Origin of the sequence: Streptococcus sp. HMSC067A03 (assembly GCF_001814295.1) — a bacterium.
GTDB classification, from domain to species: Bacteria; Bacillota; Bacilli; order Lactobacillales; family Streptococcaceae; genus Streptococcus; species Streptococcus constellatus.
The window spans coordinates 57,672-115,342 of sequence record NZ_KV815648.1; the positions used below are offsets into that span (position 1 = coordinate 57,672).

Consider the following 57,671-nt stretch of genomic DNA (forward strand, 5'->3'; position numbering starts at 1 on the left):
TGCAATGCTTGGGATTAAAAATGTGGTTATTGGCATCGCTAAAAATGTAGACCCACATGCACCTTTACCTGCTTCATTTTTGAAAAAGCAAAAAGAGATGGAAAAGTGGGCATTGAATTGCGATATCGATGAGGTGTCTGATACTCCAGTCATTCAAGGCTACAAGGATTTGTTGCAAAGTGTCGGACGTAGTGTCAAGAAGAATCCTCCTACCGTTTTGGCGCTTATTCGGAATATTCGACATCGTGGCTCCTTCCCGAATATTAATAGTATTATTGATATTTATAATGTTGAATCTTTACATTCTTTATTAGCCATCGGTGGGCATGATTTGGATAAAATAGCGGGGCAAATTGAATTTACGGTTAGTCAAAAAGAAGATGTTTTTCTACCGATTTTATCCACGGAAAAACACGTTTCACAGACTGATTATGTTTATCGTGATCAAAAAGGAATTTTAGCATGGCTAGATGTTCGTGACGGAGAAAACTATAAATTTGATGACGAGACAAAGAATGCTATTTTTATCATTCAAGGAAATGCTCATACATCTGTTGAAATGCGTTTAGAAGCACTGAAACGCATTGAGAACGATTTAGCAGAATGTATGCCGAATCTGGAGTTTGAAACGTATGTCATTTGTTCAGAGAAAAAGACATAAAAACAGTGTATTCACTGATAGGATACGAGAAGTAAATCTGTTTTTTTGAAGGCATTTGGAATACAATCACATTTTTTAGTAAAAGATTTGTTTGAAAATTCTTTACTTTTTAGTAAGATATAGTATAATTAGAATATATCATAGTTTTCGGAGGTACCTATGAAAAAAAGTAAAATTATTGCAGTAGCAGGGGTAGCCCTACTAACTGCTGGTTTTTTAACAGCTTGCTCGGGTTCGAAATCGAACTCAGCTGAAACAAAATTTGGTTATGTGTATTCTGGTGATCCAGAAACTTTGGATTATGTAACATCAGGAAAAGCAACCACTAGCGATCTTGTGACAAATGGAGTTGACGGATTGTTAGAAAATGACAAATATGGAAATCTTGTACCATCAATGGCTAAGTCATGGACTGTATCAAAAGATGGTTTAACCTATACTTATAAACTTCGTAAGGGTGCCAAATGGTACACATCAGAAGGTGAAGAATATGCTGAAGTCAAGGCGCAAGATTTTGTAACTGGACTGAAACATGCTGCCGATAAAAAATCTGAGGCGCTTTATTTGGTTCAAAACTCAATTAAAGGTTTAGATGCTTACGTGAATGGTCAGACAAAAGACTTTTCAACGGTAGGTGTGAAAGCGGTTGATGATTATACTGTTCAGTATACATTGAACAAGCCAGAACCATATTGGAATTCTAAGACAACCTCTGCCATTATGTGGCCAATCAATGCAGAATTTTTGAAATCTAAAGGAAATAAATTTGGCCAATCAACAGACCCTAACTCAATCCTTTATAATGGACCATTCTTGATGAAAGCTATCACAGCAAAATCTGCGGTAGAATATGTTAAAAACAAACATTATTGGGATAAAGATAAAGTAAAAGTTGATAGCATTAAACTTGCTTACTATGATGGTCAAGACCAAGACTCATTGGCTCGTAATTTCAAAGATGGGGCATACTCATACGCACGCCTCTTCCCAACAAGTTCAAACTTTGCAACTTTTGAAAAACAATTCAAGGACAATATCTATACAGCAGAAGCAGGCTCTGGAACGGCTGCTTTAGCCCTTAATATTGACCGTCAATCTTACAACCATACGGCTAAGAAAACAGATGAAGAAAAAAATTCAACGAAAAAGGCATTGTTGAACAAAGACTTCCGTCAAGCTTTGAACTTTGCACTTGACCGCGAATCTTATGCAGCACAAGTAAATGGTAAAGATGGTGCTGCCACAGCAATCCGTAATATGTTTGTACCATCTAATTTTGTTCAAGTTGGTGAAAAATCATTTAGTGATGTTGTAGAAGAAAAATTAGCAAGCTATGGCGATGACTGGAAGGGTGTCAAACTAGCTGATTCACAAAATGGCTTGTACAATCCAACAAAAGCAAAAGCAAAATTTGCAAAAGCAAAAGAAGCTTTGCAAGCTCAAGGTGTGAAATTCCCAATCCACTTAGACGTTCCTGTTGTAGAAACTTCTAAGAACTACGTTGCTCGGATGCAGTCTTTAAAACAATCTGTTGAAAAAGTACTCGGCAAAGAAAATGTTGTCATGGACTTGAATATGATGTCAGAAGACGACTTTAATAACGTCACTTACTATGCTCCAAATGCAGCTGGAGAAGACTGGGATATTTCAGGTGCTGTTGGTTGGAGTCCTGATTATCAAGATCCATCTACTTATCTTGATATTTTGAAATCAACGGCTTCTGACAATACGAAGACTTGGTTTGGTTTTGACTCTGGTAGTGAAAATGCCGGTGCTAAAGCAGTTGGCTTGGACGAATATAATAAATTAGTCGATGAAGCAGGTGCAGAAACAACAGATATTGCAAAACGCTATGAAAAATATGCAGCAGCACAAGCTTGGTTGACAGATAGCTCGCTTGTCTTGCCAACAATGGCTTCAACAGGTGCCGGAACTTTTGTGTCACGCATTCAACCGTTCTCAGGTGCATTTGCGCAAACAGGTAGTAAAGGTAGCTCAACCTACTATAAATACATTAAAGTCGGTAAAGATGCTGTCACGAAGAAGGACTATGAAGCAGCTAAGAAGAAATGGCAAAAAGAAAAAGCCGAGTCTAATAAAAAAGCTCAAGATGAATTAGCTGATCATGTAAAATAATACAATGATAAAAGCAGGTAAAACTCACTAAAAGGTGAGGAAAACCTGCTTTTTTAATTTTTAAAGGTTAATAGATTAATATAAACCTTATTAAATCAGCTTCCAAAATATGTCATAAAATTTAGAAAATTCTATTTACTTTTTACTGTTTGTGTGCTAGAATGTATAAAAATAATGAATTTGGGAGGAATATTCATGAAGAAAAGTAAAATCATTGCTTTAGCGGCTGTTACCCTACTTACAGCAGGAGCCTTAACGGCTTGTTCTGGCTCTAAAACAAGTTCTAGCAACAAAACATTTTCATATGTTTATGAGCAAGATCCAGATAATTTGGATTATTTGACAACTGGGAAGGCCTCTACTTCAAATATTACAAGTAATGTCATTGATGGACTTTTAGAAAATGACCGTTACGGAAATTTAATCCCTTCTGTGGCAAAGGATTGGACGGTTTCCAAAGATGGCTTGACTTACACTTATAAACTTCGTAAAGGTGTCAAATGGTATACATCCGAAGGTGAAGAGTATGCCGAAGTCAAAGCGCAAGACTTTGTGACTGGTTTGAAACACGCTGCAGATAAGAAATCCGATGCTATTTATTTGGTACAAGATTCAATCAAAGGCCTGGATGCTTACATGAAGGGTGAAAATAAAGATTTCTCTTCTGTCGGTATCAAAGCGGTTGATGATTATACGGTTCAATATACTCTGAATCGACCAGAAAGCTTTTGGAATTCAAAGACTACGATGGGGGTTTTAGCGCCAGTTAATGCAGAATTTTTGAAATCAAAAGGAAATAAATTTGCACAAGCAACAGACCCATCTAGTCTTCTTTATAATGGACCATACTTGCTAAAATCTATCACTGCAAAATCATCTGTTGAATTGGCTAAAAATCCAAACTATTGGGATAAGAAAAATGTACACATTGATAACATCAAATTGTCTTACTATGATGGTCAAGACCAAGATAAACTTGCTAAAGGATTTAGTGACGGTTCATTTACCAATGCAAAAGTATTTCCAACTAGTCCAAGTTATGCTTCTGTCAGCAAGAAATACAAAAACAACATCGTTTATACTCCACAAGATGCAACCACTTATCTAGTGGCTACAAACATCGATCGTCAATCTTACAATCATACATCAAAGACAACAGATGCTCAAAAGACATCTACTAAGAAAGCATTATTGAATAAAGATTTCCGTCAAGCAATTACCTTTGCATTTGACCGTACTGCTTATGCTTCACAGGTGAATGGTAAAGATGGTGCGACAAAGATGCTTCGTAATCTCTTTGTACCACCAACTTTTGTTCAAACAGATGATAAGAACTTTGGAGAATTGGTCAAAGAAAAATTAGTCAGCTACGATGAAAGTTGGAAAGATGTCAACTTAAATGATGCGCAAGACGGTCTTTACAATCCAACGAAAGCCAAGGAAAAATTAGCCAAAGCGAAAGCAGCGCTTCAAGCAGACGGTGTTCAATTCCCAATCCACATTGACATGCCAGTTGACCAAACGGCAACGAATAAAGTTCAACGTGTACAATCATTGAAACAATCGATTGAAAAAAATCTTGGCAAAGAAAATGTTGTGATTGACATTCAACAAATGTCTAAAGACGATGTAAATAATATCACTTACTTTGCTGAATCTGCAGCTGCAGAAGATTGGGATCTTTCTGATAATGTTGGTTGGAGTCCAGACTTCCAAGATCCATCTACCTATCTTGATATCATCAAACCTTCAAGCGGTGAAAGCACAAAGACCTATCTAGGATTTGATGCAGGTACGAATAACGCTGCAGCAGCACAAGTCGGTATGAACGAATATGAAAAGCTGTTGAACGAGGCTGAAAAAGAAACCACTAATACGAATGCACGCTATGAAAAATATGCGGCAGCCCAAGCTTGGTTGACTGATAATGCATTAGTTATTCCAACAACAACGCTAACGGGTCGCCCAATTCTTTCTCGCACAGTGCCATTTACTAATCCATTTGCTTGGTCAGGAAACAAAGGGAATAGTGAAATCATTCTATATAAATATCTTGAACTCCAAGATGAGCCTGTTACACAAGATCAGTACAAGAAAGCTATGACTAAATGGAATAAAGAGCGATCAAAATCTAATAAAAAAGCTCAAGAAGAACTTGCAGATCATGTTAAATAATTGAAAAAAATTTAACAGAAAAACAAAAAAGGTTCATTTATGATAAAAATATTCTGACAATTGATTTTACAATTGACTAGAATTGTGGTATAATTTTAAACAATCAGTTTAAAATTGAAGGTATTCTAAAATCGAAAATAGGTATTTGTCGTAACGCGTGACATTTTTCTATCCCTTCCTTCGGTCTTGACTGACAGGTTAGGTTTAATAACTTAATCATAGTGATTGAAGTAGAATATCTGATGTGACTCATGCTAAATCAGTAAATACCAAAGAATTAGCAGATCATGTAAAATAAACTTCTCATCAGAACTTTCTCTAACAGGGGAGAAAGTTCTTTTGGGATTTTAAAGGAAACGGTAAATGAAGAAATATATTTTTATGCGTATCTTACGCTCTTTAGTATCTATTTTCATGGTAACAACATTGACTTACACCATTATCTATACTATGGTGCCAAGAAAGTTGATTTTCAAGCAGGATCCAAACTATAATAAAATAGCTACAACTCCTGATAAAAAGACTAATTATGAAAATACAATTTTTGAGCGTATGGGTTACATTGACTACTATGATACGAAGGAATTACAAGAAAAAGCTAGTAAAGAGAATCCTTCTGTAACAGTAGAACCTACTAATGCAAATAAAAAAATCTATGAAGCTTACATCAAAAAGTTGGGGCGTGGTTGGAAATTGCAGCAATTCAAAGAAAGTAAGCAATTTTATGCAACTCGAGAGGTTCCAGTTTATGAACGCGTTCTTGGTTTCTATGGCAATTTGATTCAAATTGACCATACAGGTGCTGTGAAAGATGCTTCTAATCCAAACTTGAAGCGTTATCTTCGTATTGAAAATGATCCTGCTATTGGTTGGTCTGTTGTTGGTTCTGGAACGAAACATAAATACTTGTTATATTTCAACAGTCAATTTCCATTTATCCATCAAAATTTTGTAAGATTAAATCTAGGTATTTCTTATCCAACTTATGCGAATCTTCCTGTTTTACAAGTTATTTCGCAAGGGCAAGGACAAACGAAAACTTCTGAAGTTCAATTCCCGACAGGTAAGAAAACTTCGTCTGTCAACATTTATACAAGAACTTATAAATCTCCAAAACAAGCCGATGCGCGTGATGTTGCCAATTATGGAAAAGATGATCCATATACGGCAACAGAAAGTAACTACCAATATCCATCAATGATTGTAAGTTCTTCAATTGTTGGTTTGATTGGTCTAGCTTTATCTTACTTAATTGCTGTTCCGCTTGGATCTTACATGGCTCGCTTTAAGAATACATTGTTTGATAGTATTTCAACAGGAGCCTTGACATTCTTGATGTCATTGCCAACCATCGCTTTGGTTTATATCATTCGGTTGATTGGTTCGGCTCTTGGATTGCCGGATTCCTTCCCTATTTTGGGAGCGGGAGATTGGCGTTCCTATGTTCTTCCGGCAGTTATTCTTGGGCTTTTGAGTGCGCCTTGGACAGCTGTTTGGATTCGTCGTTATATGATTGACCTGCAATCACAAGACTTTGTTCGTTTTGCACGGGCAAAAGGCCTCTCTGAACAAGAAATTTCAAATAAACATATTTTTAAAAACGCCATGGTACCACTTGTATCCAGTATACCTGGTGCTATTATCGGAGTTATCACAGGTGCGACTTTGACCGAAACAATCTTTGCTTTCCCTGGAATGGGTAAAATGCTGATTGACTCTGTTAAAGCATCTAATAATTCTATGGTCGTTGGTCTTGTATTTATCTTTACATGTCTTTCTATTTTCGCTCTTCTATTGGGTGATATTCTGATGACCATGCTTGACCCACGTATTAAATTAACATCAAAAGGAGGTAAATAATGGCTACAATTGATAAAAGTAAGTTCACATTTGTAAAACGCGATGATTTTGCCTCTGAAATAATTGATGCACCAGCTTATTCTTACTGGAAATCTGTTATGCGTCAATTCTTAAGGAAAAAATCAACAATTGCTATGTTGGGTATTCTTGTTGCAATTGTTTTGATGAGTTTCATCTATCCGATTTTTTCAAATTTCGATTTTAATGATGTAAGTAAAGTAAATGATTTTAGTGCTCGTTATATCAAACCGAATGCCCAATATTGGTTTGGTACAGATAGTAACGGAAAATCCCTCTTTGACGGAGTGTGGTTTGGAGCACGTAACTCTATTCTTATTTCAGTTATTGCAACCATGATTAACCTTGTGATTGGTATTGTTATTGGTGGTATCTGGGGAATTTCAAAGACTGTCGATCGTGTGATGATTGAGATTTATAATATCATTTCTAACATTCCACCGCTTTTGATTGTCATTGTCTTGACTTACTCAATCGGTGCAGGTTTCTGGAATTTGATTTTTGCTATGACCATCACTGGTTGGATTGGGATTGCTTACAATATTCGTATCCAAATTCTACGTTATCGTGATTTAGAGTATAACCTTGCCAGTCGCACTTTGGGAACACCGACTGTTAAAATCATTGTAAAAAATATTATGCCACAGCTGGTTTCTGTGATTGTGACAACTGCTTCACAATTACTTCCAAGTTTCATTTCATACGAAGCCTTTCTGTCTTTCTTTGGTTTGGGACTTCCTGTGACGGTGCCAAGTTTAGGGCGTTTGATTTCGGATTATTCACAAAATGTTACAACAAATGCATATCTTTTCTGGATTCCATTAACAACGTTGATTTTGGTTTCCCTTTCCCTATTCGTTGTCGGTCAGAACTTAGCGGATGCTAGTGATCCACGTACACATAGATAGGAGTAAATATGACACAAGAAAAAAATGTAATATTGACTGCCCGCGATATTGTCGTGGAATTTGACGTTCGTGATAAAGTCTTAACCGCCATTCGTGGTGTATCACTTGACCTCATCGAAGGTGAAGTTCTTGCTCTCGTAGGAGAGTCAGGTTCTGGTAAATCTGTTTTAACAAAGACTTTTACTGGAATGTTAGAGGATAATGGTCGAGTAGCGCAAGGATCGATTAACTATCGTGGACAAGATTTGACAAAATTGAAATCCAATAAAGATTGGGAACCTATTCGTGGTGTTAAAATTGCGACTATTTTCCAAGACCCAATGACAAGTTTAGACCCAATTAATACGATTGGTAGCCAGATTACAGAAGTTATTGTAAAACATCAAAAGAAAACGGCAAAAGAAGCGAAGGAAATGGCTATTGACTATATGAATAAAGTCGGTATTCCTGATGCTGAAAAGCGTTTTAGTGAGTATCCTTTCCAATATTCAGGAGGAATGCGTCAACGGATCGTTATTGCCATTGCGCTTGCTTGTCGTCCTGATATTCTAATCTGTGATGAACCTACAACAGCGCTTGATGTTACCATTCAAGCACAAATCATTGATTTGTTGAAATCATTGCAACAAGAGTATCAATTCACTACTATTTTTATCACCCACGACCTTGGAGTGGTAGCAAGTATTGCGGATAAAGTTGCCGTTATGTATGCTGGAGAAATCGTCGAGTATGGTACAGTAGAAGACGTCTTTTATGATCCACGTCATCCTTATACTTGGAGCTTGTTATCAAGCTTGCCACAGTTGGCAGATGATAAAGGAGAGCTTTACTCTATTCCTGGCACACCGCCGTCTCTTTATTCACACTTGCAAGGAGATGCTTTCGCTCTTCGTTCAGATTATGCGATGGAAATTGATTTTGAGGAAAAACCACCTCAAATCTATGTATCAGATACACATTGGGCAAAAACGTGGTTGCTTCATGAAAATGCTCCAAAAGTGAATAAACCTGCTGTTATTGATGATTTACATGAAAAAATTAGCTCAAAAATGGGCTTTGCTCATTTAGACGCTTAGGAGGAAGGAAATGCCTGAAAAATTAGTAGAAGTTAAAGATTTGGAAATTTCCTTCGGTGAAGGAAGCAAGAAATTTGTTGCTGTAAAAAATGCTAATTTCTTTATCAATAAAGGAGAAACGTTTTCACTTGTAGGAGAATCCGGCTCTGGTAAGACAACAATCGGTCGTGCCATTATTGGTTTGAACGATACTAGCAAGGGAGATATCTTCTTTGATGGAAAGAGAATCAATGGTAAGAAATCAAAAGAGGAAGAATCAGAAGTGATTCGCAAGATTCAAATGATTTTCCAAGACCCTGCTGCTAGTTTGAATGAACGTGCGACGGTTGATTATATTATTTCAGAGGGTCTGTATAATTTCCATCTGTTTAAAGATGAAGAAGAACGTCAGAAAAAGGTGAAAGATATTATTCATGAGGTAGGGTTGTTATCAGAGCATTTGACCCGCTATCCGCATGAATTTTCTGGTGGTCAGCGTCAACGGATTGGGATTGCTCGTGCGCTTGTTATGGAGCCAGATTTTGTGATTGCAGATGAGCCGATTTCAGCACTTGACGTTTCTGTGCGCGCACAAGTTTTGAATCTTCTTAAGAAATTCCAAAAAGATCTAGGCTTGACTTATCTTTTCATTGCCCATGATTTATCAGTTGTACGTTTTATCTCAGACCGTATTGCTGTTATTTATAAGGGTGTGATTGTAGAAGTGGCTGAAACAGAAGAACTCTTCAATAATCCAATCCATCCTTATACGCAGTCATTGCTATCTGCTGTCCCAATTCCAGACCCAATATTGGAGCGGAAGAAAGTATTGAAGGTTTATGATGCTGCTCAACATGATTATTCAGTAGATAAGCCAGAAATGGTTGAAATTCGTCCAGGACACTTTGTCTGGGCTAATAAAGCAGAAGTTGAAAAGTATAAAAAAGAATTGTAAATAGATCTTCAACTTTGTTGACAATTAAAGAGGTTAAATAAGAACTTAGTCTCTAGTTAAAATTAAGGAATGAACGACAATAAAAAAGCTTAAAACCAACGTTTTTGATAACATGGTTTTAAGCTTTTTTACTATTTTTGAGCTTTTATGCTATACTAATTTTAGTAGAAAAAAGGAGAAATGTTATGTATCAATTGATTGCATTTGACATGGATGGAACGCTTTTAACCCGTCAAAAGACGATTGCTAAAAGTAGTATTGCAGCTATTGACAGAGCGCATTCAGCTGGAAAACAAGTTGCACTTTCAACAGGGCGCTCTCTGTCAGAACTAGGTCTTTATAAAAAAGATTTGCAAGGGATTCGCTATGCCGTTCTTGCTAGTGGTGCATTGATTTATGATTTGGAAATGAAGCAAACTTTAGCGGAGCAAACATTACCTGCTGTTGTGGTGGATAAAGTGAAGGCGTTGGCAGAAGCTCACGATTTAATGGTGGTCGGTATGATCAATGGACAAGGCTATCTTCAGCGCTCTCATTTTGAGAACATTGCGAACTACTATATGGAAATTTATACTGAACTGTATGACGAAACAGCGGTATTAGTAGATAATATCTGTGATTTGTTAGCAAAGGAAAGAGAAAATTTTGGTAAGATCAACATCTATCACTTAACAGCTGATGAACGAGATCAATCGTATGAGGTTTTGTTATCTGAGGATATTGCCATGATAAAATCAGAAGTAAGTGGTCTTGAACTAACAGCGCGGGGTGTTGAAAAAGGGCAAGGTTTAGCTCACCTGGCTCAATATTTGCAACTTCCTATGGAACAGATCATTGCTGTTGGTGACGCAGATAACGATGAAAGTATGATTCGTGAAGCAGGCTTGGGCATTGCTATGGGAAATGCTAATGAGAGTATTAAAGGATTGGCGGATGTCATCGTAGCTGATAATGATCATGATGGCTGCGCGCAGGCAATTGATAAGTTTCTTCTTGAAGAAAAATATAAGAACAAGGAATAAATGCTAAACCCACTTAAGTATGGAGAAATTAAGTGGGTTTTCACTATTTTACAGTGTTAAATGCTTTTTCCTGAAGAAAGGTGAACAGGTAAGAAGTAGCCCGTTGTTGGAACTTTTTCTCCTTCAATTTTTCGCAGCAATAAATCGACCAGTAAGCAAGCTATATCTTTTAATGGTTGCTGAATAGTGGCGAGCTGTGGATAGTAATTTTCCACAAAATAAGTTCCGTCATAACCAATAACTTTTAGTTCCTCTGGGATGTTGATCCCCAGTTCTTGAGCGACTTTCATGATTAAAATGGCAGTTAAATCATCTGAAGCAAAAATAGCATCAGGCTTCTTATCTTTTAAGATATTTTTGATTTCCATTTCTTTGCGAATGGGTGAGAAGTCACTAGATACATTGATAATAGGAGCGGTTGGTAGGACAGAGGCAAAGCCTGCATGGCGGAGACCTGTTGGTGAATTGGAATTATCATTTCCGGTAATCATAATGATCTTTTTAGCTCCAGATTTGACCAATGTTTCTGCGGCTAGGGTCCCACCAGCATAGTTGTCAGAAGATACAACAGGGATAGAAGGAGACAAGTTGCGGTCAAAAGAGATAATAGGGGCTGTTACGCGGTCATAATCCGAAATTCCCAAGTTATGGCTGCCAGAGATAATGCCATCGACTTGATTGGCTTCTAGCATCTCCAGATACTCTTTTTCTTTGCTTGAATTGTGTTCGCTGTTGCAGATAATTGTTTTGTAACCTCTATTAAATAACTCGTGTTCTAATTTATCAATGAGTTCAGCATAAAATATATGACTAATATTTGGAAAAATCAGTCCAATTAATTTAGCGGATTTTCCTTGTAAGCTGCGAGCGAGATTATTAGGCTTGTAGCCTAATTCTCGCATAGCTTCGGTTACTTTTGTGATTGTTTTTTCTGAGAGGTAGCCTTTTCTGTTAATCACACGGGAAACAGTTGTGGGGCTGACCCCTGCTAGTTTTGCTACATCAGTTAGTTTTGCGACCATAATCTAATTCATAGTAAGTTCCGGTTGGATTTCCTTCAGTGATAAAAATGCCGTTTTGGTCATTATGTGGGAAAATGCGGCCTGAAAATACTTTCTCTCCTTTGTTAATAAAAATTTCAAAAACTGACTTATCAATGAAAATTGAGGCAGTTGTAGTTTGGTTTTCAATCATACAGCGGCGAATTGTCCCAAATTCAAGAGCATATTGTTCGCCAACTTCACTACGGTCAATTGTTACTTGACCATTTTTGATGTCGAAGCGAATACGGAGGCCTTTGTGTTTTTGATCTGCAAAGAGGACAATTTCAGTTTGTGAACCACTTGCAAATTCTAATTCCAGTTCATAGCTATTTTTTGTTTTTGCTTGGTTGGTGAATACTTTATTCTCTTTCCGCAGGTTTTGGATTGCTTGAACAGGATATTGATAGAGTTTTCCTTTTTTTAGTGTTAATTCCTTGACAAGCGAGAAAATTCCTTGATGATCAAAACGATCAGATGGGTAAGCAATATCCGGCAAACCTAACCAGCTGACTGCTAAGACACGGCCATCTGGAGCATTGAAAGCTTGGGTGGCATAGCAATCAAATCCATAATCTAAATTTTGCAGAGGACTAGGATCGACAATTGCTGTCTTTGCTATGTCAAACGATTGACCCATCTTATACATGTTTGGGAAAATATTGTCGTAAGGAGCAACTTCTTTTGATAAACCTTGAGGGCAGTAGAGCAAAACAGGTGTTTCATCAATAAAGACAAGATTGGGGCATTCCATCATATAGGCTGTATTGTCATTTTCAAAGTCTAAATCGCCGACTTCTTCCCAGTTTATATAGTCGTTTTCAACTGCTTTATAAAGCTTGATAAACCCTTTTTTGTCCAGAGTTTGTCCGCCGACAATGGCATAGCTCTGGCCTTTATAATTGAAAATCTGTGGATCGCGAAAGTGATCTGTAGCTTCTTTTGGTTGCTCAATCAAGACTTTATCAATCTTCTCGAGTTTCCCTTCTTTATCCAGCAATGCTCCAATTTGGTATGGGTGGCGTACCCAATTTTCATCGCGAACATTTCCGGTATAAAAAAGGAAAAGCTTGTCATTAAACTGCATAGCAGAGCCAGAGTAGGCGCCGTGGCTATCCAATTTCGTATCTGGTAGAACTCGTACACCAGTTTCTGTGAAATGGACTAAATCATCACTTTCGAGCTGTACCCAGCATTTTAGACCGTGGGTTGCTCCAAAAGGGAAGTTCTGATAGAACACAATCCATTTACCATTAAAATAAGAGAAGCCGTTTGGATCATTGAGTAATCCTGTCTGAGGTTCTACATGGTAACTAGTATGCCAAGGGGATTTTTCAATATTTTCTTTTATTTGATTGATTTCATCTGTTGTCCAGTTTTCATAACGTTTGTAGCGTTGTTCGGTTGTCCAAGCCAATCTTTTATCCTCCAATATAGTTTTCTTACTTATATAGTAAACGTTTTCTTTAGAAAAATCAACTTTTTAGCAGAAAAAAATAAAATTTCTGTAAAACGCTTGACATATTTTTAAATCATGTTAAAATAATAGTCGTAGGAGCGATTAAATCGCTTTCATAAAAGTTAATTATTTTCAATAAGGAGATGCAAATGGAAAATAAAGACATTGCAAAAGCGGTCATTGAAGCCATCGGTGGACGAGACAATGTAAGTAGTGTTGCTCACTGTGCAACCCGTCTGCGTATCATGGTCAAGGATGAAGCTAAAATTGCTAAAGACAGAGTTGAGAATCTTGAGAAGGTTCAAGGAGCATTCTTTAATTCAGGTCAGTATCAAATTATTTTTGGGACTGGTACCGTTAATAAAATATATGATGAAGTGGTTGCACTTGGCTTACCAACTTCTTCAACTGGTGAACAAAAAGCAGAAGCTGCTAAAAAAGGAAATTGGTTCCAACGTGCTGTTCGTACATTTGGTGATGTATTTGTACCTATCTTACCAGCCATCGTAGCAACAGGTCTTTTCATGGGGATTCGTGGTGCGATTAATAATGATACGATTCTTGGATTATTTGGGACAACCTCAAAAGCTTTTGCTGCATCAGATTTTTATACTTATACAGTCGTTTTGACAGATACAGCTTTTGCTTTCTTCCCTGCTTTGATTTCTTGGTCGGCTTTCCGTGTATTTGGTGGGAATCCGGTTATTGGTATTGTACTTGGCTTGATGCTGGTAAATACAGCTCTTCCAAATGCTTGGGCTGTTGCTTCTGGTGATGCCAAGCCAATCATGTTCTTTGGTTTTATTCCGGTCGTTGGTTATCAAAATTCAGTTTTGCCAGCCTTCTTCATTGGTCTACTTGGTGCGAAGCTTGAAAAATGGTTGCATAAGAAAATTCCAGATGTGCTTGATTTGCTTGTTGTGCCATTCTTGACTTTCCTTGTGATGTCAGTTCTGGGTCTCTTTATCATTGGTCCAATTTTCCATTCACTTGAAAATGTTATTCTTGCTGCAACAAAAGCTATTCTTGCTTTACCGTTTGGCTTAGCTGGTCTGATTCTTGGGGGGATTCACCAACTAATTGTGGTAACAGGTGTTCACCATATCTTCAACTTATTAGAAGCGCAATTGATTGCCAATGAAGGAAAAGATGCCTTTAATGCGATTATTACAGCTGCTATGACAGCCCAAGCTGGTGCAACTCTTGCAGTTGGTGTAAAAACAAAATCTAAAAAATTAAAAGCTCTTGCATTTCCAGCAGCTCTCTCTGCAGGTCTTGGAATCACTGAGCCGGCTATTTTCGGGGTGAACTTGCGTTATGGTAAACCATTCGTTCTGGGTCTTGCTGCCGGTGCTATTGGTGGTTGGTTAGCCTCTATTCTTGGACTTGCTGGGACTGGATTTGGGATTACCATCATCCCAGGTACGCTTCTCTATTTGAATGGTCAAGTTCTTCAATATATCTTTATGGTACTTGTAACAACTGGTCTTGGATTTGGTTTGACTTATGCATTTGGTTATAAAGATGCTAAAGAAGAAGCTACTGAAGCTAAAGAAGTAGTCGAAGCGAATGAAGCTGCTGCACCAGTTCTTACTGACGAAACAATCCTTTCTCCAATCGTTGGTTCAATCGTTGATTTGAAAGATGTTAATGATCCAGTGTTCTCAAGTGGTGCTATGGGACAAGGAATCGCAGTAAAACCTAGCGAAGGTGTGGTATATGCTCCTGCTGATGCAGAAGTGACAATCGCATTTGCAACTGGTCATGCTTACGGATTGAAAACGACAAATGGAGCTGAGATTTTGATTCATATTGGGATCGACACAGTTTCTATGAACGGTGATGGATTTGATCAAAAAGTTGCTCAAGGTATTAAAGTTAAAGCAGGTGATGTTCTTGGTACATTTGACGTTGCCAAAATTGCAGCCGCTGGTCTTGATGACACAACCATGGTGATTGTTACCAACACGGCTGATTACGCTTCTGTCACTCCTGTTGCAGAGGGTGCAGTAACTAAGGGAGAGACTGTCATTGAGTTGAAAGTCTAATGTAAGATAAAGCGAGCAAATGAATGTTTGTTCGCTTTTCTTTGAAAAAGAGAAGAATAACTAAAATTTGTACTCAGAAGTGACATGAATATATGCTATAATGAATAGAGAATAAAACAAAATATAAAGAGGTTTTGAAATGACAAAATTGTATGGAAGCTTAGAGGCTGGTGGTACAAAATTTGTTTGTGCAGTTGGTGGCGACAATTTTGAAGTGGTTGAGAAAACGCAATTTCCAACGACTACACCGATTGAAACATTGGATAAAACAATTGCATTTTTCTCACGCTTTGAGAATTTGACGGGATTGGCAATTGGTTCTTTTGGACCGATTGATATTGATCCAAATTCAAAAACATATGGTTTTATTACAACTACACCCAAGCCACACTGGGCAAATGTTGATATTGTTGGTGCTTTGCGGCGTGCATTGAATGTGCCGATTTTCTTTACGACAGATGTTAATAGCTCTGCGTACGGTGAAATAGTAGCACGAAACAATGCTGGTGGTCGTATTGAAAATTTGGTTTATTATACGATTGGAACAGGTATTGGTGCTGGTGCTATTCAACGTGGTGAATTTGTTGGTGGAACAGGTCATCCTGAGATGGGGCATTATTATGTTGCGAAACACCCGATGGATGTAGAGAAAGAATTTAATGGTGTTTGTCCATTCCATAATGGTTGTTTGGAGGGATTGGCTGCTGGGCCTAGTTTAGAGGCTCGTACTGGCATTCGAGGAGAAAATATAGAACTCAACAGCTCTGTCTGGGATATTCAAGCTTATTACATTGCGCAAGCAGCGATTCAAGCGACAGTGACTTTCCGTCCTGATGTGGTTGTCTTTGGTGGAGGGGTCATGGCGCAACAACATATGCTGGATCGAGTTCGTGAAAAATTCACTGTTCTTTTGAATGGTTATCTGCCAGTACCTGATGTGCGTGACTATATTGTGACACCAGCTGTTGCTGGAAATGGCTCAGCAACACTTGGAAATTTTGTCTTAGCTAAAAAAGTCAGTGAAAAAGTCAAAGGATAATTAAGTGAATTGAGAGCAAGTAAAAGGATATTGAATGAACTTGCTCTTTTCTTATGAGGAGGAAAATGATTAAACCAATTGTAAAAGATCTATTATTTTTACAACAGAAAGCGCAATTAGCGACCGAAAAAGATATCGAACTTGGGCAGGATTTATTAGATACTTTAAAAGCAAATCAAGATAGGTGTGTCGGAATGGCGGCCAATATGATTGGGGTGCAAAAACGAGCGATTATTTTTATGTATGGTATGGTGCCTGTTATTATGTTCAATCCTATTTTGAAAAGGAAGTCCTCTCCTTATCAAGCAGAAGAATCGTGTTTATCACTTTCGGGAAGTTGCTTGATGACTCGTTATAAGGAAATTATGGTTGAATATTTGGACCAGAATTGGCAAAAACAAACGCTAACTTTGAAAGATTTTCCAGCACAAATTTGCCAGCATGAATTGGATCACTTGGAAGGTATTTTGATATAGAAAAATGTGTAATATATGCTATGTCAGAAAAAATCGACTAATAGTGAAGAAATGCTAGAATTTTGTAAGTTTTGTCGAATGAATCTTGATGAACAATGTTTATAGTTTAAAAAAGCGTCGGGAATGGTTGATTTGTGATGCAAAAAGTGGATTTGCTGGAAATGAAGTCTGGGGAATATGCTTAGCTAAATGAGTTATTATCTGCGATGATAGTTTTAATAAAATAATAGTGGAATCAAAAATTTAAATTTTAAGGAGGATTTGTCATGTCAAAGAGTCTTATAGATACGGTTCAATTCCGTCATGGTGCTCAGCTTTCTAGTCGTTTGGTTATGCCACCAATGCTAACCTTTAGTGGTTTGAAAGGTGGTTTCGTTTCTGATGATACCTTGCGCTATTATCATGCTCGTTCGCAGGCGGCTGGATTATTGATTGCTGAATACCATTATGTGAGTGAGTCAGGTGGACCTTGCTCTAGACCAGGTTATCCTGAACAATTAGGGATTTACTCCGATGAACATCTAGAGGGAGCTAAAAAGATTGCGGCAGCCTTGCAGAAAAATGGTAACAAAGCTATTTTACAGATTCATCATGGTGGGCGCGAGGCTTCTGGTCGCGCTGTTAAAGGTGAGGAGGTTTTGGCACCCAGTGCTCTTGATTTTTCATTTTTGTCTTATCCAGTTCGTGAAATGACGAATGCTGAGATTGAAGGAATTATTAAAGATTTTGGACGTGCCACTAAGCGTGCTATTGAGGCTGGTTTTTCAGGAGTGGAAATTCATGGTGCAAATCATTATCTCTTGCAGCAATTTTTTTCAAGTTTCTCAAATGTGCGTGAGGATAAATGGGGCGGTTCTTTAGAAAAACGTATGGCTTTTCCTCTTGCGCTCGTAAAAGAAGTGAAACGAGTAGTGGAAAAATATGCACCAAAAGATTTTATCGTAGGCTATCGGATCAGTCCTGAAGAAATTCACGAAGATGAGGTCGGTTATAGTTATAGAGAAGCCCAAGCCTTGATTCGAGAGGTCATCAAATATGAGTTGGATTACATTCATCTGTCGCTCTGGGAAGGATATGCGTCAAAACCTGTTGGCTCTGATCGGACTTATGCTGAGCATTTTAAATCCATTCTAGATAATCAAACTAAGCTAATTATTGTTGGTGGTGTCTTTAGTGAGGAAGATGCGCAGGATGCGATTGCACAGACTCCGACTGATTTGATTGCAGTTGGTCGCGGAACATTGATTGATCCGTTGTTTGGGCAAAAGATAAAAGAAGGTCGTGGTGATGAAATTGTACACCAAATTAGTCCAGAACAACTAGAGCAAACCGCCTGGACATCTGGTTTGCGTGAAGCCTTTACTCGTGAGGATTCTTTAGGTTTACCAGAGTTGCCAGGACATGATAGTATCACAGAGCTTCATACTGGAAAATATGACAGTGCTGAAAAGTAAACGTCTTATATAAAAAATAGGGATAGCTGGCTGAATTTTTGGTCAGCTATTTTATTTTAATAAAATAGTTCTCATAGAAACTTATTACTTGACATTCATTTGAATTATAGTAAAATAGTTCTCATGAAAACTAACTGGTTCTCTAGAGAACTATTTGAAAGGAAATCAAATGGAAAAACCATTATTGGAATTCAAGCGATTTGGACGGAAGACACATCTGATGATTCAAAAAATTGCCAAAGAGCGAGGGATTGAATTTATGGCGGGTCCACAAGGGCAAGTATTGCATTTTGTGAATCATCGAGAAGATTGTGGCAAGATGACCTTTATTAAAGATATTGAGCAGGAGTTGGGAATTACCAAGTCAGTTGCTAGTAATTTAATGAAGCGAATGGTTAGAAATGGCTTGATTTATCTGGAAGTGAGTGAAGCAGATAAACGAGCTAAGATTATTCGTTTGACATCGGAATCAAAAGAGCGCATGAATAAAATTCGGGATTTCTTTGATGAGATGGATCGCTGCTTATTGACTGGCATTTCAGAAGAAGATTTGGTGACTTTTTTTCAAATAATGGGGCGATTTTACCAGAATATTGAAAAATTAGAAAAAGGAGAAGCGAATGGTTAAATTGTTTAAACGTTTAACTGTCAAAGAAGTAGAGATGATTATCATCAGTATCTTATTTACTTGTTTGGCAGTTTATTTGGACTTAGAGGTTCCAACCTATATTTCAAAAATTACGGAACTCCTACAGACGAGAGGAACAGTTATTTCTGATTTGTGGAATCCGGGCTTGAAAATGATTGGATTGTCATTTGCTAGTTTTCTCAGTGCTGTGGTAGTTGGTTTTATTGCGGCTAGATTGGCAGCTAGCTTTACAACGAGCTTGCGCTCAGATATTTTCAATCGTGTACTGGATTATTCAAATGCTGAGATTAAGAGATTTTCTATTCCAAGTCTTTTAACGCGGACAACCAATGATCTTACGCAAATTCAGCTTATGATTACTATGGGCTTGCAAGTCGTGACTCGTGGGCCGATTATGGCGATTTGGGCGATTACAAAAATCATTGGGAAATCAGAATACTGGCTGTGGGCAGTTATTGTCGCAGTTATTGTGAATATGATTATGACGACAGTTTTGATGACGTTGGCCTTTCCAAAGCAATCTGTTATTCAACGGTTGACTGATAAGTTAAATAGTATTACGCGTGAAAGTCTAACAGGGATTCGTGTTGTTCGAGCTTACAATGCTGAAGACTATCAAGATGATAAATTTGCAGGGGCAAATGATGAAGTGACTCGGTTGAATCTCTTTGTTAGTCGGCTCATGGCTATTTTAAATCCGATTATGATGGGGATTTCGAGTGGTTTGACCTTGGCAATATACTGGATTGGTGCTTACTTGATTCAAGATGCAGCTTTACCAGGACGTTTGCCAATCTTTAGCGACATGGTTGTCTTTATGTCCTATGCTATGCAGGTTGTAATGGGCTTCATGCTCATGGCTGCTCTGTTTATCGTTCTTCCTCGTACCTTGGTGTCTGCGGGACGGATTAATGAGGTACTTGATTTGCATTCAACGATTGAATCTCCAATGCAACCCAAAACAGCTAAAGATGTCAAAGGTGAAGTGGTATTTGACAATGTTTCTTTCCGCTATACTAAAAACTCTGAGGCTGTCATTGAACATGTTAGCTTTACAGCTAAAGCGGGCGAAACGGTAGCTTTCATCGGATCAACTGGTTCTGGGAAATCAACCCTAATTAGTTTAATTCCTCGTTTCTATGATGTGACAGAAGGAAGAATTTTAGTAGATGGCGTGAATGTAAAAGATTATCAGTTGGAAGATTTGCATAATAAAATTGGCTACATTCCACAAAAAGCTGTTCTCTTTTCTGGTGATATAAAGAGTAATTTAGATTTTGGACAAAGCAATGAAAGTCCATTGGATGATGAAAAAATGTGGTCTGCGTTGGACTTGGCACAAGCGAAATCATTTGTTGAAGAAAAAGAAGATGGTCTGCACTCAGAGGTCGCACAAAGCGGAACCAATTTCTCTGGTGGTCAAAAGCAGCGGCTGGCGATTGCGCGTGCACTTGCTAGGAAACCTGAAATTCTGATTTTTGACGATTCATTTTCAGCACTGGACTATAAGACAGACCGTATTTTGCGAGAAGAATTGGCGAAAAAAGTGAAAGCTACAACCAGATTGATCGTAGCTCAGCGGATTTCAACGATCATGGATGCCGATCAGATCTTGGTGTTGGATAAAGGGAAAGTTGTTGGACAAGGAACTCACAAAGAGCTGCTAGCGACAAACGAAGTTTATCAAGAAATTGCTTACTCACAATTATCAAAGGAGGAATTGGAAAATGGAAAATAAAAAATCATCTTTATTTAGCCAAGTGAAACCCTATATCAAAGGATTCCAGTTTCCATTGCTCGTTGCATTTGTGGGAGCAATGCTATCTAGTGTTATCACGGTTTATGGTCCGGTCAAATTAAAAGAAATTACCAACCTTATCACAGAAGGAATGACAAGCCAAATTGATCTGAAAGCTATTTCTAATATTGCTCTTTTCTTAGCGATTTTATATGGAGTGGGTGCTTTATTAAATTATATGCAATCCTTCATCATCTCTTCAGTGATTCAGCATTTTTCAAAGCGTTTGCGGACAGCCATTGCGGAGAAAATCAATAAATTACCCTTGCGGTATTTTGATAGTCATTCGCAAGGGGACACTCTTTCACGAGTCACTAATGACGTGGATACTGTTGGACAATCTCTGAACCAAAGTTTAGGCACAGTGATTTCATCAAGTTTGCTTCTTATTGCTGTTCTCTTTATGATGTTTTATAACAACGTGGTTCTATCCTTTGTAACGATTGGATCGGTTTTGATTGGTTTTGTCTTTGTTGCGTTGATTATGGGCAAATCACAACGGTTTTTCCGCGCACAACAAGAGAATCTTGCTAGTGTCAATGGATATGTGGAAGAGATGTATTCTGGTCACAATGTCATTGTCAGCTATAATGCTACCGAGGAATCAAAAAAAGCCTTTCAAATGCTTAATACGAATCTTTATAGTAGTATGTGGAAGTCCCAATTTATTTCTGGAATTATGATGCCGTTAATGATATTTACAGGGAACTTTGGTTATGTGATGGTCGTATTGGTTGGAGCGAGCATGGCATTGAATGGTGATGTCACGATGGGGACGATTGTTGCCTTTATGGTATATGTACGGACTTTTTCTCAACCATTGTCCCAAATTGCACAAGGGATTACCACTCTTCAACAAGCTAGTGCTGCTATGGGGCGTGTATTTGAGTTTTTAGCAGAACCGGAAATGGAAAATGATGAGCACAAGTCTCAACAGCTCACAACTTTAAAGGGTGATGTTACCTTTGATAATGTATTCTTTGGCTACAATCCGGATCGAACAATTATTCATGATTTTTCTGCCGAGGCCAAAGCCGGCCAAAAGATTGCTATTGTTGGTCCGACCGGTGCTGGGAAAACGACGATTGTCAATCTGTTGATGAAATTTTATGAAATTGAGAAAGGGCGGATTACTATTGATGGTATTGATACCAAGCAAATGAAACGCTCTGAAGTGCATGATGCTTTCTCAATGGTCCTTCAAGACACTTGGTTATTTGAGGGAACGATTAAAGAAAATTTGATTTACAATCAGAAGAATATTTCTGATGAAGCGGTTGTGGCAGCGACTAAAGCTGTCGGGGTTCATCACTTTATCAAGACTTTGCCAAAAGGATACGATACAGTGTTGGATGACACAGTCAGTCTTTCTGTTGGGCAAAAGCAATTGCTGACTATCGCGCGTGCACTTCTTAAGGATGCTCCCTTACTTATCTTGGATGAAGCGACTTCATCTGTTGATACGCGGACAGAAGAATTGATCCAAAAAGCGATGGATAAGTTGATGGAAGGAAGGACTTCTTTCGTCATTGCTCACCGCTTGTCAACCATTCGTAATGCTGATTTGATTCTCGTTATGCGAGATGGCAATATCATTGAACAAGGTAATCATGATCAATTGATGGAAGAAAATGGCTTCTATGCTGATCTTTACAATAGTCAATTCGATGAAGATGTAGAGTATGTGTAAAGGAAATGACAAACGATAAATTACAATAGGGACTCTTTCTAGTCAAACTTTGACCGGAAAGAGTTTTTTGTTATTAAATTTTTGAAAAAAGTATAATCTTTATATATAAAAGACTAGACATTTAACAAAAACTGTGCTATACTAATTTCAATGATAGGTAATTTGTTAATAAAAACTTACCTCATAAACAAGATTTTAAGGAGAAATTTCATGATAAAAGCGTTAATTATCTGTGCAGCAGGAATGTCTTCCTCTCTTATGGCAAAAAAGACAACTGAATACCTTCAAGGTCAAGGACAAGATATTACTGTTGAAGCAATTGGAGCAACAGAGGGAAATAAAGTAATTGAATCTGCCGCATTTGATCTTTATTTAATTAGTCCTCAAACAAGAATGTATTTTAAACAATTTGCTGACCTCGGAGAAAAAGTTGGACGTCCAGTTGTTCAAATTCCACCTCAAGCCTATGTTCCAATCCCAACAGGAGTCACAGCTCTGGCTAAAGTAGTCACAGACAATCTATAAAGAGGATGTTATGAATACAGAAGAATTACAAGTAGCAGCATTTGAAATCATTCTTCATAGTGGAACTGCGCGTGCAACAGTACACGAAGCATTTGCAGCGATGCGACTTGGTCACTACGATGAAGCTTCTCAAAAATTGGAAGCCGCGAATACAGAGTTGGTTGAAGCACATCACGCACAGACGAAATTGTTGCAAGATTACGCAAGTGGCGTTGAGATTAAGATTGAGATCATCATGGTTCATGCACAGGATCATTTGATGACAACAATGACATTACGTGAAGTGGCATTAGAGATGCTTGAATTATATAAAAAGTTAGAAGAAAAATAATTTATTTATAAACCTCCTAAGAATAAACTTATAGTGTTTGTGTGAATTAGTTACATGTTATAGGTTTATTTTTTATCTTTTATTTAGCATAAACTCCCCAAGGTATCGGAACTCTTGGGGAGTTTTGTCACATTTAATCTTCAAAACCGTTTTTGTCAGACAACTCTTTAAAGAAATAACCTGATTTTTTAATGGTTCGTTTTCCTTTCTTATCAAGGTCAACGGCAATGAGACCATAGCGATTTTTGTAGGCATTGCACCAGGACCAATTGTCCATACAAGTCCAAAGATGATAGCCGATGCAGTTAGCTCCTTCTTCAATGGCTTGGTGTAGGTAACGGAGGTGATCTTTGATGAAGTCAATACGGTAGTCGTCCTCAATTTGACCATTGGCGTTGATATAGCGCTCCTCACCTTCAACGCCCATGCCGTTTTCTGAGATATAGCAAGGAAGATTTCCATAGTTATCACGGACATTCATCATAATGTCGTAGATTCCTTTTTCATAGATTTCCCAACCGCGATAAGGGTTCATTTTTTTACCTGGCATATCGTAGTAGTCAAAGAAATCATCTGGCATAGGATTTTGCGGGTCTTTATCAGCAGGGTTTTCCTTTGCTTTAACTCGGCGTGGCTGGTAATAATTGACACCAAGCAAGTCAATGGTATTTTCTTTAATGGTCTGCAAATCTTCAGCTGTGTATTCTGGAATCATATCCAATTCTTTAATGATAGCAATCAAATCAGCAGGGTATTCGCCTTTGATGGCAGGATCTAAGAAAGAGCGATTAAAGAAAGCATCTGCAATTTGAGCAGCTTTGACGTCTTCAGGATTATTCTCATCACGCGGATAGCTTGGGGTTAAGTTGAGGATAATCCCAATTTTACCATCTTGCTTTTCGTGATAGGCTTTGACAGCTAAGCTGCTGGCGAGCATTTCGTGAAAAGCCACCTGTACAGCGTGTTTCATGTTGACTTCATTTGGATAATGGAAATTGTAGAGGTAACCACCTTCGACAGGGACAATAGGTTCATTATGAGTGAACCAGTATTTGACGCGATCACCAAATAGGTCAAAGCAGGTTTTTGCAAAGTTTACATAAGCATCAACCGTTTCCCGATTAAGCCAACCACCTTTTGCTTGTAGTGCCATTGGCATGTCAAAATGGTATAAGTTAATAAATGGTTCAATTCCATTTGTAATCAGTTCATCAATGAATGAATTGTAAAAATCTACAGCTTTTGGATTAACAGCACCAACGCCTTCTGGGATTAGACGACTCCATTGGATAGAAGTGCGGAAAGAATTGTGTCCAGTTGCTTTCATTAGTTGCACATCTTCTTTGTAATACTGATAATTATAGGAAGCTTTATCAGGTCCAATATGGTTGAAGAATTTTTCAGGTTCTTTGTTGTACCAATAGTCCCAGATATTCTCTCCTTTTCCATCGCCGTCAAATCGACCTTCTGTTTGCAGTCCACTGGAAGCAGTTCCCCAAAAGAAGCCTTTTGGAAATGTTAAAAATGTCATATATTTTCTCCTTTTTAAAAATAGTCTACAATATAATACTATACTTTTTTCGAAAAAAGTCAATCTTTTATATAAAAAGTATAGACATTTTATAAAAAATATAGTATAGTTAGAGTATCAAAAAAGAAAAAGAGGGAAGATTGATGAACAAGTTTCTAGATCAAATCGGTGATAAGTTGTTGCCATTGGCAAACAAACTCGCTTCCAATCGTTATTTGGCTGTTTTGCGGGATGCCTTTATGCTCTCCTTTCCATTAACGATGTTTGGCTCAATTGTAGTCGTATTTAACAATTTGCCGTTTTTCAATGATGCAACGAAAGCTACTTTGTCTAATCTATTTGGCAGTGGACAAAATGCAACAATGTCAATTATGACAGTTTTTGTAACGTTTGGTATTGGCTATTATTTGTCTAAGAGTTATGAAGTTGAAGGGATTTTTGGTGGAGCTATTTCCTTTTCTAGTTTTCTTCTTTTGACACCTTTTTATACCATGCCAGAAAAAGGTGAAAAAATTTCAGGCGTCTTGAGTTTAGACCGTTTATGGGCAAAAGGGATGTTCCTTGGAATGCTGGTTGCATTTTTTGCAGCGGAAATCTACTGCTAGGCAACGAAAAAAGGTTGGCAGATTAAAAAGCCAGACAGCGTTCCGCCTGCAGTAGCCAAGTCGTTTGCGGCTTTGATTCCTGCCGTATTGACTCTTTCCATATTCTTGTTTGTCAATGCTGGTTTGACAGGATTTTTCAATGCAAATCTTCATGATATTATTTATAAGGTTATTCAAACGCCGCTGGTTGGCTTGGGAAGTAGTATCTGGGCAACTTTAGTGGCAATCTTCTTTGTTCAATTTTTATGGTTCTTTGGACTTCATGGACAAATTCTTGTTAATTCTGTCATGGATCCAATTTGGAATACATTGATGTTGGATAACTTAGAGGCTTATCAGGCTGGCAAGCATTTGCCACACATTATTTCCAAATCATTTATGGAAACATTTACTGTTGGTTTAGGTGGTTCTGGGATGACGCTAGCTGTAGTTATCATTATGGCTTTTATTCTGAAAAAGAAAATGTATAAGGACGTTGGACGACTTGCTCTTGGAGCGGGGCTATTCAATGTCAATGAACCAGTTATCTTTGGCTTGCCAATCGTTTTGAATGCGACTATTCTGATTCCATGGGTTTTAGCACCGATTGTTGTGACTGCGTTTAACTATATTGTGATGGCAGTAGGAATTGTTCCAGCTCCAACAGGAGTGGCAGTTCCTTGGACGGTGCCCGTATTCTTTAGCGGAATGCTAGCAACCAATTCCATTTTAGGTGGTGTCCTTCAGTTAGTGGATATGGTGATTGTTGGATTTATCTGGTATCCATTCCTTCGTATGCTGGACAAACAACCTGATTCTGTATTATAATGAGATGAATGACAGATTTGCAGGAGCTATCATATGCCTAAATACGAAGAAATAGCAAATATACTTCGAGATAGAATCGCAAATGGAGTCTACCCAGTAGACTCCATGTTGCCTATTCAGTCTGAATTATCAAAAGAGTTCGGTGTTAGCCGAATGACTATAAAAAAAGCTGTTGAGATTCTAACCATTGAGGGATTGATTTTTTCCAAACAAGGAAATGGAACAAGAGTGTTAAATTCCTCTTTTTGGGATAAAGAAGATTCAAAATTTCGCTTGAATAATTACAATGGGTTGAGTCAAGATTTCAAAAATGATGACCGAAAATTAACGAGCCAGATTATTCAGTTTGCAGTTGAATTCCCAGAAGCCGAGATTGCAGAGCGCCTGCAAGTGGAAGTGACGACGCCAGTTTATAAAATCATACGTTTGCGTCTGCTTGATGAGAAGCCCTATGTGTTGGAACACACTTATATGCCGTGTGATTTGGTGCCAGGATTGGATGAGAGTATTTTACTTCAGTCTATCTATGCTTATTTATGGGATGAATTAAACTTAAAATTTGCCGGAAGTTATCGCCATATCACAGCTGAAAAGCCAGATGAATATGATAAAATGTATCTGGACTGTCAAAATGACGATCCACTTTTGCAGGTTGAACAAGTTGTTTATCTCGAAAATGGGCGTCCGATTGAGTACTCGAGAAGCCGCAATCGCTTTGACACGAGAGGGTATTCGCTTTTAGATGTTAAAAATATTTAAGTTGTTTATACAATATTAAAGGAGGAAATGATGTCAGAACCATTATTTTTACAATCTGTTATGCAGGAAAAAATCTGGGGTGGAACGAAGCTACGAGATGAATTCAGCTATAAAATTCCCAGTGATAAAGTAGGCGAATACTGGGCGATTTCGGCTCATCCACACGGAGTATCTACTATAAAAAACGGTCGATTTGCAGGACAAGGATTGGATAAAGTCTATGCTGAGCACCGTGAATTGTTTGGCAATAGCAACGAGCCTGTTTTTCCACTTTTAACCAAAATTTTGGATGCCAATGATTGGCTTAGTGTTCAAGTTCATCCAGATGACCATTATGCTATGGAGCACGAAGGAGAATTAGGAAAGACCGAGTGCTGGTATGTGATTGCGGCAGATGAAGGAGCAGAAATCATCTATGGACACAGTGCTCAGTCACGAGAAGAGTTGCGCCAGCAGATTGAAAAGAAAGAATGGGAGAAGCTCTTAACCAAGGTGCCAGTCAAGGCTGGGGACTTCTTCTATGTTCCAAGTGGCACCATGCACGCCATTGGCTCAGGTATCTTGATTTTAGAAACGCAACAGTCCAGTGATACTACCTATCGTGTTTATGATTTCGACCGAAAAGACGCTCAAGGCAATTTGCGCGAGCTTCATCTAGAAAAATCCATTGATGTACTCAATATCGGTGCGCCGGCCAATAGTCGACCAGTTACTGTGAAAGCAGATGATTTGCAATCAACCCTTTTGGTTGCCAGTGATTTCTTTGCCGTTTACAAATGGGAAGTGTCAGGGAAAGTTGCGATTGAGAAAACAGCTCCTTATTTATTGGTGAGTGTGTTGGCAGGACAAGGGATGTTGACAGTAGATGAGAAAGCTTATCCGATTGCAAAAGGAGACCATTTCATTTTACCAAGCGATCTGGAGGCTTGGACTTTTGAGGGACAAGATCTTGAAATGATTGTCAGTCATCCTTAATAACTTTTATATAGAAAATCAGAGGTTGGGAAAAAGTCCGCAACCTCTTTAAAAGTATAAGTCTAAAGCATCATGATGTAGTGGTTCATTAGTTTACTCATTTTTACAGATGATTTCAAAGGAATTATAGTAGTCTATTTTATTCTCTTATTTATGCAGAAATTATCAGTTATATTAAAAAATGATGTCATTTTCAGAAAACATTGATACTATTTCAGAAAAGCGTTATAATGGCTGATATTGAAAAATTTAGGAGAAAAATATGTTTTCCAAGTTGAAAAATATTTTTATTGGTCGACCTTTGAAATCAAGCAATGAGGGAGAAGAAGAAAACCTATTAACAAAGTTGCAAGCTCTAGCTATGTTATCAAGTGATGCTCTGTCTTCGATTGCTTATGGTCCTGAACAAGTTGTTTTAGTGTTGGTATCTGTATCTGCTGGTGCGATTTGGTGGTCGTTACCAATTGGTATTGTGGTGCTGATTTTATTGGCTAGTTTGACTATTTCATATCGTCAGGGGATTCATGCCTATCCACAAGGTGGTGGGGCTTATATGGTTACAACGGAAAATCTTTCACCAAAAGCTGGTCTGATTTCAGGTGGTAGTTTGCTGGTTGATTATATGTTGACAGTAGCAGTATCCGTTTCGTCTGGGGCAGATGCGATTACGTCAGCAATTCCTGCTTTGCATCCTTATAATTTGCATATTTCTATTATTTTAGTGCTGGTTTTAATGTTGATGAATCTACGTGGTTTGCGGGAATCTGCAGTTTCTCTTATGATTCCAGTGTATTTGTTTATCGCAAGTACTGTTTTCTTGATTGGCTTTGGCTTATTGCAATTATTGCTGGGAAATTTATCCTATCATGCAACGGCTCCTATCGGAAAATCCATCTCAGGTGTTAGCTTAGTGCTTCTGTTACGTGCTTTTACGAGCGGTTCAGCCTCTTTGACAGGTGTGGAAGCTATTTCAAATTCTGTCCCATTTTTCAAAACACCAAAAGCTGAAAATGCGGCAAAAACTTTGGCAATTATGGCAGCGATTCTTGGGTTTATGTTTGCTGGCATTACCTTTTTAAATTATTGGATTGGAATTGTTCCGATAAAGGGTGTTACGACGCTTGCTCAAATGGCACAAGCTATTTTGGGAAATTCACCTATTGGGCGGCTTCTCTTTTATATTTTCCAACTGTCAACAGCACTCATTCTTGCTGTAGCAGCTAATACAGGCTTTTCGGCCTTTCCTATGCTATCTTACAATATGGCAAAAAATAAATATATGCCACATATGTATATGGAGAAAGGTGCTCGCCTTGGTTATTCAAATGGGATTTTGACCTTGGCCATTGGTGCAATTTTTCTTTTGTTGATTTTCAATGGAAATACTGAGCGGCTCATTCCACTTTATACGATTGGTGTATTTGTACCTTTTGCGCTTTCTCAAACAGGAATGGTCGTACATTGGCGCAAACAGCATGGAAAACATTTCTTAAAATATTCTGTAACAAATATTCTGGGTGCAGCGATTTGTTACACGATTGTGGCGATTTTGTTGCTTTTCCGTTTGCGAGATATCTGGCCATTCTTCCCAATTATTATTATTTTGCTTTGGATTTTCTTAACAATCAAAAATCATTATAACAAAGTTGCTAAACAATTGCGTTTAAATGAAAAAATTGAACGCGTGGACTATGCAGGAAATCTGGTTTTGGTCCTTGTTGGGAATGTTACGCGTGTTAGTGCCGGTGCGATGAATTATGCTTGTAGTATTGGTGATGAAGTGATTGCTATGCACGTATCTACTAAAGAAACACAAGAAAAAGATGAGGAAGTAGCAAGTGAATTTAAACACTATTTTTCAGATATCCAATTTGTCAATGTAGAAACAAGTTACCGTAATATCATCAGACCAACAGTACAGTATGTGACAAAAGTCGCTCGTAATGCGCAGAAGAAAGGTTATACCGTAACGGTATTAGTGCCACAGTTCATTCCAAATCATAGCTGGCAAAATATGCTGCACAATCAAATGAGCTTGAAATTGAAATATTTTCTCAGATGGCATGAAAATGTTGTTGTAGCTAGTTATTCTTATCACTTAAAAGAGTAAGGACATAGAACGGTAGTTTTGAATGGAACTGCCGTTTTTATCCTTTTATTTTCTTGAAAGATATAGTGAAAAATGCTATAATGAAAAGAACATTTTAAAATAAGAATTATTACAAGTAAGGAAAGAAATGGCGAATATTTTAAGAACAATTATCGAAAATGATAAAGGCGAATTAAGAAGATTAGAAAAAATGGCGAAGAAAGTCATGGCTTATGAAGATGAAATGGCTGCTTTGTCAGATGAGGCTTTGAAAGCAAAGACAGATGAATTTAAGTTGCGGTATCAAAATGGTGAGTCATTAGATGATTTGCTTTATGAGGCCTTTGCAGTTGTTCGTGAAGGCGCAAAACGTGTGTTGGGCCTCTTCCCTTACCCCGTACAGATTATGGGCGGGATTGTCTTACACCATGGAGATGTACCAGAAATGCGCACAGGGGAAGGAAAGACTTTGACTGCGACCATGCCGGTTTATCTGAATGCTTTGTCTGGTGAAGGTGTACACGTTGTCACAGTAAATGAGTACCTGACAGAACGTGACGCAACTGAAATGGGTGAATTGTACTCTTGGTTGGGACTTTCTGTTGGTATTAACCTTGCCGCAAAGTCATCAGCAGAAAAGAAAGAAGCCTACGCTTGTGATATTACCTATTCAACGAATGCAGAGATTGGGTTTGATTATTTGCGCGACAATATGGTAGTGCGTGCTGAAAATATGGTGCAACGTCCACTTAACTACGCTTTGGTTGATGAAGTGGACTCCATTTTGATTGATGAAGCTCGTACCCCTTTAATTGTGTCCGGACCAACTTCGTCTGATACAAATCAGCTTTATCATATGGCAGATAGCTTTGTAAAATCATTAAACAAAGATGATTATATTATTGATGTTCAGTCTAAGACTATTGGACTTTCTGATTCGGGGATTGATAAGGCAGAAAGTTATTTCAAACTAGAAAACCTGTATGACATTGAAAATGTAGCACTGACTCACTTTGTTGACAATGCTCTTCGTGCAAATTATATTATGCTGTTGGACATTGACTATGTGGTTAGTGAAGAACAGGAAATTTTGATTGTTGACCAATTTACAGGTCGGACAATGGAAGGTCGCCGCTATTCTGATGGACTCCACCAAGCAATTGAAGCTAAAGAAGGTGTACCAATTCAAGATGAAACGAAGACCTCAGCTTCTATCACTTACCAAAATCTGTTCCGTATGTATAAGAAATTGTCAGGAATGACGGGAACGGCCAAGACAGAAGAAGAAGAATTCCGCGAAACTTATAATATTCGAGTGATTCCGATTCCTACAAACCGTCCGGTGGCTCGTATTGATCACCCAGACCTTCTTTATCCAAGTATTGAATCAAAATTTAAAGCAGTTGTCCAAGATGTGAAAGCTCGTCATGAAAAAGGGCAACCTGTACTTGTGGGGACGGTTGCTGTTGAAACGAGTGATTATATTTCTAAAAAATTAGTCGAAGCTGGAGTTCCTCATGAAGTATTGAATGCGAAAAATCACTATAAAGAAGCGCAAATCATTATGAATGCTGGTCAGCGAGGTGCTGTAACGATTGCAACCAATATGGCTGGTCGTGGTACGGATATTAAACTTGGTGAAGGCGTTCGCGAGTTAGGTGGGCTTTGTGTCATTGGTACAGAACGTCATGAAAGTCGTCGTATCGATAATCAGCTTCGTGGTCGTTCCGGACGTCAGGGAGATCCAGGGGAATCGCAATTTTATCTGTCACTTGAAGATGAGCTCATGCGTCGTTTTGGTTCAGAGCGGATTAAAGCAGTTATGGAACGCTTCAAAATGAGTGAAGAAGAGTCGGTTATCAAATCCAAAATGTTTACTCGTCAAGTGGAAGGAGCCCAAAAGCGTGTTGAAGGGAACAATTACGATACACGTAAACAAGTCCTTCAATATGATGATGTCATGCGTGAGCAACGTGAGATTATCTATGCACAACGTTATGATGTCATTACGGCTGATCGTGATTTAGCACCGGAAATTCACGCTATGATGAAGCGGACTATTAATCGTTTTGTAGATGGCAATAGTCGTGCCGAACAGCAAGAAAAAATCGAAGCTATTGTGAATTTTGCTAAATATAATCTGGTGCCCGAAGATTCTATCAACATATCAGACTTAATCGATTTATCAGATGATGAAATAAAGGAAAACTTGTATCAACGAGCACTGGAAGTATATGACAATCAGGTCGCAAAATTGCGAGATGAAGAATCAGTCAGAGAATTCCAAAAAGTTTTGATTCTGCGTGTAGTGGACAATAAATGGACTGACCATATTGATGCTTTAGATCAATTACGTAATGCTGTTGGACTCCGAGGTTATGCACAAAACAATCCGGTTGTTGAATATCAAGCAGAAAGTTTCCGCATGTTTAATGATATGATTGGTTCGATTGAGTTTGATGTTACACGGCTGATGATGAAAGCTCAAATTCATGAGCAAGAGCGTCCACGGACGGAACACCATATCAGTACAACGGCAACACGTAATATTGCAGCACAAAAATCTGGCTTACCTAGTGATATCGATTTGACAAAAGTGAAGCGCAATGACTTATGTCCATGTGGTTCTGGTAAGAAGTTTAAAAATTGTCATGGGCGCCATAGATAAGTAGTGTATAGGGGGAGATTATGACATTTAAAGCAACTAGTCAGCCAATTGACGTAGCAAAAGTTCGCAATCTATCGAAATTAAAAGGAGATGCTTTAGCCAAAAAAGAAGCACGAGATCGGGAACTAAATGCAATTATTCGCGGAGAAGATGACCGCATTCTGCTAGTCATTGGTCCGTGTTCTTCTGACAATGAAGCGGCTGTTCTAGAATATGCAAAACGTTTATCTGCCCTTCAAGAAGAGGTAAAAGACCATATTTTTATGGTGATGCGTGTGTATACGGCAAAACCTCGTACCAATGGTGACGGCTATAAAGGCTTGATTCATCAACCAAATGCGAAAGCAGCCCCAAGTTTAATCAACGGCATTAAAGCAGTACGCAATTTGCACTATCGTGTGATTACAGAAACAGGAATGACGACTGCTGATGAAATGTTGTATCCGGAAAATCTTCCTTTGGTAGATGATTTGATTTCTTACATGGCTGTTGGAGCGCGTTCTGTGGAAGATCAGCAACACCGTTTTGTAGCTAGTGGAGCTGACGTTGCGACTGGTTTAAAAAACCCCACTTCTGGAAATCTTAATGTTATGTTTAATGGGATTTATGCAGCCCAAAACAAACAAAGTTTCTTGTTTGCTGGTAAGGAAGTAGAAACTTCAGGTAATCCCTTAGCGCATGCTATTTTGCGCGGTGGTCTTGATGAATACGGAAAGAACATCCCAAATTATTACTATGATAATTTACTAGATACGATTGCTCAATATGAAAAAATGGGCTTAGAAAATCCTTTTATCATCATTGATACCAACCATGATAATTCTGGAAAACAGTATTTAGAACAGGTACGAATTGTCCGTCAAACTTTAATCAACCGTGATTGGAATGAGAAAATCAAAAAAGTTGTACGCGGCTTTATGATCGAGTCTTACTTAGAAGATGGCCGTCAAAATGAGCCTGAGGTGTTCGGAAAATCCATCACAGACCCTTGTTTGGGTTGGGATAATACAGTCAGATTAGTCAAGGAAATTTACACTACCCTATCTAAAAATGAAAAATAAAAAGGATGGAGTTGAGACTAGTCTCAACTCTTTTTAAAAAGATGATTAAAGGACATGGTATTGATATAGAGGAAATTTCTTCTATTCAAAAAGTTTATGAAAAAAATGCTCGCTTTGCTAGGAAAGTTTTGACAGCCGCAGAATTTGACCGATTTGAAAAACTGACTGGTAAGCGAAAAATGGAATATTTGGCGGGGCGTTGGTCTGCTAAAGAGGCTTTTTCTAAAGCGTGGGGGACTGGTATCGGCTGTGTCACTTTTCAGGATTTAGAAATTTTAAACGATGAAAAGGGAGCGCCTATTTTTAGCAAATCACCTTTTTCTGGCAAGGTCTGGGTGTCACTCAGCCACACAGATAATGTCGTCACAGCTAGTGTTATTTTGGAGGAACATCATGAAAACGAGTAATCATCGGCCTACTAAGGCTATTGTGGATTTGGCTGCTATTCAATTTAATATTAAACAAATTGCAGCGCATATTCCAGACAATGTAGAAAAATGGGCTGTTGTCAAGGCAGACGCCTATGGTCACGGTGCAGTTGCTGTTACGCAATCTATTGAGCCAATTGTGGATGGCTTTTGTGTTTCCAATATTGATGAAGCGGTAGAGCTGAGAGAAGCTGCTATTTTAAAAAAAATTCTGGTTCTGGGAGTATCAACTATCCAGTCTGTTCCATTGGCAATTAAATATAAGATTACTTATACGGTGGCTAGTTTAGAATGGATTGATTTACTCTTGAAGTCAGACATAGACCTAACTGGACTGGTTGTTCATATAAAAATTGATTCTGGAATGGGGCGGATTGGTTTTCGAAATAGCCAAGACGCTCAAGAAGCGATTCATCGTTTGGAAAAGGCAGGTGCTCAGGTCGAAGGAATTTTCACCCATTTTGCGACAGCTGATGAAGCAGATACGCAAAAATTTGAGGCACAGTTAGCACGTTTTAAAGAAATTTTAGGGCAGTTAGAAACTATTCCACCGATTGTTCATGCTAGTAATTCGGCAACGACTCTATGGCATAGTGAGACGATTATGAATGCAATCCGTTTGGGCGATGTCATTTATGGGCTTAATCCAAGTGGAACTGTTTTGGAGCTGCCTTATGACATCAAACCAGCTCTTTCATTGGTTTCAGAATTGGTTCACGTCAAGCAATTAGAAGTAGGGGCAGATGTAGGGTACGGAGCTACTTACACTAGCGATAGCCCACAGTTCATTGGAACGATTCCACTGGGCTATGCTGATGGCTGGACGCGAGATATGCAAGGCTTTAATGTTTTAGTTGACGGGAATCCTTGTCCCATTGTTGGACGCGTATCTATGGATCAGATTACTGTTCGTTTACCTCAGTTTTATCCTATTGGAACGTCAGTTGTCCTTATCGGTGAAAGTGGTAAAGAAGCTATTTCTGCAACAGATGTGGCAGAAAAACAGGAAACCATCAATTACGAAGTGGTTTGTTTGATCAGCGACCGCGTCCCTAGAGTTTACAAAGAATGAGTTGAAATCTAAAAGTAGTCGGAAACAATCCAAAGAGCTATTGGAGGGTGTCTGTTTTAGCCTGCTTTTATAAATTCTTAAGAAACAGAACTGAAAGAGGAATTATGAATTTACACCAACCTTTAACGGTTCTGCCGGGTGTAGGACCGAAATCTGCTGAAAAGTTTACTAGGCTGGGAATTGAAAACCTACAGGATTTACTACTCTATTTTCCATTTCGCTATGAAGATTTTAAAAGTAAGAATGTGTTAGAACTGGAAGATGGTGAAAAGGCGGTTATCTCAGGACTTGTCGTTACGCCAGTCAATGTGCAGTATTATGGCTATAAACGTAATCGTCTACGTTTTACTATAAAACAAGGCGAAGTGGTGCTTGCAGTCAATTTTTTTAACCAACCCTATCTGGCAGACAAAGTGGAGGTTGGTTCAACCATTTCTATTTTCGGGAAATGGGATAAAGCAAAAGCGAGTCTGACAGGTATGAAAATTTTAGCACAAGTGGAGGATGACTTACAGCCTGTCTATCGAGTGGCACAAGGGATTAGTCAAGCTAGTTTGGTGAAAGTCATTAAGACAGCTTTTGACCAAGGCTTAGAACTTCTGTTGGAAGAAAATCTGCCTCAAATTCTGCTGGAGCGCTATCAGTTAGTGGAACGCAGTCAGGCCGTACGAGCAATGCATTTTCCAAAAGACTTAACAGAATACAAACAAGCCTTGCGTCGGGTCAAGTTTGAAGAGCTTTTTTACTTTCAAATGCAGTTACAGGTCCTAAAGAGCGAAAGCAAGAATGCGAGTCAAGGGTTAGCTATTCCTTGGCGAGATGATTTATTAGAAAAAAAGCTGACACTGCTACCTTTTGAATTGACAGCTGCCCAGAAGCGGAGTCTTGATGAAATTCTACAAGATATGCAAGCACCAACCCACATGAACCGGCTTTTGCAAGGAGATGTCGGTAGTGGAAAGACGGTGGTTGCGGGTCTAGCCATGTATGCTACCTATACAGCTGGTTTGCAATCTGCTCTTATGGTACCGACTGAAATTTTGGCAGAGCAACATTTTGATAGCTTGAGCCAACTTTTTCCTGAACTACGGATAATTCTGTTGACAGGAGGAATGAAGCCGACAGAACGCAGACAAGCACTAGAAGCGATTGAGGCTGGTCAGGTAGATATGATTGTCGGTACTCATGCTTTGATTCAAGAAAGTGTGACATATCACCAGCTTGGTCTGGTGATTATTGATGAACAGCACCGCTTTGGAGTGGGACAGAGACGAATTTTGCGAGAAAAAGGAAATAATCCTGATGTGCTCATGATGACTGCAACACCGATTCCGAGGACACTTGCGATCACTGCCTTTGGCGATATGGATGTGTCGGTTATTGATCAAATGCCAGCGGGGCGTAAGCCGATTATCACTCGCTGGGTCAAGCACGAGCAGCTGAATGTGGTTCTCAATTGGTTGGAGAAAGAGCTGCAACGAGGTGCTCAGGTCTATGTCATCTCTCCTTTGATTGAGGAGTCGGAAGCGCTGGATCTGAAAAATGCTATTGCTTTGGAAGAGGAATTAAAGGCTTATTTCGGTGACAAAGCACAAGTAGCTCTGCTACATGGTAAAATGAAGAGCGAAGAAAAAGATACTATTATGCAGGATTTTAAGAAAGGAAAAATTGACATTCTGGTTTCCACGACTGTTATTGAAGTCGGTGTCAATGTCCCCAATGCTACGGTCATGCTAATCATGGATGCGGATCGATTTGGGCTCAGTCAGCTCCACCAGTTACGTGGTCGGGTAGGACGTGGAGACAAGCAATCTTATGCGGTTCTCGTGGCTAATCCTAAGACAGAATCCGGCAAGAAACGCATGAAAATCATGACGGAAACGACTAACGGTTTCGTCTTGGCTGAGGAAGATTTGAAAATGCGTGGCTCTGGTGAAATCTTCGGCACGCGTCAATCAGGGATTCCAGAGTTTCAAGTGGCGGATATTGTAGAAGATTATCCAATTTTAGAAGAAGCCAGAAAAGTCGCTAGTCAAATTGTGTCCATTTCTGATTGGAGAACGCATGCAGACTGGCATATCGTAGCTCTTCATTTGGATACGCAGGACTACTTGGATTAGAAGATGAAACGAAAAAGAGGCTGGAACAAAATCCAGCCTCAAAGCATACTGTGTAATAAAGCAACGACGAAGTAACTAATTACGCAAAACACTGCGTCGTTGCAGATAAAACTTGAAAGTAAGTCACTTTTCGTTTGCTTTTCAAGCTTGAAAAAGTGCTGTTGACAAAAACTTTGTTTTCTTCATTCATTACCTCAATAGTCCAGGAGACAGTTGAGCAGCTTTGTAGGAGAGACTACAAACTAAATTTTAGATTAAGTTTTCTGAAAGAAATCTATAAGCCTGTTTTAAGTTTTTCGGACTATACTAAATTCATCAAAAAGAAAGAGGTAAGTCCAATGACAGTAAACATTAAAGTGAATTATAACAAAATATTCAAAAAAACAGGAAAGGAATTAGAAATATATGGTAGATAACTAAAAAAACAAGCGAGTTAAAAAACTTTTTTTCATAAATCTCCTAAGAAGCTTCGAATTAATCGAGGCTTTTTATTTATATAAGAATCTAGCCTTCTATGTAGTTTTTTAATGTCTGCCCTTGAAGTCCAGCGTTAAGGGCGATGAGAAGTTTGATACGAGCTTTAGGAGCATTTAATTCTTTAACAAACATAATTCCTGCTTCACGAAGCATCACGCCACCTCCTTCATAAGCATAAACTGGCTCTGCAATGCCGTTGAAGCAACGAGACACCAATGCAATTGGGAGACCACAAGCAGTCATATGACTGAGCTTTTGTGCCACTTCTTGTGGTAGATTCCCAGCTCCGAAGGCTTCAATGACGAGACCATCTATTCTCTTCAAATCTAACATATCCAGCAATTCGGTTGTCATTCCAGCATAGGTGGGGATAATAGGAATCAAGCCAGTAATCTTATTCAAATGAAAATGCACGCGTGGTTCAGCAGTTTTAAAATAGAGGATTTCTTTTTTCATAATCAATCCAAGTGGACCATGAGTTGGCGTTTGAAAGGTACTGACATTTGTTGTATGTGTTTTTGTTACGTATTTTGCAGAATGGATTTCATCATTCATAACTACTAGAACGCCCTTTCCGCGTGCCTTTTCATCACTTGCAACACGAAGTGCAGACAAGTAATTGTAAACCCCATCACTCCCTAGTTCATTAGAGCTTCGCATGGCACCAGTCAAAACAACAGGAATATTTGGAAGTTCCATCGTATCCAAAAAATATGCTGTTTCTTCTAGAGTGTCCGTTCCGTGAGTAATCACAACACCGTCAAATTGCTTTCCATCTGCCCTGATTTTTTTGTACAATTGCAGCATGTGCTGTGGTGTCATGTGAGGACTAGGAATATTGAATATATCAAGAGCAGTCACTTGAATGCCTTCTAGAGGAACTGCGACATGGTTCATGGGATTATGTTCATTTGTGACGACTTTTCCAGTGGTGTCAGCTTGCATGGAAATAGTACCGCCAGTATGTAAAACTAGAATTCTTTTGGTCATAAGTGAGCTTCTCCTGAATCTATGCTATAATTATTGTATCATAAAAGAAAGAGATGAGAAATGAATGGAAATCAAAGCAGTCTTTTTTGATATTGACGGGACATTAGTAAATAATAGTCGGACGGTCTTGAAATCCACAGAACAAGCGATCCATAGTTTAAAACAGCAAGGTATTTTAGTTGGTTTAGCAACAGGAAGAGGCCCCTTTTTTGTCCAATCCTTTATGGAACAGTTGGATTTAGATTTTGCAGTGAGCTATAATGGACAATATATTTTTTCAAAAGATAAAGTCATTTCTGCTAAGCCAATTGATAAAACCAGCTTGCGTCACTTGATTCAGTATGCTCACCAGCATAAAATAGAAATTTCATTTGGAACAGAATCAGGAGTGGTTGGCTCAAAAATCATGAGTTTTGGCATGAGCAAATTTTCTCAATGGACCAGTCATTTTGTTCCGAAAAAGATGACACACTTGGTTAATAAAAGTTTCAATCATGTAATCAGCAAGGCGCTTCCTCAACAACAGAATGATTTATTTAAATCTATTCAAGAGCCGATTTATCAAGTGTTAATGTTGGCAACCCCGAGAGAAACACAATCTATAGAAGCCGATTTTCCAAATTTAAAATTTACTCGCAGCAGTCCTTTTGCAGCTGACATTATCAATAAGGGTATGTCCAAGCTAGAGGGGATTAAGTTGGTTGGAAAGGAATATGGCTTTGATATCAATCAAGTCATGGCTTTTGGTGATTCTGATAATGATGTTGAAATGTTAGCGGGGGTTGGGATGTCCATCGCTATGGGAAATGGAACTAGTCGCGTGAAAGAAGTTGCGAAACACACTACTAGCAGTAATAGTCAGGACGGAATTCATAAGGCTTTGGAGCATTTTGGTATTTTGGCGAGTGAAAAAGTCTTTATCAGTAGCGACCACCACTTTAATAAGGTTAAAGAATTTCATGGGATAATGGATGAATGCACGCAGGAAGAGCCCATCCTGTGGACAACAGAGGGTGCTCGTCATCGTGCAGGCTTCAAGGTAGAAGAACTAGTGGAATTTTTACGAGCAGCCAGTCCTTCAGAAGAAATTTTCAATCAGTCTATTCAATCTTTGCATAAAGCGATAGATAAAGCTTCCGATAAGGTTAAACAGAAGAGTAATGCAGAGATGTCTCTCGTTGGACAAGTAGATGCACTGATTGATATGCTATATTTTACTTATGGTAGTTTTGTTTTAATGGGAGTAGATCCTGAGCGCTTATTTGAAATTGTACACCAAGCGAATATGGGGAAACTCTTCCCAGATGGTAAAGCGCACTTTGACCCAGTTACTCATAAAATTTTAAAACCAGATGATTGGGAAAAAAATTATGCACCGGAGCCTGCTATCAAAAAAGAACTTGAACGTCAAATTCAAGCTTATCAACGGAATTGTGAAAAAAATGAAGAATAAAAAAGAGGAGAGACTGGTTATGCCAATCTCTCTTTATCTTTGGATTATAATGTTTTTTCCTTATCACGAACAACAAGTAAGTCAACTTTTGCATGACGCAAGATGTATTCAGATGAGGAACCGACCAATAAACGTTCAAAGGCATTGAGCCCAGTAGCACCGACCATGATGAGATCGACTTTTTGTTCATCTGGAATATCTGTTGCAAGTAAGGTTTTAGGGTTACCCATTTCAACAATTGTGACAACGTCTGTGACGCCAGTTTCTTTTGCTTTTTGGGCATACTCATCCATTAATTTTTTAGCATCTGCCTGTAATTCTTCATAAACTTCGGCATCGAATGTGGAAACACTTTGCAATGCACGTGTATCAATAACGTGAGCGATTGTGAGACGTGAATTATTTCTTAGTGCCACATTTACCCCTTTTTCAAAAGCAAGCTCAGCTTCGTGAGAACCATCAACAGCGACCATAATGTTTTGATATCTTTGTAGCATAGGGATACCTCCATTCTTTCTTTACTAATATTGTAACCCTTTACATGAAAAAAGTAAAGCATTTTCAGGTAGACTTTACAAGAACTTTTTTAGATTTTTTAGAAAAATTGCGTTATAATAAATTGACTCTTTTGAAATGAGGAAAAGTTCGATGAAAGAATTTAATAAATCGACAAAGTTAGAACATGTAGCTTATGATATTCGTGGTCCAGTCCTAGAAGAAGCTATGCGAATGCGTGCAAATGGTGAGAAGATCCTCCGTTTGAATACAGGAAATCCTGCCGAATTTGGTTTTACGGCACCAGATGAAGTGATTCATGATTTGATTATGAATGCGCGTGATAGCGAGGGCTATTCAGACTCGAAAGGAATTTTTTCTGCTCGGAAAGCCATTATGCAGTATTGTCAGTTGAAGAATATTCCAAATGTCGATATTGAGGACGTTTATCTTGGTAATGGGGTTAGCGAGCTGATTGTTATGTCAATGCAGGGCTTGCTGGATAATGGGGACGAAGTTCTAGTGCCAATGCCTGATTATCCGCTCTGGACAGCTGCTGTTAGCTTAGCAGGAGGCAATGCGGTTCATTATCTTTGTGATGAGCAGGCGGATTGGTATCCAGATATAGAAGATATCAAATCAAAGATTACTTCTAATACAAAGGCTATTGTCGTTATCAATCCAAACAATCCGACCGGTGCCTTGTATCCTAAGGAAGTCCTAGAATACCTTGTTGAAATTGCACGACAAAATAACTTGATTATTTTTGCGGATGAGATTTATGACCGTTTAGTGATGGATGGTGAGAAACATACAGCGATTGCTAGTCTGGCACCGGATCTTTTCTGCGTCAGCATGAACGGTTTGTCTAAATCGCACCGTATCGCAGGTTTTCGCGTAGGCTGGATGGTGCTTTCAGGTCCAAAATCTCATGTGAAAGATTATATCGAAGGACTGAATATGCTGTCAAATATGCGTTTGTGCTCAAACGTCTTATCTCAGCATGTGGTCCAAACATCTCTTGGAGGTTATCAGTCAGTAGACGAATTGTTGCTTCCTGGTGGTCGCATTTATGAGCAACGGAATTTTATTTACAAGGCTATCAATGAAATTCCAGGTTTGTCTGCGACCAAACCTAAAGCAGGACTGTATATTTTTCCAAAAATTGATAGAGAAATGTATCAAGTGGATGATGACGAACAATTCGTGCTTGATTTCTTAAAGCAAGAAAAGATTTTGCTGGTGCACGGACGCGGATTTAATTGGAAAGATCCAGATCATTTCCGTATCGTTTATCTGCCACGTGTAGATGAATTAGCACAGATCCAAGAAAAGATGACGCGTTTCTTAAGGCAATATCGAAGATAATCATACAGGCAGCCGAAAGGTTGCTTTTTTGGTATTGGAAATGCGGATTGAGGAGTTTTGAAAAAGTTAATGAGACTTAATTGTGTTTCAATAAACAATTTTCAGATAATTGTTGAAGAATAAAGCGTTTTATGGTATAATCAATAAGATTATATGCGAGGTAAATTATGGCAAACTTATTAGCAAAAACACGAAAAATTACATCTATTTTGCGCCGTTCAGATGAGCGCTTACAGGAAGAATTGCCTTACAATGCTATTACTCAGCAGTTAGCTGAGATTATGGATTGCAATGCTTGTATTGTAAACAGCAAGGGGCGTCTTTTGGGGTATTTTATGCGCTACAAGACGAATAATGACCGGGTGGAAGCATTTTATCAAACAAAAATCTTCCCAGAAGAGTATGTTCGCACAGCGAATTTGATGTATGATACAGAAGCTAATCTTCCTGTCAATCATGCTTTATCTATTTTTCCAGTCGAAACCAAAGATGAATTTCCAGATGGCTTGACGACGATTTCGCCTATTCATGTATCAGGGATTCGCTTAGGAACATTGATTGTTTGGCGAAATGATAAAGAATTTGATGATGATGACTTGATCTTAGTTGAAATTGCAAGTACAGTAGTTGGGATTCAGCTACTCAACTTCCAACGAGAAGAAGATGAAAAAAATATTCGACGTCGAACAGCCGTAACCATGGCTGTAAATACGCTATCTTATTCAGAATTACGAGCTGTTTCAGCTATTTTAGGTGAACTAAATGGTAATGAAGGACAGTTGACAGCATCGGTCATTGCAGATCGTATTGGGATTACTCGCTCAGTGATTGTCAATGCTTTGCGTAAACTAGAGAGTGCAGGCATTATTGAGAGTCGTTCTTTAGGAATGAAAGGAACCTACCTTAAAGTCCTTATTCCCGATGTCTTTGAAGAGATTAAAAGGAGAGACTACTGATGACAAAAGCATTGATTTCGATTGATTATACGGTGGATTTTGTGGCAGATGATGGCAAGTTGACAGCTGGAGCTCCAGCTCAGGCAATTTCTGAAGCTATTGCCCAAGTGACCGAGGCAGCTTTTGAGCGAGGAGATTATATCTTTTTTGCAATTGATGCCCATGACGAAGGAGATACTTTCCACCCGGAAAGTAAACTCTTTCCACCACACAATATCAAAGGAACTAGTGGACGCAATCTTTATGGACCATTGGCTGACTTTTATGAAACCTATCAAGCGGACTCTCGAGTCTTTTGGATGGATAAGCGTCATTATTCTGCCTTTTCCGGCACAGATTTGGATATACGTCTGCGAGAAAGAAAAGTAGACACGGTGATTCTGACAGGAGTCTTGACGGATATTTGCGTCCTGCATACGGCAATCGATGCCTACAATTTAGGGTATCAAATTGAGGTGGTAGAACCTGCGGTAGCTTCTCTTTCTGAAGAAAATCATAAATTTGCTCTCAATCACTTGCAAAATGTTTTAGGTTCGACTATAATAGATAACAATTTAAAAGTAAAAAAGCAGTAGAGTAGGCTTGCTGACTTGCACAGAAAGTGCTGAAAGCTGAGAGCAGCACCAAGAAAGCAAAATCCGAAGAACATACTGTCAATGATAAAATGGTTTTTTCTATGCTATTTATGACAAAAGATAATATTGTTTAAAACTATTATATTGTTGCGAATGATTTGTGTGAATCAAAGCATAAACGGCTGCTCACGTTACGAGCCAGAGGTTGCAATGCAACGAATAACAGTGGTACCACGGCTTTCGTCTGTTTTACAGGCGAAAGCCGTTTTTCCATCGTTCTTAATGCTTTAGAGTCTAGAGCTATGGACATAGATTTACGCAGTAAAGTCTATGTTCCTTATAATTCTTAGCACATAGAGGAGTGGATGCAGTTTTGTCCTTTGGACAGAATCTGTAACCCCAAATTGCTTAATGCTTCATAGCATTAGATCTATGGGCGTAGATTTTTATATGTAATTTGTGGTAAATTGGTGATTAAACTGAACATGAATTTAGAAAGAGGTAGAGAACATGAAAGAAGTTTTTATCGGAAACTACGGTTTAGAACAGGTTGGTCAGAAAATGACAGCGACCGGATGGGTTGCCAATATCCGAAATCATGGGAAATTAGCTTTTATAGAGCTAAGAGACCGAGAAGGACTACTTCAAGTTTTTGTCGCAGGCGATAGCCCAGCTTTTGCGGGAATTGATCATCTACATAAGGAAGATGTTATCTCTGTTACGGGAGAGGTTGTCAAACGAGAAAGTCGCTTTGTCAACAAAGCTATCAAGTCTGGACAGGTGGAGCTACGAGCGGAGGCTATTCAAATCCTTGCAAACAGTAAGTCTCTTCCCTTTGAACTCGATCAGCACGCCCATACAGGAGAAGACTTGCGACAGAAATATCGCTATCTAGATTTGCGTCGGAGTAAGATGACAGAGAACCTCAAACTTCGTCATCAAGTAACCAGCACAATTCGTGACTATTTAAACGGTAAGGATTTTATGGAAGTGGAGACTCCTTACTTGACAAAGTCTACACCGGAAGGAGCTAGAGATTTTTTGGTTCCTAGTCGAGTTTTTAAAAATCAATTTTATGCCTTGCCTCAAAGTCCGCAAATGCTGAAGCAACTCCTAATGGGAGCTGGTCTGGAGCGTTACTATCAAGTTGTTCGCTGCTTTCGGGATGAGGACCTACGAGGAGATCGTCAGCCTGAGTTTACTCAGGTTGATATGGAAATGAGTTTTGTTAGTGAGGAAGACATTCGCAGACTTGTTGAAGGCATGCTCAAAGCTGTTGTTAAGAAAACTCATGGTTTAGAGCTAACAGAAGCTTTTTCAACTATTAGCTATGAAGAGGCTATGAGCCGCTTCGGCTCTGATAAGCCAGATACGCGCTTTGGTTTAGAGCTGAATAGTTTGACGGATTTGTGCCAAGCAAATGAATCGCTTCTCATCAAGAAAGCCTTGGATAACCAAGAGGAAGTGATGGGTATCTGTGTTCCTAATGCTGCGAATGAATTCACTAAAAAGCAGCTTAGTCATTTCTATCAGGAAATGAAAGGATTTGGAGCTAGTAGGTTTGCAAGCGTTAAGGTGGAAGCTGGTGGGCTTCAAGGGGATTTGGCTTCGACTTTTGAAACAGAAGTAGCTGCCTTCATAGAGCGATTTAAAGCACAAGACGGTGATTTACTTTTGCTAGTTATTGCCAAGAAAAGACAAGCTCAAGAAGCTCTAGGGTACTTGCGTTTAGAAGTGGCAAAACATCTTGATTTGATCGACCAGAGCTTGCTGAACTTTCTCTGGGTTGTGGACTGGCCCCTGCTGGAGTGGAATGAGGACCAAAACCGCTATCAAGCCATGCACCATCCTTTCACACAGGGGATTTTTGAAGATGGGCAAGAGCCAGGTCAATTTCGCAGCCATGCCTACGACATTGTCTTGAATGGCTATGAAATTGGTGGAGGAAGCCTTCGTATTTACGACCGGAAAGCTCAGGAGGCCATGTTTGAGCTATTAGGCATGAGCCGAGAAGACTATGAGCGGGACTTTGGTTTCTTCCTGGAAGCCTTGGAATACGGCTTCCCACCGCACGGCGGCTTGGCTCTAGGCTTAGATCGTTTGGTTATGATTTTAGCTGGGGAAGAAAATATCCGCCAAGTCATCGCCTTTCCGAAGAATGGTACTGGCTTTGATCCGATGCTGGAAAGTCCAAGTTTGGTTGACCAAAGACAGCTGAAAGACCTGCATTTGGAATTGAAGAACTAAGCCTATTTGTGATAAAATAAGAAGACGATTATTTTTCAGTTATGCTGAAAAATAAAAGAAGAGAAAGGAAACAGAGATGAAAATTACTCAAGAGGAAGTAACGCATGTTGCTCACTTGTCAAAACTAGCTTTTTCACCTGAAGAAACAGCAGAATTTGCGACAACTTTGTCAAAAATTGTGGACATGGTGGAGTTGTTAAACGAAGTTGATACAACTGGTGTGCCTTTTACATCAAACGTGGCAGAAAATGTCAACTATATGCGTGAAGATGTACCAGTTGCAGGTTGGAATCAAGAAGAACTTTTCCAAAATGTACCTGAAAAAGAGCGGGGCTATATCAAGGTTCCTGCCATCCTAGATGACGGAGGAGATGCCTAATGACTTTAAACCAAAAAACAATTGAAGAATTGCATGATCTCCTTGTCAAAAAGGAACTTTCAGCAGTTGAGCTGACGAAAGCTACTCTGGAAGATATGAAAAGTCGAGAAAGTGCAGTTGATAGTTTTATTACGATTAGTGAAGAAGAAGCAGTGGCACAGGCAGCAGCAGTAGATGCAAAGGGAATTGATGCGGATAATCTCATGAGCGGCATTCCACTGGCTGTTAAGGACAATATTTCTACTAAGGGGATTCTAACGACAGCTGCCTCAAAAATTCTCTACAATTACAAGCCGATTTTCGATGCGACCAGTGTGGAGAAGCTCTACAGCAGGGACATGATTATCGTTGGTAAAACCAATATGGACGAATTTGCCATGGGTGGTTCTAGCGAAAACTCTTATTTTAAGACTACGAAAAATGCTTGGGACGCTACAAAAGTTCCAGGTGGTTCATCTGGTGGTTCAGCGACAGCAGTTGCTTCTGGTCAAGTTCGCCTGTCTCTAGGTTCTGATACCGGAGGTTCGATCCGTCAGCCAGCTTCCTTTAACGGAGTGGTTGGTCTCAAGCCAACTTATGGACGAGTTTCTCGGTTTGGTCTCATTGCTTTTGGTAGCTCGCTAGATCAGATTGGACCATTTTCTCGGACGGTCAAAGAAAATGCTCAGCTTTTGGGAGTGATTGCAGGCAATGACAAAAAAGACTCAACTTCTTCTCAACGAGCTGTTCCTGATTTCACTAGCAAGATTGGTCAAGAGATTAAAGGATTGAAAATCGCCCTTCCAAAAGAATACATGGGCGATGGAATTGATGAAAAAGTCAAAGAACGCATTTTAGCGGCTGCTCAGCATTTGGAGAGTCTGGGAGCAATTGTTGAAGAAGTCAGCCTTCCGCACAGCAAGTACGGTGTTGCAGTCTACTATATCATCGCTTCTTCTGAAGCCAGTTCCAACTTGCAACGTTTTGACGGGATTCGCTACGGCTATCGGGCAGAAGAGATTGAAAACTTAGAAGATGTCTATGTTAAATCTCGCAGCCAAGGTTTTGGTGAGGAAGTCAAGCGCCGAATTATGCTAGGAACGTTCAGTTTATCGTCTGGTTATTATGATGCTTATTTCAAAAAGGCGGGTCAAGTTCGGACGCTCATTATGCAAGATTTTGCCAAGGTTTTTGAAAAATATGATTTGATCTTAGGTCCAACTGCACCGACGGTAGCTTATGACTTGGGCAGTCAAAACCAAGATCCGGTAGCCATGTATCTGGCCGACCTTTTGACCATTCCAGTCAATCTGGCTGGCCTGCCGGGTATTTCGATCCCAGCTGGCTTTGCAGATGGTCTTCCTGTTGGTCTGCAGCTGATTGGTAACCACTTTGATGAAGAAACGATTTACCAAGTCGCAGCTGCTTTTGAAGCAACGACAGATTACCACAAGCAAAAGCCAGTCATTTTTGGAGGTGAAAAATAATGAACTTTGAAACGATTATTGGATTGGAAGTCCATGTTGAATTAAAAACAAATTCAAAAATTTTCTCACCAGCACCGGCTCATTTCGGGGAAGATCCAAATACCAACACCAATATCATTGACTGGTCTTTTCCAGGTGTCTTGCCAGTAATGAATAAGGGAGTTATTGATTACGGTATCAAGGCTGCTCTGGCGCTCAATATGGACATTCATCAAAAAATGCACTTTGACCGCAAGAATTATTTTTATCCAGATAATCCTAAAGCCTATCAAATTTCTCAATTTGATGAGCCCATTGGCTATAATGGCTGGATTGAAATTGAGCTAGAAGACGGCACGACTAAGAAAATTCGCATTGAGCGGGCTCATTTGGAAGAGGATGCTGGCAAGAATACCCATGGCAGTGACGGTTATTCTTATGTTGACCTTAACCGTCAAGGAGTGCCTTTGATCGAGATTGTCTCAGAAGCTGACATGCGCAGTCCAGAAGAAGCTTACGCTTACTTAACAGCGCTCAAAGAAATTATCCAATACACGGGTATTTCCGATGTCAAGATGGAGGAAGGCTCCATGCGGGTGGATGCAAATATTTCTATCCGACCTTATGGCCAAGAAGAATTTGGTACCAAGACAGAACTAAAAAATCTTAATTCCTTTAACTTTGTCCGCAAGGGATTGGCTTTTGAGGAAAAACGCCAGGCTGAGATTTTGCGTAGCGGTGGACAGATTCGTCAAGAAACTCGCCGTTATGACGAAGCGACAGGTGAGACTCTTTTGATGAGAGTCAAGGAAGGTTCGGCAGATTATCGTTATTTCCCAGAGCCAGACCTGCCAATCTTTGAGATTGATGACAGCTGGATTGAGGCGGTGCGCTCAGATTTACCAGCTTTTCCAAAAGAACGTCGGGCTAAGTATAAAGCTGACTTCGGACTATCAGACTATGATGTCAAACAATTAACGGCAACGAAAAATCTCTCAGACTTCTTTGAAGCTGCAGTAGCAGCAGGCGGAGACGCAAAATCTGTGTCAAACTGGCTGCAAGGTGAAGTGGCTCAGTACCTCAATGCTGAGGGCAAGACTATCGCAGAGATTGAATTGACACCGGAAAATCTGACAGAAATGATTGCCTTGATTGCAGATGGCACTATCTCTTCTAAAATTGCCAAAAAAGTCTTTGTTCATTTGGCGAAGAATGGTGGATCAGCCAAGGAATATGTGGAAAAAGCCGGTCTGATCCAAATCTCAGACCCAACCCAGCTATTACCAATCATTCAAGAAGTCTTTGCCAACAATGAAAAAGCCCTCAATGACTACAAGGGCGGCAACAAAAATGCAGCCAAGTCCCTGATTGGTCAGCTCATGAAAGCTACCAAAGGTCAAGCCAATCCACAAGTAGCCCAAAAGCTGCTTAATGAGGAATTGGCGAAGTTGTAAAATCTAAAAAATCAGTCGTTTCGGCTGATTTTTTGTGTTATAATCATACGATGAAAGGGAGAAGTGGAATGTCAAAGACAGCCAAAGGAACAATGTTAACATTAGTAGCAGGAGTTGCATGGGGATTGTCAGGTACGAGTGGGCAATACTTAATGGCGCATGGATTTCCCGTCTTAGTTTTAACGAATGTTCGACTTTTAATTGCGGGAGTTCTGTTGATATCGTATATGGTATTAACCAATCGCAAAAAATTATTTGAAATGCTAAAAGATCAGGAAGCGATGATGTCATTAGTGCTTTTTGCTTTATTAGGACTTTTGCTCAATCAATTTGCTTATTTAAATCTATTTATGAAAGTAATGCAGGCACAGCTACTGTTCTGCAATATGTCTGTCCGGTTGGAATCCTTGCTTATACTTGCCTCAAAGATTGGGTTGCACCTACTATAACAGAAGTGTTGTCTATGATATTAGCTATTGGAGGTACTTTTTTGATTGCCACTCATGGACAGCTCGATCACTTATCTGTAACGCCAGCAGGGCTTTTTTGGGGATTATTTGCTGCCTTCACTTACGCTTTATATATTTTAATCCCAATTCAATTGATAAAAAGGTGGGGCAGTATTCCGGTGATTGGAGTGGGGATGACATTAGCAGGCCTTGCTCTAACACCATTTAGTGGTATCTTACATTTTCATTTGCGATTGTCAATGGAAGTATACCTAGCTTTGGTGGGCATTATCTTAGTGGGAACAATCCTCGCTTATACGCTATTTCTCAAAGGAACCAGTTTAGTTGGACCTGTTAAATCTAGCCTGTTAGCGGCTGTTGAGCCCATATCGGCTGTATTTTTTGCCTTTCTCATTATGCATGAGCAATTTTATCTTGTAGACTTTGCTGGTATGTTTATGATTTTATCGGCGGTCTTCTTGATTTCTATAAAAGATTTGATATTAGAAAAAAGGAAAGGAATCTTATAAAAGGCAGAGCGAATCGCATTGCTCTGTCTTTCATTTTGAAAATAATTGCCAAAAGAAGTCGATGATGTATGTCAAACCGTAAGTATAGATGACAAGCGTGATGGGTTTGCACAAGACAATAATAATCATATATTTTTTAAAAGTCATTTTCGTAAGAGCAGCCAGCATACAGAGGAAGTCTGCTGGACTGATAGGCCAAATCATCATAAAGATGAAAAAACGTTCAAAACGATTGTCCTCGTCCAGCCAACCGATATACCTGTCGTAGGTATGTTTGCTGACGACCGATTGGACAAAAGCAGAACCGTAGGTACGCGCTAGGTAAAAAATAATAGCACAGCCGATGACGATACCGACATAATTATAAATGGTTCCAATGATATGACCATAAATAAAAACACCAGCAACCGAAGTCAAAGCTCCAGGAATAATAGGAACAACTGTCTGTAGGATTTGCAGGAAAATAAAAAGTGGTGGTCCCCAAAATCCAGCCTGCTTAATAAAGGCGGACAGGGTTTCTTTAGATTGTAAAATGCCAGTATAATAGGCCCAGATACAGAAAATTACTGTTCCAACTGCTCCAACAATAGAAGCCCAGTTGATAAATTTTTGTAAAAGAGGGGAGACGGCAGTCATTTTCTTACTCGTATTTGCCATAAGTTCCTCCGTGTTAAATTCTCTATTCTTACTATAACATTTTTAAACATTTTTTGGCAAATTGTGCATAAAATCGATGAAAAGATCTAGGGTGCGAAAACCTTTTTTTTATGTTAAAATAGGTAGAAGTATAATGTTTGGAGAGAAATGTGGCAATTGAAAACTACATGCCTGATTTTGCGATTGAGGCAGTTTATGATTTGACAGTTGAAAGTTTAAAAAAACACGGTATCAAGGCTGTTTTGGTGGATTTAGATAATACTCTTATCGCATGGAACAATCCCGATGGAACACCAGAAATGAAGCAGTGGCTTCACGATGTGCGAGATGCAGGGATTCGAATTATTGTGGTATCTAATAATACCAAAAAACGAGTGAAGCGAGCAGTTGAAAAATTTGGAATTGATTATGTTTGTTGGTCTATGAAGCCTTTTACTTGGGGGATTAATCGTGCGTTAAAGGAATTCCATTTTGAGAAAAGCGAAGTGGTCATGGTAGGCGATCAGCTTATGACAGATATTCGAGCTGCTCACAGGGCTGGAATTCGTTCGATTTTGGTCAAGCCGCTGGTTGAGCATGATTCAATAAAAACTCAGATTAATCGGGCGCGTGAGCGGAGAGTTTTGAAAAAAATCACTAAAAAATATGGAATGATTGAATACAAAAAAGGAATTTAAACATGGAAGACATTTTCTGTATTGGGTGTGGAGCACCGATTCAGACAAAATATAAGGACAAGTTAGGCTATACTCCTCAGTCTGCTTTGGAAAAGGGAATGGAGATTGGCGAACTGTACTGCCAGCGCTGTTTTCGTCTCCGTCACTACAACGAAATTACTGATGTGCAGCTGACAGACGATGATTTTCTTAGGCTTCTCCACGAAGTGGGTGACAGTAATGCTCTCGTAGTCAATGTAGTAGATATTTTTGATTTTAATGGTTCGGTCATTCCGGGTTTACCACGCTTTGTGGCCGGCAATGATGTGCTGTTAGTTGGGAATAAAAAAGATATTCTTCCCAAGTCTGTTAAGACTAGCAAAGTGACCCAATGGTTGACAGAGAGGGCTCACGAGGAAGGTCTGCGTCCTGTTGATGTGGTTCTGACTTCAGCTCAAAATAAGCAAGCCATTAAAGAACTAATTGAAAAGATTGAGCAATATCGGAAAGGCCGAGATGTCTATGTGGTCGGTGTAACTAATGTTGGTAAGTCAACGCTAATCAATGCTATTATTCAGGAAATCACTGGGGATAAGGACATTATCACCACTTCCCGTTTTCCTGGCACTACTTTGGATAAGATTGAGATTCCTCTGGTTGATGGTAGTCATATCTACGACACACCTGGAATTATCCACCGCTACCAAATGGCTCATTATTTATCTGCTAAAAATCTCAAATATGTCAGCCCGAAAAAGGAAATCAAGCCCAAAACTTACCAACTCAATCCTGAACAAACCCTCTTTTTAGGAGGCTTGGGACGCTTTGATTTTGTGTCGGGTAACAAACAAGGTTTTACTGCTTATTTTGACAATGAACTAAAGCTGCATCGCACCAAGCTTGCAGGAGCGGGAGAATTTTATGAAAAGCATGTTGGTTCTTTGCTAACACCGCCCTCTAAAAAAGAAGTGGCAGATTTTCCGCAGCTAGTCAAGCATGAGTTGAAAATTGAAACCAAAACAGATGTAGTCTTTTCAGGTTTGGGCTGGATTCGTGTGATAGGACCAGCACAGATTGCAGTTTGGGCGCCAGAGGAAGTAGCAGTGGTGACCCGCAAAGCCATTATCTAAGAAGAAATGGCTGTTAGAAAAATAAAGAGAAGACAAACGAAATAAGAAACAAAAGAGGAATCTATGTCATTAACATCTAAACAGCGAGCTTTTTTAAATAGTCAAGCTCACAGTCTCAAACCCATTATTCAGATTGGCAAAAACGGCCTCAACGACCAGATTAAAACAAGTGTCCGTCAAGCTCTAGATGCTAGAGAATTGATTAAAGTGACTCTTCTGCAAAATACAGATGAGAACATTCATGAAGTAGCAGAAATTCTCGAAGAAGAAATCGGCGTGGACACTGTTCAAAAAATTGGTCGTATTTTGATTTTGTACAAGCAGTCTAGCAAAAAGGAAAACCGCAAAATTTCAGTAAAGGTAAAAGAAATTTAGAGGAAGTAGCCTATGGCAATTGAATTACTGACTCCTTTCACCAAGGTGAAGTTGGAACCAGAAGTAAAAGCAAAAAAAAGAAAGCAAGTTGGGATTTTAGGTGGAAACTTCAATCCAGTCCATAATGCTCATTTGGTCGTAGCTGATCAAGTTCGTCAGCAGCTATGTTTAGATCAGGTCTTGCTCATGCCTGAGTATGAGCCGCCCCATGTTGATAAGAAAACAACGATTGATGAGAAGCACCGATTGAAAATGCTGGAGTTGGCAATTGAAGGCATCAAAGGTTTAGGAATTGAAACCATTGAACTTGAGAGAAAAGGTATTAGTTATACCTATGATACGATGAAGCTCTTGACAGAAAAACATCCAGATACAGATTATTATTTCATTATCGGAGCGGACATGGTAGATTATCTTCCTAAATGGTATCGGATTGATGAATTGGTTGATTTGGTTCAATTTGTCGGTGTTCAACGCCCTAGGTATAAAGCAGGAACGTCCTACCCAGTTATTTGGGTAGATGTGCCGCTCATGGATATTTCTTCTAGCATGGTTCGGGACTTTCTGGCTCAAGGACGAACACCAAATTTTCTCTTACCTAAGCTAGTTTTAAACTATATCGAGAAAGAAGGTCTTTACAATAATGGGATATGAAAGCTACGTGGGAATTTCTCGTAATCAGCTTTTAGTCAAAATGCAGCAACTGTTACCAGAAAAACGTTTTAAACATTGTCTGGGAGTGGAACAAGCAGCGATTAACTTGGCAGAGCGCTTCGGAGTAGATGTAGGAAAAGCTGGTTTGGCAGGTCTGCTCCATGATTATGCGAAAAAGCTCTCTGACGAAGAATTTCTGGCGCTGATTGATAAGTATGATCTGGATCCAAAACTGAAAGATTGGGGAAATAATGTTTGGCATGGCATGGTCGGCATTTACAAAATTCAAGAAGATTTAGGATTGAGTGATCCAGAAATTTTGAGAGCTATTGAGGTTCATACCGTAGGTTCTGCTCAGATGTCCGATTTAGATAAGGTGGTTTATGTAGCAGACTATATTGAGCCTAATCGGGACTTTCCAGGAGTGGAGCAAGCACGTGAAATTGCTCACGTTTCGCTTAATCGAGCCGTGGCTTATGAAACAGCTCGTACAGTGGAATATCTGGCTCATCAGGGCTTGCCGATCTATCCCCAAACTTTGGAGACCTATAATGCACATGTGTACTATTTGAAAGAGGATTAAATGAAAGAAAAAGAATTATTAGAAATTGTTGTAAAAGCAGCAGATGAAAAACGAGCGGAAGATATCACCGTGCTAGATTTGCAGGGATTGACGACGATGACTGATTATTTTGTCATTGCTAGCTCTATGAATAGTCGTCAACTAGAAGCTATTGCAGAAAATATCCGTGAGAAAGTCACAGAAGTAGGGCTGTCAGCTAGTCATGTAGAAGGGGATGCTGCTGGAGGCTGGGTGCTTCTAGACTTAGGTGGTGTGGTCGTTCATATCTTTTCCGAGGAAATGCGGAGTCACTATAATCTTGAAAAACTCTGGTATGAAGCGGTCGGTATTGATGTAACACCATTACTTGAGAAACAAACCTTGTAATTAAAAATATCAATGAAGGGTTGAGGACGCTGTCCCAGCCCTTTTCAACGAGGAGAAAGGAAAGTACCTGTTTTTGGTACTGTTAGGTAAGATGACAACTTATGAAACGTTTGCATCGGTTTATGATGCTATCATGGATGACTCCCTTTATGATAAATGGACTGACTTTTCGCTCCGCCATTTTCCAAAAGATAAGAAAAAGCTTTTAGAGTTAGCTTGTGGAACAGGGATTCAATCCGTTCGTTTTGCTAAAGTTGGCTTTTATGTGACCGGACTTGATTTGAGTGAGGATATGCTTGAAATCGCAAGAAAACGGGCTAAAGAAGCAGGCGAAGTTATCGAATTCAAACAAGGCAATATGCTTGATTTGTCGCAAGCAGGAAATTACGATTTGGTGACTTGTTACTCAGATTCTATCTGTTATATGGCTGATGAAGTTGAGGTTGGTGATGTCTTTAAACAAGTTTACGACTGTTTGAATGAGGACGGAGTATTCATCTTTGACGTGCACTCAACCTATCAGACAGATACTGTTTTTCCTGGTTATTCTTACCATGAAAATGCAGAAGAATTTGCCATGGTTTGGGATACCTATGCTGATGAGGCACCGCATTCTGTTGTGCACGAATTGACTTTCTTCTTACAAGATGAGGATGGGCGCTTTACACGCTACGACGAAGTTCATGAAGAACGCACTTATGATATTTTGACCTATGATATTTTGTTAGAGCAAGCAGGTTTTAAAAATGTCAAGGTATATGCAGATTTTGAAGACGAGGCACCAATAGAAACAAGCAAGCGTTGGTTTTTTGTAGCGGAGAAATGAGATGACAGTAACTGGTATTATCGCAGAATTTAATCCCTTTCACAATGGTCACAAATATTTGCTGTCGCAGGCTGATGGTGTGAAGGTTGTTGCTATGTCGGGTAATTTTGTCCAACGTGGTGAACCTGCGATTGTGGATAAGTGGACACGCGCGGAAATGGCTCTGCGAAATGGCGCTGATTTGGTGGTTGAATTGCCATTTTTGGTGGCTGTTCAGTCAGCGGATTACTTTGCACAAGGTGCGGTGGACATTTTAGAGCGTCTAGGTGTGGATAAGTTGGCTTTTGGGACGGAAGAAAATCTGGATTATCAGCACTTTTCACAGATTTATGGGGATAACCAACAGAACATGGTGGACTACTTGCAAAGTTTGCCAGCTGATTTGTCATATCCACAGAAAACGCAGGAAATGTGGGAGAGATTTGCTGGTGTGCACTTCACTGGAAATACCCCAAATCACATTTTAGGGCTTTCTTATGCCAAAGCTTGTGCTGGAAAAGATATTCAATTGACACCAATCATACGTCAGGGAGCAGGCTACCATTCACAGGAAGAAAATGAAAAATATGCTTCGGCTACTGCTCTGAGAAAGCGAATGAATTGTTCAGGTTTTCTAGCAAAATTCACTCCAGATCATGAACTTCTGATTCAGTCTCCCAAAGTGACCTGGTCAGCACTCTATCCTTTTTTGCGTTATCAGATGATTAGTCATCCTGATCTGACTACTTTTTATCAGGTTAATCAGGAACTTGCGGTGCGCTTGCGGGAAGCAGCAAAAACCAGTTATACCACAGAAGAGTTGGTTGAACAAGTGGCTACCAAGCGATATACGAAAGCACGAATCAGACGGATTTTGACCTATATTTTGGTTGGTGCAAGAGATGAGCTTTTGCCTAGCGGAATTCACGTATTAGGTTTTACTCAAGCAGGTCAAGAACATCTTAAAAAGATGAAAAAGAAAATCGAAGTCATCAGCCGCATTGGTCAAGAGCCATGGGATTCCTTAACGCAGCAAGCTGATCGTATTTACCAACTAGGAAATATAAAGCTAGAGGAACAGAATTTTGGAAGGATCCCGATTATAGTAGATTGATGAAAAAATTGTCTTATAGAACAGTCTCTTGTCACTAATTTGCTAGTGAAATTCAGGTTGACTTGTGTTATAATAAAAAAGATTGAAAAAGTGAAAATCTAAAGGAGAATATCCAATGGGACGTAAATGGGCCAATATCGTGGCAAAGAAAACAGCAAAAGATGGAGCAAACTCAAAAGTTTATGCTAAATTTGGTGTTGAAATCTATGTAGCAGCTAAAAAAGGAGAACCAGATCCAGAATCGAACTCAGCTTTGAAATTTGTTATTGAACGTGCTAAACAAGCGCAAGTGCCGAAGCATGTTATTGACAAAGCGTTAGATAAGGCAAAAGGAAATACAGACGAAACCTTTACTGAAGGACGTTATGAGGGCTTTGGTCCAAATGGTTCAATGCTCATCGTTGATACCTTAACGTCAAATGTCAATCGTACCGCAGCAAATGTTCGTTCTGCCTTTGGTAAAAATGGTGGGAACATGGGAGCGAGTGGCTCAGTGTCTTATATGTTTGATAATAAAGGTGTGATTGTATTCACAGGAGATGATGCTGATAGTGTGTTTGAACAACTGCTAGAAGCTGATGTTGATGTGGATGATGTAGAAGCAGAAGATGGTACTATCACCGTTTATACAGCACCAACAGATTTGCACAAAGCCTTGACAGTGCTTCGTGAATCTGGTGTGGAGGAATTCCAAGTTACCGAATTGGAAATGATTCCGCAATCTGATGTGACCTTATCAGGTGAAGACTTAGAAACATTTGAAAAATTGTATTCTGTTTTGGAAGATGACGAAGATGTCCAAAAGATTTATACAAATGTAGAAGGATTTTAATAGTGAAGAAAGAGGTGCTTAGATACTCTTTTGAGCTTAAAAAGCAAATGAAGAGTCCAACAGCTACTGCATCAATAGTTTTTTACTAATACAGATTGAGACTGAGATAATTTTGTCCCAGTCTCTTTTTTTTTGTTACTTACTAATCTCTCAGTGTTTTTTAAGAAATTTAGTTATAAGACCGTAAGTATTTTGAACTAGTATCTTCTTTACTTTGATAGAATAGACATGAAGTTTGGTAGAAAAGGTGGGCTAGCTAATAATATG

The 57,671-nt window shown here is 39.1% G+C and carries 48 protein-coding genes and 3 pseudogenes (1 of these 51 only partly in view); 45 read left to right on the top strand and 6 right to left on the bottom strand.

Annotation, left to right across the window (positions count from 1 at the left end; all coding sequences use genetic code 11):
• The 8 genes from HMPREF2963_RS03800 to HMPREF2963_RS03835 form a co-directional block, all read left to right on the top strand.
• On the top strand, positions 1-661 hold the 3' portion of the coding sequence (locus tag HMPREF2963_RS03800; protein WP_037597959.1) for a B3/B4 domain-containing protein. It extends 29 nt beyond the left edge of the window; the window shows 661 of its 690 coding nt (coding positions 30-690); its start codon lies beyond the left edge, outside the window; the stop codon is at positions 659-661.
• Between the two features lie 159 nt (positions 662-820).
• Positions 821-2,797, top strand: a complete 1,977-nt coding sequence (locus tag HMPREF2963_RS03805; RefSeq protein ID WP_003070579.1) for a peptide ABC transporter substrate-binding protein — start codon at positions 821-823, stop codon at positions 2,795-2,797.
• Positions 2,798-2,992: 195 nt separating this feature from the next.
• Positions 2,993-4,972, top strand: coding sequence for a peptide ABC transporter substrate-binding protein (locus tag HMPREF2963_RS03810; RefSeq protein WP_020998025.1), 1,980 nt, complete (start codon positions 2,993-2,995; stop codon positions 4,970-4,972).
• 363 nt (positions 4,973-5,335) lie between these two features.
• Positions 5,336-6,832: an ABC transporter permease gene (locus HMPREF2963_RS03815; RefSeq protein ID WP_003070574.1), complete on the top strand. Its 1,497-nt coding sequence runs from the start codon at positions 5,336-5,338 to the stop codon at positions 6,830-6,832.
• On the top strand, positions 6,832-7,758 hold the full coding sequence (gene oppC, locus HMPREF2963_RS03820) for an oligopeptide ABC transporter permease OppC (protein ID WP_006270263.1): 927 nt from the start codon (positions 6,832-6,834) through the stop codon (positions 7,756-7,758). The genes HMPREF2963_RS03815 and oppC overlap by 1 nt, the downstream gene beginning before the upstream one ends.
• 8 nt (positions 7,759-7,766) lie before the next feature.
• The gene (locus HMPREF2963_RS03825; protein WP_006268109.1) at positions 7,767-8,834 is read left to right on the top strand and encodes an ABC transporter ATP-binding protein; all 1,068 of its coding nucleotides are present in this window, start codon (positions 7,767-7,769) and stop codon (positions 8,832-8,834) included.
• A gap of 10 nt (positions 8,835-8,844) precedes the next feature.
• Positions 8,845-9,768, top strand: coding sequence for an ATP-binding cassette domain-containing protein (locus HMPREF2963_RS03830; RefSeq protein ID WP_003070566.1), 924 nt, complete (start codon positions 8,845-8,847; stop codon positions 9,766-9,768).
• 185 nt (positions 9,769-9,953) lie between these two features.
• A complete protein-coding gene (locus HMPREF2963_RS03835) occupies positions 9,954-10,790 on the top strand; it encodes a Cof-type HAD-IIB family hydrolase (RefSeq protein WP_070668797.1) in 837 nt (278 codons plus the stop codon).
• A 56-nt stretch (positions 10,791-10,846) separates the two neighbouring features.
• Here the strand turns inward: HMPREF2963_RS03835 and HMPREF2963_RS03840 are convergent, their stop codons facing one another.
• Both HMPREF2963_RS03840 and HMPREF2963_RS03845 read right to left on the bottom strand, forming a co-directional pair.
• A complete protein-coding gene (locus HMPREF2963_RS03840) occupies positions 10,847-11,812 on the bottom strand; it encodes a LacI family DNA-binding transcriptional regulator (protein WP_006268416.1) in 966 nt (321 codons plus the stop codon).
• Positions 11,793-13,247: a sucrose-6-phosphate hydrolase gene (locus HMPREF2963_RS03845; RefSeq protein ID WP_070668800.1), complete on the bottom strand. Its 1,455-nt coding sequence runs from the start codon at positions 13,245-13,247 to the stop codon at positions 11,793-11,795. Before HMPREF2963_RS03845 ends, HMPREF2963_RS03840 begins: the two co-directional genes overlap by 20 nt.
• A 191-nt stretch (positions 13,248-13,438) precedes the next feature.
• Between HMPREF2963_RS03845 and HMPREF2963_RS03850 the strand changes: the two genes are divergently transcribed.
• The 9 genes from HMPREF2963_RS03850 (at position 13,439) to HMPREF2963_RS03890 (ending at position 23,299) form a co-directional block, all read left to right on the top strand.
• A complete protein-coding gene (locus HMPREF2963_RS03850) occupies positions 13,439-15,337 on the top strand; it encodes a sucrose-specific PTS transporter subunit IIBC (RefSeq protein ID WP_070668803.1) in 1,899 nt (632 codons plus the stop codon).
• A 139-nt stretch (positions 15,338-15,476) separates the two neighbouring features.
• Positions 15,477-16,376 (top strand): fructokinase ScrK, encoded by a 900-nt coding sequence (gene scrK / locus HMPREF2963_RS03855; protein WP_003074417.1) that lies wholly within the window; start codon positions 15,477-15,479, stop codon positions 16,374-16,376.
• A gap of 65 nt (positions 16,377-16,441) precedes the next feature.
• Complete coding sequence (locus HMPREF2963_RS03860; protein ID WP_070668806.1) at positions 16,442-16,852, top strand: peptide deformylase; 411 nt, start codon at positions 16,442-16,444, stop codon at positions 16,850-16,852.
• A 266-nt stretch (positions 16,853-17,118) separates the two neighbouring features.
• Positions 17,119-18,306, top strand: a complete 1,188-nt coding sequence (locus HMPREF2963_RS03865; protein ID WP_070668809.1) for an NADH-dependent flavin oxidoreductase — start codon at positions 17,119-17,121, stop codon at positions 18,304-18,306.
• A gap of 169 nt (positions 18,307-18,475) precedes the next feature.
• Positions 18,476-18,934 (top strand): MarR family winged helix-turn-helix transcriptional regulator, encoded by a 459-nt coding sequence (locus HMPREF2963_RS03870; RefSeq protein ID WP_006268244.1) that lies wholly within the window; start codon positions 18,476-18,478, stop codon positions 18,932-18,934.
• Positions 18,927-20,693 carry an ABC transporter ATP-binding protein gene (locus tag HMPREF2963_RS03875; RefSeq protein WP_070668812.1) on the top strand — a complete coding sequence of 589 codons (1,767 nt, stop codon included), beginning with the start codon at positions 18,927-18,929 and terminating at the stop codon, positions 20,691-20,693. Before HMPREF2963_RS03870 ends, HMPREF2963_RS03875 begins: the two co-directional genes overlap by 8 nt.
• Positions 20,683-22,443 carry an ABC transporter ATP-binding protein gene (locus HMPREF2963_RS03880; protein WP_070668815.1) on the top strand — a complete coding sequence of 587 codons (1,761 nt, stop codon included), beginning with the start codon at positions 20,683-20,685 and terminating at the stop codon, positions 22,441-22,443. The genes HMPREF2963_RS03875 and HMPREF2963_RS03880 overlap by 11 nt, the downstream gene beginning before the upstream one ends.
• A gap of 210 nt (positions 22,444-22,653) precedes the next feature.
• Entirely contained in the window at positions 22,654-22,968 is a 315-nt protein-coding gene (locus HMPREF2963_RS03885; protein ID WP_070668822.1) for a PTS cellobiose transporter subunit IIB, read from the top strand.
• Positions 22,969-22,978: 10 nt separating this feature from the next.
• Positions 22,979-23,299: a PTS cellobiose transporter subunit IIA gene (locus HMPREF2963_RS03890; protein WP_021002019.1), complete on the top strand. Its 321-nt coding sequence runs from the start codon at positions 22,979-22,981 to the stop codon at positions 23,297-23,299.
• Between the two features lie 133 nt (positions 23,300-23,432).
• Here HMPREF2963_RS03890 and HMPREF2963_RS03895 read toward each other — a convergent pair whose 3' ends face one another.
• Entirely contained in the window at positions 23,433-24,830 is a 1,398-nt protein-coding gene (locus HMPREF2963_RS03895; RefSeq protein ID WP_070668824.1) for a glycoside hydrolase family 1 protein, read from the bottom strand.
• A gap of 143 nt (positions 24,831-24,973) precedes the next feature.
• Between HMPREF2963_RS03895 and celB the strand changes: the two are divergent.
• The 9 genes and pseudogenes from celB to recG all read left to right on the top strand — a co-directional run bounded on the left by celB (position 24,974) and on the right by recG (position 37,414).
• Positions 24,974-26,242 (top strand): annotated as a pseudogene (celB, locus tag HMPREF2963_RS03900) (PTS cellobiose transporter subunit IIC).
• Positions 26,243-26,275: 33 nt separating this feature from the next.
• Positions 26,276-27,001, top strand: a complete 726-nt coding sequence (locus HMPREF2963_RS03905; RefSeq protein WP_003070533.1) for a GntR family transcriptional regulator — start codon at positions 26,276-26,278, stop codon at positions 26,999-27,001.
• A 30-nt stretch (positions 27,002-27,031) separates the two neighbouring features.
• Positions 27,032-27,976, top strand: a complete 945-nt coding sequence (manA, locus tag HMPREF2963_RS03910; RefSeq protein WP_070668827.1) for a mannose-6-phosphate isomerase, class I — start codon at positions 27,032-27,034, stop codon at positions 27,974-27,976.
• A 262-nt stretch (positions 27,977-28,238) separates the two neighbouring features.
• On the top strand, positions 28,239-30,086 hold the full coding sequence (locus tag HMPREF2963_RS03915) for an APC family permease (RefSeq protein WP_070668829.1): 1,848 nt from the start codon (positions 28,239-28,241) through the stop codon (positions 30,084-30,086).
• 127 nt (positions 30,087-30,213) lie between these two features.
• Positions 30,214-32,733: a preprotein translocase subunit SecA gene (gene secA, locus HMPREF2963_RS03920; protein WP_006267982.1), complete on the top strand. Its 2,520-nt coding sequence runs from the start codon at positions 30,214-30,216 to the stop codon at positions 32,731-32,733.
• A gap of 20 nt (positions 32,734-32,753) precedes the next feature.
• Positions 32,754-33,794, top strand: coding sequence for a 3-deoxy-7-phosphoheptulonate synthase (locus HMPREF2963_RS03925; protein WP_070668832.1), 1,041 nt, complete (start codon positions 32,754-32,756; stop codon positions 33,792-33,794).
• Between the two features lie 41 nt (positions 33,795-33,835).
• A complete protein-coding gene (acpS, locus tag HMPREF2963_RS03930; protein WP_037565938.1) occupies positions 33,836-34,201 on the top strand; it encodes a holo-ACP synthase in 366 nt (121 codons plus the stop codon).
• A complete protein-coding gene (gene alr, locus HMPREF2963_RS03935; RefSeq protein ID WP_070668835.1) occupies positions 34,188-35,294 on the top strand; it encodes an alanine racemase in 1,107 nt (368 codons plus the stop codon). The genes acpS and alr overlap by 14 nt, the downstream gene beginning before the upstream one ends.
• A gap of 104 nt (positions 35,295-35,398) precedes the next feature.
• Positions 35,399-37,414 (top strand): ATP-dependent DNA helicase RecG, encoded by a 2,016-nt coding sequence (recG, locus tag HMPREF2963_RS03940; protein WP_070668839.1) that lies wholly within the window; start codon positions 35,399-35,401, stop codon positions 37,412-37,414.
• A gap of 504 nt (positions 37,415-37,918) precedes the next feature.
• Here the strand turns inward: recG and HMPREF2963_RS03945 are convergent.
• Positions 37,919-38,881, bottom strand: coding sequence for an asparaginase (locus HMPREF2963_RS03945; protein ID WP_049493153.1), 963 nt, complete (start codon positions 38,879-38,881; stop codon positions 37,919-37,921).
• A 64-nt stretch (positions 38,882-38,945) separates the two neighbouring features.
• On the opposite strand from HMPREF2963_RS03945, the gene HMPREF2963_RS03950 reads away from it, so the two are divergent.
• Complete coding sequence (locus HMPREF2963_RS03950; RefSeq protein ID WP_070668841.1) at positions 38,946-40,334, top strand: Cof-type HAD-IIB family hydrolase; 1,389 nt, start codon at positions 38,946-38,948, stop codon at positions 40,332-40,334.
• Between the two features lie 44 nt (positions 40,335-40,378).
• On the opposite strand, the gene HMPREF2963_RS03955 is transcribed toward HMPREF2963_RS03950, so the two are convergent.
• The gene (locus HMPREF2963_RS03955) at positions 40,379-40,831 is read right to left on the bottom strand and encodes a universal stress protein (protein WP_003070511.1); all 453 of its coding nucleotides are present in this window, start codon (positions 40,829-40,831) and stop codon (positions 40,379-40,381) included.
• Between the two features lie 151 nt (positions 40,832-40,982).
• Between HMPREF2963_RS03955 and HMPREF2963_RS03960 the strand changes: the two genes are divergently transcribed.
• The 9 genes and pseudogenes from HMPREF2963_RS03960 to HMPREF2963_RS03995 all read left to right on the top strand — a co-directional run.
• Entirely contained in the window at positions 40,983-42,197 is a 1,215-nt protein-coding gene (locus tag HMPREF2963_RS03960; RefSeq protein ID WP_003070510.1) for a pyridoxal phosphate-dependent aminotransferase, read from the top strand.
• A 167-nt stretch (positions 42,198-42,364) separates the two neighbouring features.
• On the top strand, positions 42,365-43,153 hold the full coding sequence (codY, locus tag HMPREF2963_RS03965; protein WP_003070508.1) for a GTP-sensing pleiotropic transcriptional regulator CodY: 789 nt from the start codon (positions 42,365-42,367) through the stop codon (positions 43,151-43,153).
• Positions 43,153-43,728, top strand: a complete 576-nt coding sequence (locus tag HMPREF2963_RS03970) for a cysteine hydrolase family protein (RefSeq protein WP_003031209.1) — start codon at positions 43,153-43,155, stop codon at positions 43,726-43,728. The genes codY and HMPREF2963_RS03970 overlap by 1 nt, the downstream gene beginning before the upstream one ends.
• A 510-nt stretch (positions 43,729-44,238) precedes the next feature.
• Positions 44,239-45,975 (top strand): aspartate--tRNA ligase, encoded by a 1,737-nt coding sequence (aspS, locus tag HMPREF2963_RS03975; RefSeq protein ID WP_070668843.1) that lies wholly within the window; start codon positions 44,239-44,241, stop codon positions 45,973-45,975.
• 76 nt (positions 45,976-46,051) lie between these two features.
• Positions 46,052-46,354, top strand: a complete 303-nt coding sequence (gatC, locus tag HMPREF2963_RS03980; protein ID WP_006270292.1) for an Asp-tRNA(Asn)/Glu-tRNA(Gln) amidotransferase subunit GatC — start codon at positions 46,052-46,054, stop codon at positions 46,352-46,354.
• The gene (gene gatA / locus HMPREF2963_RS03985; RefSeq protein WP_070668846.1) at positions 46,354-47,820 is read left to right on the top strand and encodes an Asp-tRNA(Asn)/Glu-tRNA(Gln) amidotransferase subunit GatA; all 1,467 of its coding nucleotides are present in this window, start codon (positions 46,354-46,356) and stop codon (positions 47,818-47,820) included. The genes gatC and gatA overlap by 1 nt, the downstream gene beginning before the upstream one ends.
• Positions 47,820-49,253: an Asp-tRNA(Asn)/Glu-tRNA(Gln) amidotransferase subunit GatB gene (gatB, locus tag HMPREF2963_RS03990; protein WP_003070499.1), complete on the top strand. Its 1,434-nt coding sequence runs from the start codon at positions 47,820-47,822 to the stop codon at positions 49,251-49,253. Before gatA ends, gatB begins: the two co-directional genes overlap by 1 nt.
• Positions 49,254-49,345: 92 nt before the next feature.
• Positions 49,346-49,546: pseudogene (locus HMPREF2963_RS09710) on the top strand (EamA family transporter); the annotation flags it as partial.
• Positions 49,541-50,232: pseudogene (locus tag HMPREF2963_RS03995) on the top strand (EamA family transporter); the annotation flags it as partial. The pseudogenes HMPREF2963_RS09710 and HMPREF2963_RS03995, both read left to right, overlap by 6 nt.
• A gap of 30 nt (positions 50,233-50,262) precedes the next feature.
• Here HMPREF2963_RS03995 and HMPREF2963_RS04000 read toward each other — a convergent pair.
• The gene (locus tag HMPREF2963_RS04000; protein ID WP_003070495.1) at positions 50,263-50,889 is read right to left on the bottom strand and encodes a TVP38/TMEM64 family protein; all 627 of its coding nucleotides are present in this window, start codon (positions 50,887-50,889) and stop codon (positions 50,263-50,265) included.
• A gap of 149 nt (positions 50,890-51,038) precedes the next feature.
• On the opposite strand from HMPREF2963_RS04000, the gene HMPREF2963_RS04005 reads away from it, so the two are divergent.
• The 9 genes from HMPREF2963_RS04005 (at position 51,039) to HMPREF2963_RS04045 (ending at position 57,404) form a co-directional block, all read left to right on the top strand.
• Positions 51,039-51,566, top strand: coding sequence for a YqeG family HAD IIIA-type phosphatase (locus tag HMPREF2963_RS04005; RefSeq protein WP_070668849.1), 528 nt, complete (start codon positions 51,039-51,041; stop codon positions 51,564-51,566).
• Positions 51,567-51,568: 2 nt separating this feature from the next.
• Complete coding sequence (yqeH, locus tag HMPREF2963_RS04010) at positions 51,569-52,675, top strand: ribosome biogenesis GTPase YqeH (protein ID WP_070668852.1); 1,107 nt, start codon at positions 51,569-51,571, stop codon at positions 52,673-52,675.
• Between the two features lie 63 nt (positions 52,676-52,738).
• A complete protein-coding gene (yhbY, locus tag HMPREF2963_RS04015; RefSeq protein WP_003039538.1) occupies positions 52,739-53,050 on the top strand; it encodes a ribosome assembly RNA-binding protein YhbY in 312 nt (103 codons plus the stop codon).
• Between the two features lie 12 nt (positions 53,051-53,062).
• Positions 53,063-53,704, top strand: a complete 642-nt coding sequence (locus HMPREF2963_RS04020) for a nicotinate-nucleotide adenylyltransferase (protein ID WP_020998008.1) — start codon at positions 53,063-53,065, stop codon at positions 53,702-53,704.
• Complete coding sequence (gene yqeK / locus HMPREF2963_RS04025) at positions 53,694-54,287, top strand: bis(5'-nucleosyl)-tetraphosphatase (symmetrical) YqeK (RefSeq protein WP_070668854.1); 594 nt, start codon at positions 53,694-53,696, stop codon at positions 54,285-54,287. Before HMPREF2963_RS04020 ends, yqeK begins: the two co-directional genes overlap by 11 nt.
• The gene (gene rsfS / locus HMPREF2963_RS04030; protein ID WP_003070487.1) at positions 54,288-54,653 is read left to right on the top strand and encodes a ribosome silencing factor; all 366 of its coding nucleotides are present in this window, start codon (positions 54,288-54,290) and stop codon (positions 54,651-54,653) included.
• Positions 54,654-54,744: 91 nt separating this feature from the next.
• Positions 54,745-55,479, top strand: a complete 735-nt coding sequence (locus tag HMPREF2963_RS04035; protein ID WP_070668857.1) for a class I SAM-dependent DNA methyltransferase — start codon at positions 54,745-54,747, stop codon at positions 55,477-55,479.
• Between the two features lies 1 nt (position 55,480).
• Positions 55,481-56,572 carry a nucleotidyltransferase gene (locus HMPREF2963_RS04040; RefSeq protein WP_070668860.1) on the top strand — a complete coding sequence of 364 codons (1,092 nt, stop codon included), beginning with the start codon at positions 55,481-55,483 and terminating at the stop codon, positions 56,570-56,572.
• A 115-nt stretch (positions 56,573-56,687) separates the two neighbouring features.
• Positions 56,688-57,404 carry a YebC/PmpR family DNA-binding transcriptional regulator gene (locus HMPREF2963_RS04045; RefSeq protein WP_070668863.1) on the top strand — a complete coding sequence of 239 codons (717 nt, stop codon included), beginning with the start codon at positions 56,688-56,690 and terminating at the stop codon, positions 57,402-57,404.
• The last annotated feature ends 267 nt before the right edge of the window (positions 57,405-57,671 follow it).

Coding starts and splice junctions, on each gene's coding strand:
- oppC (WP_006270263.1), top strand. CDS start 6,832: ATGGCTACAATTGATAAAAGTAAGTTCACATTTGTAAAACGCGATGAT.
- HMPREF2963_RS03885 (WP_070668822.1), top strand. CDS start 22,654: ATGATAAAAGCGTTAATTATCTGTGCAGCAGGAATGTCTTCCTCTCTT.
- HMPREF2963_RS03925 (WP_070668832.1), top strand. CDS start 32,754: ATGACATTTAAAGCAACTAGTCAGCCAATTGACGTAGCAAAAGTTCGC.
- HMPREF2963_RS03880 (WP_070668815.1), top strand. CDS start 20,683: ATGGAAAATAAAAAATCATCTTTATTTAGCCAAGTGAAACCCTATATC.
- yqeH (WP_070668852.1), top strand. CDS start 51,569: ATGGAAGACATTTTCTGTATTGGGTGTGGAGCACCGATTCAGACAAAA.
- HMPREF2963_RS03895 (WP_070668824.1), bottom strand. CDS start 24,830: ATGACATTTTTAACATTTCCAAAAGGCTTCTTTTGGGGAACTGCTTCC.
- HMPREF2963_RS03950 (WP_070668841.1), top strand. CDS start 38,946: ATGGAAATCAAAGCAGTCTTTTTTGATATTGACGGGACATTAGTAAAT.
- acpS (WP_037565938.1), top strand. CDS start 33,836: ATGATTAAAGGACATGGTATTGATATAGAGGAAATTTCTTCTATTCAA.
- HMPREF2963_RS03875 (WP_070668812.1), top strand. CDS start 18,927: ATGGTTAAATTGTTTAAACGTTTAACTGTCAAAGAAGTAGAGATGATT.
- codY (WP_003070508.1), top strand. CDS start 42,365: ATGGCAAACTTATTAGCAAAAACACGAAAAATTACATCTATTTTGCGC.
- HMPREF2963_RS03825 (WP_006268109.1), top strand. CDS start 7,767: ATGACACAAGAAAAAAATGTAATATTGACTGCCCGCGATATTGTCGTG.
- HMPREF2963_RS04040 (WP_070668860.1), top strand. CDS start 55,481: ATGACAGTAACTGGTATTATCGCAGAATTTAATCCCTTTCACAATGGT.
- HMPREF2963_RS03810 (WP_020998025.1), top strand. CDS start 2,993: ATGAAGAAAAGTAAAATCATTGCTTTAGCGGCTGTTACCCTACTTACA.
- HMPREF2963_RS03835 (WP_070668797.1), top strand. CDS start 9,954: ATGTATCAATTGATTGCATTTGACATGGATGGAACGCTTTTAACCCGT.
- HMPREF2963_RS03945 (WP_049493153.1), bottom strand. CDS start 38,881: ATGACCAAAAGAATTCTAGTTTTACATACTGGCGGTACTATTTCCATG.
- gatA (WP_070668846.1), top strand. CDS start 46,354: ATGACTTTAAACCAAAAAACAATTGAAGAATTGCATGATCTCCTTGTC.
- aspS (WP_070668843.1), top strand. CDS start 44,239: ATGAAAGAAGTTTTTATCGGAAACTACGGTTTAGAACAGGTTGGTCAG.
- HMPREF2963_RS03840 (WP_006268416.1), bottom strand. CDS start 11,812: ATGGTCGCAAAACTAACTGATGTAGCAAAACTAGCAGGGGTCAGCCCC.
- HMPREF2963_RS04000 (WP_003070495.1), bottom strand. CDS start 50,889: ATGGCAAATACGAGTAAGAAAATGACTGCCGTCTCCCCTCTTTTACAA.
- HMPREF2963_RS03865 (WP_070668809.1), top strand. CDS start 17,119: ATGTCAAAGAGTCTTATAGATACGGTTCAATTCCGTCATGGTGCTCAG.
- scrK (WP_003074417.1), top strand. CDS start 15,477: ATGACAAAATTGTATGGAAGCTTAGAGGCTGGTGGTACAAAATTTGTT.
- HMPREF2963_RS03870 (WP_006268244.1), top strand. CDS start 18,476: ATGGAAAAACCATTATTGGAATTCAAGCGATTTGGACGGAAGACACAT.
- recG (WP_070668839.1), top strand. CDS start 35,399: ATGAATTTACACCAACCTTTAACGGTTCTGCCGGGTGTAGGACCGAAA.
- HMPREF2963_RS04035 (WP_070668857.1), top strand. CDS start 54,745: ATGACAACTTATGAAACGTTTGCATCGGTTTATGATGCTATCATGGAT.
- secA (WP_006267982.1), top strand. CDS start 30,214: ATGGCGAATATTTTAAGAACAATTATCGAAAATGATAAAGGCGAATTA.
- yqeK (WP_070668854.1), top strand. CDS start 53,694: ATGGGATATGAAAGCTACGTGGGAATTTCTCGTAATCAGCTTTTAGTC.
- HMPREF2963_RS03860 (WP_070668806.1), top strand. CDS start 16,442: ATGATTAAACCAATTGTAAAAGATCTATTATTTTTACAACAGAAAGCG.
- HMPREF2963_RS03905 (WP_003070533.1), top strand. CDS start 26,276: ATGCCTAAATACGAAGAAATAGCAAATATACTTCGAGATAGAATCGCA.
- gatC (WP_006270292.1), top strand. CDS start 46,052: ATGAAAATTACTCAAGAGGAAGTAACGCATGTTGCTCACTTGTCAAAA.
- HMPREF2963_RS03960 (WP_003070510.1), top strand. CDS start 40,983: ATGAAAGAATTTAATAAATCGACAAAGTTAGAACATGTAGCTTATGAT.
- HMPREF2963_RS03890 (WP_021002019.1), top strand. CDS start 22,979: ATGAATACAGAAGAATTACAAGTAGCAGCATTTGAAATCATTCTTCAT.
- alr (WP_070668835.1), top strand. CDS start 34,188: ATGAAAACGAGTAATCATCGGCCTACTAAGGCTATTGTGGATTTGGCT.
- HMPREF2963_RS04045 (WP_070668863.1), top strand. CDS start 56,688: ATGGGACGTAAATGGGCCAATATCGTGGCAAAGAAAACAGCAAAAGAT.
- HMPREF2963_RS03830 (WP_003070566.1), top strand. CDS start 8,845: ATGCCTGAAAAATTAGTAGAAGTTAAAGATTTGGAAATTTCCTTCGGT.
- HMPREF2963_RS03805 (WP_003070579.1), top strand. CDS start 821: ATGAAAAAAAGTAAAATTATTGCAGTAGCAGGGGTAGCCCTACTAACT.
- HMPREF2963_RS03850 (WP_070668803.1), top strand. CDS start 13,439: ATGGAAAATAAAGACATTGCAAAAGCGGTCATTGAAGCCATCGGTGGA.
- yhbY (WP_003039538.1), top strand. CDS start 52,739: ATGTCATTAACATCTAAACAGCGAGCTTTTTTAAATAGTCAAGCTCAC.
- HMPREF2963_RS03955 (WP_003070511.1), bottom strand. CDS start 40,831: ATGCTACAAAGATATCAAAACATTATGGTCGCTGTTGATGGTTCTCAC.
- HMPREF2963_RS03970 (WP_003031209.1), top strand. CDS start 43,153: ATGACAAAAGCATTGATTTCGATTGATTATACGGTGGATTTTGTGGCA.
- rsfS (WP_003070487.1), top strand. CDS start 54,288: ATGAAAGAAAAAGAATTATTAGAAATTGTTGTAAAAGCAGCAGATGAA.
- gatB (WP_003070499.1), top strand. CDS start 47,820: ATGAACTTTGAAACGATTATTGGATTGGAAGTCCATGTTGAATTAAAA.
- HMPREF2963_RS03815 (WP_003070574.1), top strand. CDS start 5,336: ATGAAGAAATATATTTTTATGCGTATCTTACGCTCTTTAGTATCTATT.
- HMPREF2963_RS03915 (WP_070668829.1), top strand. CDS start 28,239: ATGTTTTCCAAGTTGAAAAATATTTTTATTGGTCGACCTTTGAAATCA.
- manA (WP_070668827.1), top strand. CDS start 27,032: ATGTCAGAACCATTATTTTTACAATCTGTTATGCAGGAAAAAATCTGG.
- HMPREF2963_RS04020 (WP_020998008.1), top strand. CDS start 53,063: ATGGCAATTGAATTACTGACTCCTTTCACCAAGGTGAAGTTGGAACCA.